This is a genomic window from Acinetobacter sp. WU_MDCI_Abxd143 (genome assembly GCF_025514195.1).
Taxonomy (GTDB): Bacteria; Pseudomonadota; Gammaproteobacteria; order Pseudomonadales; family Moraxellaceae; genus Acinetobacter; species Acinetobacter pittii_H.
The window spans coordinates 1-50600 of record NZ_JAHPTH010000015.1; the positions used below are offsets into that span (position 1 = coordinate 1).

Annotated in this window: 46 protein-coding genes and 1 pseudogene; 28 read left to right on the plus strand and 19 right to left on the minus strand. The window is 38.3% G+C overall.

What is annotated here, in order from left to right; genetic code table 11:
- Positions 1 to 294: 294 nt before the first annotated feature.
- Both KTI79_RS17315 and KTI79_RS17320 read right to left on the minus strand, forming a co-directional pair.
- Positions 295 to 852, minus strand: coding sequence for a peptidylprolyl isomerase (locus KTI79_RS17315; protein WP_199964143.1), 558 nt, complete (start codon positions 850 to 852; stop codon positions 295 to 297).
- Positions 853 to 1009: 157 nt separating this feature from the next.
- Positions 1010 to 2080: an alpha/beta hydrolase gene (locus KTI79_RS17320; protein WP_199964144.1), complete on the minus strand. Its 1071-nt coding sequence runs from the start codon at positions 2078 to 2080 to the stop codon at positions 1010 to 1012.
- Positions 2081 to 2291: 211 nt separating this feature from the next.
- Between KTI79_RS17320 and KTI79_RS17325 the strand changes: the two genes are divergently transcribed.
- On the plus strand, positions 2292 to 2636 hold the full coding sequence (locus KTI79_RS17325; protein WP_086375801.1) for a hypothetical protein: 345 nt from the start codon (positions 2292 to 2294) through the stop codon (positions 2634 to 2636).
- 165 nt (positions 2637 to 2801) lie between these two features.
- Here KTI79_RS17325 and KTI79_RS17330 read toward each other — a convergent pair whose 3' ends face one another.
- Positions 2802 to 3032, minus strand: coding sequence for a hypothetical protein (locus KTI79_RS17330; protein WP_000733015.1), 231 nt, complete (start codon positions 3030 to 3032; stop codon positions 2802 to 2804).
- A gap of 391 nt (positions 3033 to 3423) precedes the next feature.
- The gene (locus KTI79_RS17335; protein ID WP_086375802.1) at positions 3424 to 4290 is read right to left on the minus strand and encodes an MBL fold metallo-hydrolase; all 867 of its coding nucleotides are present in this window, start codon (positions 4288 to 4290) and stop codon (positions 3424 to 3426) included.
- A gap of 106 nt (positions 4291 to 4396) precedes the next feature.
- Here KTI79_RS17335 and KTI79_RS17340 point away from each other — a divergent pair, with 106 nt between their 5' ends.
- From KTI79_RS17340 to KTI79_RS17365, 6 genes and pseudogenes are all read left to right on the plus strand, one after another.
- Positions 4397 to 5290: a LysR family transcriptional regulator gene (locus tag KTI79_RS17340; protein WP_032038284.1), complete on the plus strand. Its 894-nt coding sequence runs from the start codon at positions 4397 to 4399 to the stop codon at positions 5288 to 5290.
- Positions 5291 to 5452: 162 nt separating this feature from the next.
- On the plus strand, positions 5453 to 6007 hold the full coding sequence (gene grpE / locus KTI79_RS17345; RefSeq protein WP_086375803.1) for a nucleotide exchange factor GrpE: 555 nt from the start codon (positions 5453 to 5455) through the stop codon (positions 6005 to 6007).
- Positions 6008 to 6125: 118 nt separating this feature from the next.
- Positions 6126 to 8066 (plus strand): molecular chaperone DnaK, encoded by a 1941-nt coding sequence (gene dnaK, locus KTI79_RS17350; RefSeq protein ID WP_002115449.1) that lies wholly within the window; start codon positions 6126 to 6128, stop codon positions 8064 to 8066.
- A 329-nt stretch (positions 8067 to 8395) separates the two neighbouring features.
- Positions 8396 to 9295 (plus strand): matrixin family metalloprotease, encoded by a 900-nt coding sequence (locus KTI79_RS17355; protein WP_143225002.1) that lies wholly within the window; start codon positions 8396 to 8398, stop codon positions 9293 to 9295.
- A gap of 105 nt (positions 9296 to 9400) precedes the next feature.
- Positions 9401 to 10410 (plus strand): annotated as a pseudogene (locus KTI79_RS17360) (M57 family metalloprotease).
- A gap of 101 nt (positions 10411 to 10511) precedes the next feature.
- Positions 10512 to 10886, plus strand: a complete 375-nt coding sequence (locus KTI79_RS17365; protein WP_014207668.1) for a hypothetical protein — start codon at positions 10512 to 10514, stop codon at positions 10884 to 10886.
- Positions 10887 to 10948: 62 nt separating this feature from the next.
- On the opposite strand, the gene KTI79_RS17370 is transcribed toward KTI79_RS17365, so the two are convergent.
- The 4 genes from KTI79_RS17370 to KTI79_RS17385 all read right to left on the minus strand — a co-directional run bounded on the left by KTI79_RS17370 (position 10949) and on the right by KTI79_RS17385 (position 15116).
- Complete coding sequence (locus tag KTI79_RS17370) at positions 10949 to 12241, minus strand: lytic murein transglycosylase (RefSeq protein WP_199964145.1); 1293 nt, start codon at positions 12239 to 12241, stop codon at positions 10949 to 10951.
- Positions 12242 to 12926: 685 nt separating this feature from the next.
- Positions 12927 to 14048: a 5-(carboxyamino)imidazole ribonucleotide synthase gene (locus KTI79_RS17375; protein WP_032038269.1), complete on the minus strand. Its 1122-nt coding sequence runs from the start codon at positions 14046 to 14048 to the stop codon at positions 12927 to 12929.
- Between the two features lie 9 nt (positions 14049 to 14057).
- The gene (purE, locus tag KTI79_RS17380; RefSeq protein WP_000994663.1) at positions 14058 to 14570 is read right to left on the minus strand and encodes a 5-(carboxyamino)imidazole ribonucleotide mutase; all 513 of its coding nucleotides are present in this window, start codon (positions 14568 to 14570) and stop codon (positions 14058 to 14060) included.
- A gap of 183 nt (positions 14571 to 14753) precedes the next feature.
- Positions 14754 to 15116 carry a DMT family protein gene (locus KTI79_RS17385; RefSeq protein WP_075384089.1) on the minus strand — a complete coding sequence of 121 codons (363 nt, stop codon included), beginning with the start codon at positions 15114 to 15116 and terminating at the stop codon, positions 14754 to 14756.
- 240 nt (positions 15117 to 15356) lie between these two features.
- Between KTI79_RS17385 and mpl the strand changes: the two genes are divergently transcribed.
- Positions 15357 to 16730: a UDP-N-acetylmuramate:L-alanyl-gamma-D-glutamyl-meso-diaminopimelate ligase gene (gene mpl / locus KTI79_RS17390; protein ID WP_086265138.1), complete on the plus strand. Its 1374-nt coding sequence runs from the start codon at positions 15357 to 15359 to the stop codon at positions 16728 to 16730.
- 68 nt (positions 16731 to 16798) lie between these two features.
- Here the strand turns inward: mpl and KTI79_RS17395 are convergent, their stop codons facing one another.
- Positions 16799 to 18049 carry a low temperature requirement protein A gene (locus tag KTI79_RS17395; protein ID WP_086375806.1) on the minus strand — a complete coding sequence of 417 codons (1251 nt, stop codon included), beginning with the start codon at positions 18047 to 18049 and terminating at the stop codon, positions 16799 to 16801.
- A gap of 135 nt (positions 18050 to 18184) precedes the next feature.
- Between KTI79_RS17395 and KTI79_RS17400 the strand changes: the two genes are divergently transcribed.
- The 8 genes from KTI79_RS17400 to KTI79_RS17435 all read left to right on the plus strand — a co-directional run bounded on the left by KTI79_RS17400 (position 18185) and on the right by KTI79_RS17435 (position 25686).
- Positions 18185 to 18781 (plus strand): phosphatase PAP2 family protein, encoded by a 597-nt coding sequence (locus KTI79_RS17400; protein WP_033851324.1) that lies wholly within the window; start codon positions 18185 to 18187, stop codon positions 18779 to 18781.
- Between the two features lie 317 nt (positions 18782 to 19098).
- On the plus strand, positions 19099 to 20055 hold the full coding sequence (locus KTI79_RS17405; RefSeq protein ID WP_000447698.1) for a TerC family protein: 957 nt from the start codon (positions 19099 to 19101) through the stop codon (positions 20053 to 20055).
- Between the two features lie 188 nt (positions 20056 to 20243).
- Positions 20244 to 20609, plus strand: coding sequence for a hypothetical protein (locus KTI79_RS17410; RefSeq protein ID WP_086375807.1), 366 nt, complete (start codon positions 20244 to 20246; stop codon positions 20607 to 20609).
- A gap of 21 nt (positions 20610 to 20630) precedes the next feature.
- Positions 20631 to 21791 carry a glutathionylspermidine synthase family protein gene (locus KTI79_RS17415; RefSeq protein WP_086375808.1) on the plus strand — a complete coding sequence of 387 codons (1161 nt, stop codon included), beginning with the start codon at positions 20631 to 20633 and terminating at the stop codon, positions 21789 to 21791.
- A 290-nt stretch (positions 21792 to 22081) separates the two neighbouring features.
- On the plus strand, positions 22082 to 23137 hold the full coding sequence (locus tag KTI79_RS17420) for an aromatic ring-hydroxylating oxygenase subunit alpha (protein ID WP_086375809.1): 1056 nt from the start codon (positions 22082 to 22084) through the stop codon (positions 23135 to 23137).
- Positions 23138 to 23193: 56 nt separating this feature from the next.
- A complete protein-coding gene (gene guaD, locus KTI79_RS17425) occupies positions 23194 to 24519 on the plus strand; it encodes a guanine deaminase (RefSeq protein WP_086375810.1) in 1326 nt (441 codons plus the stop codon).
- Between the two features lie 214 nt (positions 24520 to 24733).
- Positions 24734 to 25261 carry a hypoxanthine phosphoribosyltransferase gene (hpt, locus tag KTI79_RS17430; protein WP_004795560.1) on the plus strand — a complete coding sequence of 176 codons (528 nt, stop codon included), beginning with the start codon at positions 24734 to 24736 and terminating at the stop codon, positions 25259 to 25261.
- Positions 25262 to 25434: 173 nt separating this feature from the next.
- Positions 25435 to 25686, plus strand: coding sequence for a GlsB/YeaQ/YmgE family stress response membrane protein (locus tag KTI79_RS17435; protein ID WP_000269732.1), 252 nt, complete (start codon positions 25435 to 25437; stop codon positions 25684 to 25686).
- 53 nt (positions 25687 to 25739) lie between these two features.
- Here the strand turns inward: KTI79_RS17435 and KTI79_RS17440 are convergent, their stop codons facing one another.
- The gene (locus KTI79_RS17440) at positions 25740 to 26438 is read right to left on the minus strand and encodes a DsbC family protein (RefSeq protein ID WP_033851312.1); all 699 of its coding nucleotides are present in this window, start codon (positions 26436 to 26438) and stop codon (positions 25740 to 25742) included.
- A gap of 95 nt (positions 26439 to 26533) precedes the next feature.
- A complete protein-coding gene (gene dmeF / locus KTI79_RS17445) occupies positions 26534 to 27505 on the minus strand; it encodes a CDF family Co(II)/Ni(II) efflux transporter DmeF (protein ID WP_316249865.1) in 972 nt (323 codons plus the stop codon).
- A gap of 42 nt (positions 27506 to 27547) precedes the next feature.
- Between dmeF and KTI79_RS17450 the strand changes: the two genes are divergently transcribed.
- Positions 27548 to 27811: a metal/formaldehyde-sensitive transcriptional repressor gene (locus tag KTI79_RS17450; protein ID WP_002115414.1), complete on the plus strand. Its 264-nt coding sequence runs from the start codon at positions 27548 to 27550 to the stop codon at positions 27809 to 27811.
- Positions 27812 to 27859: 48 nt separating this feature from the next.
- Here KTI79_RS17450 and mnmE read toward each other — a convergent pair whose 3' ends face one another.
- The 5 genes from mnmE to rpmH all read right to left on the minus strand — a co-directional run bounded on the left by mnmE (position 27860) and on the right by rpmH (position 31959).
- Positions 27860 to 29215: a tRNA uridine-5-carboxymethylaminomethyl(34) synthesis GTPase MnmE gene (mnmE, locus tag KTI79_RS17455; RefSeq protein WP_086375811.1), complete on the minus strand. Its 1356-nt coding sequence runs from the start codon at positions 29213 to 29215 to the stop codon at positions 27860 to 27862.
- Positions 29216 to 29305: 90 nt separating this feature from the next.
- Positions 29306 to 31066, minus strand: coding sequence for a membrane protein insertase YidC (yidC, locus tag KTI79_RS17460; RefSeq protein ID WP_069036319.1), 1761 nt, complete (start codon positions 31064 to 31066; stop codon positions 29306 to 29308).
- Positions 31067 to 31071: 5 nt separating this feature from the next.
- Entirely contained in the window at positions 31072 to 31392 is a 321-nt protein-coding gene (gene yidD / locus KTI79_RS17465) for a membrane protein insertion efficiency factor YidD (protein WP_003656027.1), read from the minus strand.
- Positions 31393 to 31402: 10 nt separating this feature from the next.
- Positions 31403 to 31795: a ribonuclease P protein component gene (gene rnpA, locus KTI79_RS17470; protein WP_005063921.1), complete on the minus strand. Its 393-nt coding sequence runs from the start codon at positions 31793 to 31795 to the stop codon at positions 31403 to 31405.
- Between the two features lie 29 nt (positions 31796 to 31824).
- Positions 31825 to 31959, minus strand: a complete 135-nt coding sequence (gene rpmH / locus KTI79_RS17475; protein WP_000831329.1) for a 50S ribosomal protein L34 — start codon at positions 31957 to 31959, stop codon at positions 31825 to 31827.
- A 681-nt stretch (positions 31960 to 32640) separates the two neighbouring features.
- On the opposite strand from rpmH, the gene dnaA reads away from it, so the two are divergent.
- From dnaA to KTI79_RS17505, 6 genes are all read left to right on the plus strand, one after another.
- Complete coding sequence (gene dnaA, locus KTI79_RS17480; RefSeq protein ID WP_069122197.1) at positions 32641 to 34050, plus strand: chromosomal replication initiator protein DnaA; 1410 nt, start codon at positions 32641 to 32643, stop codon at positions 34048 to 34050.
- Between the two features lie 97 nt (positions 34051 to 34147).
- Complete coding sequence (gene dnaN / locus KTI79_RS17485) at positions 34148 to 35296, plus strand: DNA polymerase III subunit beta (RefSeq protein WP_069122199.1); 1149 nt, start codon at positions 34148 to 34150, stop codon at positions 35294 to 35296.
- Positions 35297 to 35310: 14 nt separating this feature from the next.
- Positions 35311 to 36393, plus strand: coding sequence for a DNA replication/repair protein RecF (gene recF, locus KTI79_RS17490; protein WP_086375812.1), 1083 nt, complete (start codon positions 35311 to 35313; stop codon positions 36391 to 36393).
- 52 nt (positions 36394 to 36445) lie between these two features.
- The gene (gene gyrB / locus KTI79_RS17495; protein ID WP_069036323.1) at positions 36446 to 38914 is read left to right on the plus strand and encodes a DNA topoisomerase (ATP-hydrolyzing) subunit B; all 2469 of its coding nucleotides are present in this window, start codon (positions 36446 to 36448) and stop codon (positions 38912 to 38914) included.
- A gap of 35 nt (positions 38915 to 38949) precedes the next feature.
- Positions 38950 to 39342: a cytochrome b562 gene (cybC, locus tag KTI79_RS17500; RefSeq protein ID WP_086375813.1), complete on the plus strand. Its 393-nt coding sequence runs from the start codon at positions 38950 to 38952 to the stop codon at positions 39340 to 39342.
- Between the two features lie 124 nt (positions 39343 to 39466).
- The gene (locus KTI79_RS17505) at positions 39467 to 40393 is read left to right on the plus strand and encodes a hypothetical protein (RefSeq protein ID WP_086375814.1); all 927 of its coding nucleotides are present in this window, start codon (positions 39467 to 39469) and stop codon (positions 40391 to 40393) included.
- Between the two features lie 50 nt (positions 40394 to 40443).
- Here KTI79_RS17505 and KTI79_RS17510 read toward each other — a convergent pair whose 3' ends face one another.
- The gene (locus KTI79_RS17510) at positions 40444 to 42372 is read right to left on the minus strand and encodes an ATP-binding cassette domain-containing protein (RefSeq protein ID WP_086375815.1); all 1929 of its coding nucleotides are present in this window, start codon (positions 42370 to 42372) and stop codon (positions 40444 to 40446) included.
- Between the two features lie 253 nt (positions 42373 to 42625).
- Here KTI79_RS17510 and KTI79_RS17515 point away from each other — a divergent pair, with 253 nt between their 5' ends.
- The 4 genes from KTI79_RS17515 to erpA all read left to right on the plus strand — a co-directional run bounded on the left by KTI79_RS17515 (position 42626) and on the right by erpA (position 46710).
- Complete coding sequence (locus KTI79_RS17515) at positions 42626 to 43630, plus strand: putative solute-binding protein (RefSeq protein ID WP_086375816.1); 1005 nt, start codon at positions 42626 to 42628, stop codon at positions 43628 to 43630.
- 255 nt (positions 43631 to 43885) lie between these two features.
- Positions 43886 to 44893: a putative solute-binding protein gene (locus tag KTI79_RS17520; RefSeq protein ID WP_002115480.1), complete on the plus strand. Its 1008-nt coding sequence runs from the start codon at positions 43886 to 43888 to the stop codon at positions 44891 to 44893.
- 352 nt (positions 44894 to 45245) lie between these two features.
- Positions 45246 to 46250, plus strand: a complete 1005-nt coding sequence (locus KTI79_RS17525) for a putative solute-binding protein (RefSeq protein WP_086375817.1) — start codon at positions 45246 to 45248, stop codon at positions 46248 to 46250.
- Between the two features lie 124 nt (positions 46251 to 46374).
- A complete protein-coding gene (gene erpA, locus KTI79_RS17530; protein WP_002115421.1) occupies positions 46375 to 46710 on the plus strand; it encodes an iron-sulfur cluster insertion protein ErpA in 336 nt (111 codons plus the stop codon).
- A gap of 60 nt (positions 46711 to 46770) precedes the next feature.
- Here the strand turns inward: erpA and KTI79_RS17535 are convergent, their stop codons facing one another.
- Both KTI79_RS17535 and KTI79_RS17540 read right to left on the minus strand, forming a co-directional pair.
- Positions 46771 to 47613: an alpha/beta fold hydrolase gene (locus tag KTI79_RS17535; protein ID WP_086375818.1), complete on the minus strand. Its 843-nt coding sequence runs from the start codon at positions 47611 to 47613 to the stop codon at positions 46771 to 46773.
- A gap of 127 nt (positions 47614 to 47740) precedes the next feature.
- The gene (locus KTI79_RS17540; protein WP_017386211.1) at positions 47741 to 48868 is read right to left on the minus strand and encodes an anhydro-N-acetylmuramic acid kinase; all 1128 of its coding nucleotides are present in this window, start codon (positions 48866 to 48868) and stop codon (positions 47741 to 47743) included.
- 61 nt (positions 48869 to 48929) lie between these two features.
- On the opposite strand from KTI79_RS17540, the gene tyrS reads away from it, so the two are divergent.
- Positions 48930 to 50162: a tyrosine--tRNA ligase gene (gene tyrS, locus KTI79_RS17545; RefSeq protein WP_017481201.1), complete on the plus strand. Its 1233-nt coding sequence runs from the start codon at positions 48930 to 48932 to the stop codon at positions 50160 to 50162.
- The last annotated feature ends 438 nt before the right edge of the window (positions 50163 to 50600 follow it).

A 50600-nucleotide genomic window follows, 5' to 3' on the forward strand; every position in this document is an offset into this window, starting at 1 on the left:
AATCAATCAATGAAAATTATTTCGATTAATCAATCAGTAAAAATCCACACAAGTTGTTCTTCAATTCTCTTAATGATTTTTCCGCTCTTCATCAGAGACAGAATTCAACGCAATACTAAGCTTTCATCTTAACCCTGTAAGCTAAGATATTCTCGTGTATCGCGTCGGGATGAGTGCATTATAGGGAAAAAAAACTGGTACGCAAGCACTTTTATAAATATGCACGCTTGACCGATTCTTTTTCAGCCAAAAAAAATCTCAAAAACAAACAAATATATGATTTATATAGTTAATTTATTTTTGAAAAGTTTTAAACTTTATATCTACTATCTTTATAGACTGTTTTGGTACGTTTTGATGCATGCCATAGTTAGATGTAGGGACCTGAACAATACGGTCAACCACATCCATTCCTTTAATTACTTTTCCAAAAACTGCGTAACCCGGATTACCAGCAGAACGATTTAAAAAATTATTATCTGCAACGTTAATGAAAAACTGACTAGTTGCTGAGTCAGGATTTGCAGTACGAGCCATCGCCAACGTTCCGCGTGTGTTAGCAATTCCATTCCCAGCTTCATTTTTGATAGGTGCTCGCGTAGTCTTTTCCTGCATATTTGCAGTAAGGCCACCACCCTGCACCATGAAGCCCGGAATTACACGGTGAAATATCGTATCTTTATAAAAGCCTGACTTTATATAGTCTTTAAAATTCTTCACACTCTTTGGTGCTTTATCATCATAAAGTTGTATTTCAATATTGCCTAAATTTGTTTGCATTTCAACTAAAGTGTCAGCCCATACTGAATGACTGCTCATACCCAAACAACATAACATTAATAATTTTTTCATATCTTCCTACAATAAAACGCAAAACTTAATGAAGAATAAATTTAATCATCTATATAAAAGAATTCTAGTGAGTATTTATTATCTTTTATTTAGCACTTTATATTTTAGATTTGACTATTAGTCCACGTTCCACGTGAAACATGGACTAGGCTTTTGTTTAACTATTTTTATCCCAGAACTTTCTGAAGTTCTTACTGATCTCGATAGTATATCTTTTTGCCTTTTTAGAAATAGGTGTCAAATTTATAAAACCATGGGTTTGGTCTGGATATTCTTCATAATGCATTTTGACGCCATTTTGTCTTAGCTTATAGCTATAAATTTTCGCTTCATCATGCAATACGTCATGACCAGCCGTAATCACGAAAGCTGGTGGGTTCTTTTTCAAATTACCATAGGTTGGAGAAATAATTGGATCGTCTAATTCTATATTATGCTGAGTTGCATAATATTGAGTGACATAATTAATATCATTATCTGTTAAAACCAATCCTTCGTTATAAGCATAGAAAGAAGGATGTCGACTTTTAAAATCTACTGTAGGATAAATAAGAAGTTGTGCTTGTGGAACATAAGGTTTGTTTACTGATCGTTGAGCGACAACCGTACTGATATTTCCGCCAGCACTATCTCCTGCTACAGCAATGCGATTTTTTAATATTTTTAGTTGTCTGCGATTTTGATATACCCAAGCTAAGGCATCTTCACATGATTGAATTAAATGTTGAGGTGAAACTTCAGGTGCAAGAGGATAATCAATACTGAGAACTTGTACTTTTGCATATTTTGCCAATATACGACAAACCTCATCATGAGTATCTAAACCACCCACAACAAACCCTCCCCCGTGATAGAAAACAATAAGAGGTAATTTTTTATTCGGTGACGGATGATAGTGTCTTGCGAAAACAGTTCCACTTTGGAGCGGTAAACGAATGTCTTCTACTGAATCAATTTCCGTTGATTTCTGGCGTATAGCCAGCATTTGTGTATCAAACTGCCGTCTAGACTCAATAGGATCTGGACCAATAAAACCAATACGTCCCTGTTTAATTTGTACGGCCATCATACATTTAGTAAATGAGTCGAGATCTGGGTATTGGTAGGTATATCCAAGGATTTTGGCAAGTGACTCTTGAGCTAATCGAGGTAACTTATCAAGAGCTCGAGCAGCAGGCCCCTGGCCCTTATCTAGCAATGTTTGAATTTTTTGATTAAATGCTGTCATGCCTATCTCCATGAATTCCTCTTATCCTTCATATTTTCTACAGAATTCTGTTGTTGTTTGACTATATTCGCATACAACTCATGTAATCAAGATACAAAGGTAAAAACCAAATTACGCTAATCTGATTTAAAGCAAATGTCATTAACAAATCTGTCGTTTTAAACAGGACTTTTTTGCCAATTATTGTTAACAGATAAAAAGAGGTACTACTATGTCAGCAAAACTAGTTGTTACTTTATTAGCAACCAGTCTTTTAACTGTAGGCTGTGTAGCTTATACAGATGATCCTTATTACCGCGGTGGTTACGGTTACCATGATGATGATGATCGCTATGACCGCAATGATGGACGTCGCTATAGTGATTGGGAACGAAAACGTTGGGAAGAGCGTAAAAGAATATACGAACAACAACGTAAGGATGCTCGCGAACATGACAAAAATCGTCGTGAATGGGAAAAAAGACGCCATCAGGAGGATAAAAAACGCCACGAGTGGGATAAGAAGCGAGTAGAGGATCGTGACCATAACCGTCGAGATTATCGTCATGATGATTAAATTTATGACTACATAAAAGCCCCAAAAGATAAGTCTTTCGGGGCTTTTTTGAGAAATCCACATTCTCTTGATTATAGAATAATGAGTAGCAGCTCATTTCATATATAAATTGGCATCTTAAATATATGCACTCTATAACCTTTTAACTGTTCTTATCGCTAAGAATTACTGAGCAGTTGCAGAACCTGAAACAGAACCAGAAGCACCAGCATCAACTTGACCTGGTTGAGCTTGACCAGAAACGCCAGCATCTACACCCACACCAGCTTGTACGCCAGATGGGCTAGCGCTAGTTTGAGCTGAACCTGATGCATTTAAACCAGCTTCAGATGCACAACCAACAGCTGTAAAAGCAACACCAGCAAGTACTACAGAGATAAGACCTAATTTTTTCATAATCACTTTCCTTTCATTACGACAAACATTTAAATGCAAAGTTCATCTTCGCGCTGCCTATAATTCACAATTTTTTTTTCTGGCGTGCGTATCATTGGTTGTCTTTTGTAGTAATAGAAGTACAAATTGTGCAATTTTTTATTAAAACCTCTTCCTTAGCCGCACCTCTACCTTTTATATAGAAGCTATAACTTAAGCTTTTGTTTAATTTTATCAATTTCTAATTTTTATCTTAGCCTTTTACTCTCGTTAAAAATTTTCTCTTTATAGAAACGCTATATAAGGTGCGTAGAATGTTACAGAGACTTTTTACTTGAAAATGTCTTATTTCATAAAAAAGCCGAGGATGAACCACGGCTTTTTTAAAAAATTGATGGCGTTTCGATTTAAATTACGGCCATTGCATCTCACCTTTTACAACTTTTGCGCCTAGCTCTAGGCTATCCACACTCTTTAATGTTGGATATTGTTTCTGCATGAGCTGACTTAGCTCACTCGCATTTTTACTTACTTTAACCGCTTTCTCATAGCTTTTGAGATAGTCGATAGAAAAGTTAACCGCATCTAAACCTTGTGGAGCTCCCTCAACCATATGAGCTGGAACAACCGTTTGAGGTTGGAGTGATTTAATACTTTCTAAAGCTTGAATCACTTCATTGCGATCTTTAACTTTTGGTGTATCTGCCATCCACAAATGAATACCTGAAGATACTGGGATACCGCCTACAATAGCTTTCGAAGAAGGAATCCATAAATAAGTAAGTTCTTTCTTACCTTTGATCTCGATCGACTCATTCTCTAGTTTTAAAGTTTTAGCAGTATAAGCTTGAGGCACAATAATTTGGCTAGGCGCATTTGCACCCATTTGTGGACCCCAATACTTTACTTTAAGCACTTGAGTATCTTGGATATGTTTAACAGTTTCCGGTGTAGCGATGATTTGTACATTTGGGAAGTATTGTTTAAATACATCTAAGCCAAAGTAATAGTCCGGATCGCCATAACTTACGAAAATTGTCTTTAGTGTTTTACCGCTATCAAGAATATCAGCAGCAATACGTAATGCCTCAGATTTTGAGAATTGTGCATTCACCAACAGAACGTCTTTATCACCTTCAATTAAAGTAGAAGTCACGCCAAAATGTTCGGGTTTAGCCAGAAAACTTTGGATTTTCAAATCTTGCGCAAAAGCTGAGGAAGCTACCGTTAAAGCAGTCGCAGTTGCTAGGACTGAAGCAGTTAATTTAAAAAATTTCATTATGTATCTCCAATTTCATGAGAAATACTTTAAATTGCAATTCTTGTGAGGTAAATGCACTAAATTAAGATAAACTGTTGCATAAATTGTAACAATGATAAAGCATATGGACACATTAAAAGCCATACAAGTCTTTGTTTCTATTGCTCAACATGGCAATTTAACCAAAGCTGCCGAACATCTAAATTATTCCCGTGCAATGGTTTCTCGCTATCTTGAGCACCTTGAGCACACCTTCTCAACTCGACTATTTCAAAGAAATACCCGAAAAATATCTCTCACTCCAGCAGGTGAAAAAGCCCTACTCTACTGTGAGAATATTTTACAACAACAGCAACTTTTACAAGAGTTAGCCGCACCAGAACAACATAACGGTACGATTCGCTTCACTTGTGGTTTATTTTTATTTCAATTAGGGGTTGGGGAATGTATCCGCCAATTTAAACAGCAACATCCACATATTCAATTTGATGTATATCTTACTGAAAACACAATGGACTTAATTGATGCTCAGGTCGATTTAGCCTTACGTATAACGCAAAAAGTTGCAGATGGGTTAATTGCACGACCTGTTTGTCAAATCGAGTCCGTTTTCTGCGCTCATCCTGATTATTTAAAGCAACACAGTCCCCTCTCCCATCCAAGGCAACTTATTCAACATGAATGTTTAGCTCACCATAGCCAACATCAATTTTGGACACTTTTTGATACTGAACAGCAACCTCAAAACTATCCTTTGAACGTCACCTTTAAAAGTAATGATGTAAATGCTGTTTATGACATGTGTTTACATGCTCAAGGTGTGGCAATGTTACCGACTTTATTAGTTAAAAAAGATTTAAAAGAAAAACGATTGGTTCCTTTATTTAAAAACTATTCGGCTCCTGAATTAAGTTTGTCGGTGGTATATGCTTCAAGACAACATTTACCCAAAATAACTCAGGAATTTATTGCTTTTATGATCGAAAATTTAGATTTTTACTTAAAACCGCAAAATTAAAAGTTTTAAATTGCCGTGTACGCTTGAATTTTTAGGCAATGCCCATACTTCATCCCTATTAATGAATTACAGCATATGCATGGCAGTTCAGGTTTTACCCAGTAAATGCTGATGCCAAAAGGACTGTACATGTTTAAAAACCCATTTAAACGGAGATCATCAATGGCTAATGAGCAAAATGAGCAAGCTCAAGACATTCAACACGAGCAAGCAGAGCAATCTAATGAGCAAACTCAGGCTGAAGGTGTAGAGCAAGCAAACGACGTTACCGTTGAATCTTTACAAGCGCAAATCACCAAATTAGAAGAAAGCCTAAAACTTGAAAAAGCACGTACTGCGAATGCAGTTTACGAAGCACAAAAAAGTGTAGAGCGTATTCAACGTGAGTCTGACAAGCATAAAGAGACTGTGCTTGAAAAATTTGCAAAAGAATTACTAGATTCTGTTGATAATTTAGAGCGTGCAATTCAAGCGGCTGGTGATGAAGAAACGCCAGTACTTGAAGGTATTAAACTGACCTTGAAGTCGCTGTTAACCACACTTGAAAAATTTGGTGTTGTAGTAGCTGATACAAAAAATGGCTTCAATGCAGATTTACATCAAGCTGTAGGTATTGACCCAAATGCTAAAGCGAATGAAATCGGTAGCGTTTTACAAAAGGGCTATACATTAAATGGTCGCTTATTGCGCCCTGCTATGGTTATGGTTGGTCAATAAATAATTTTTTGAGAGTTTTTAGATTTTTTTTCGCTAAAACGCTTGAAAAAAATAGATTCACTCTCATATCGGATAACAAGCAAAAACATTGCAAAAGAATTTTTGAGGAAAACGTCACATGGCAAAAATTATTGGTATTGACTTAGGTACTACCAACTCATGCGTTGCTGTACTTGAAGGCGATAAAGTAAAAGTAATCGAAAACGCTGAAGGCGCACGTACAACTCCATCGATCATTGCTTATAAAGATGGCGAGATCTTAGTAGGTCAAAGTGCTAAGCGTCAGGCAGTAACTAACCCGAAAAATACATTATTCGCTATCAAGCGTTTAATTGGTCGTCGTTATGAAGATCAAGCGGTACAAAAAGATATCGGTCTTGTACCTTATAAAATCATCAAAGCAGACAATGGCGATGCTTGGGTTGAAGTAAACGATAAAAAATTAGCGCCTCAACAGGTTTCTGCTGAAATCTTGAAAAAGATGAAGAAAACTGCAGAAGACTATTTAGGTGAAACAGTTACTGAAGCAGTTATTACTGTTCCTGCTTACTTTAACGATGCTCAACGTCAAGCAACTAAAGATGCGGGTAAAATCGCTGGGTTAGACGTTAAACGTATCATTAACGAACCAACTGCTGCTGCACTTGCGTTCGGTATGGACAAAAAAGAAGGCGACCGTAAAGTTGCAGTTTACGACTTAGGTGGTGGTACTTTTGACGTATCAATCATTGAAATCGCAGACCTTGATGGCGACCAACAAATCGAAGTGTTATCAACAAACGGTGATACTTTCCTTGGTGGTGAAGACTTTGATAACGCGTTAATTGAATTCTTGGTTGAAGAATTTAAGAAAGAACAAAGTGTGAACTTAAAAAATGATCCACTTGCGTTACAACGTTTGAAAGAAGCTGCTGAAAAAGCAAAAATCGAGCTTTCTTCATCAAATGCAACTGAAATCAACCTTCCATACATCACTGCTGATGCAACTGGTCCTAAACATTTAGTGATCAATGTAACACGTGCGAAACTTGAAGGTTTAGTTGCTGATTTAGTTGCTCGTACAATTGAGCCTTGTAAAATCGCACTTAAAGATGCTGGTCTTTCGACTTCTGACATCTCTGACGTGATTTTGGTTGGTGGTCAGTCTCGTATGCCACTTGTACAACAAAAAGTACAAGAATTCTTTGGTAAAGAGCCACGTAAAGACGTGAACCCTGACGAAGCAGTTGCAATCGGTGCTGCGATTCAAGGTGCGGTATTGTCTGGTGACAAAACTGACGTTCTTTTATTAGACGTAACGCCATTAACTTTAGGTATTGAAACAATGGGTGGTGTATTAACACCAATCATTGAGAAAAACACGACGATTCCTGCGAAGAAATCACAAGTGTTCTCTACTGCTGCTGACAACCAGCCTGCTGTAGACATTTCAGTTTACCAAGGTGAACGTAAGATGGCTCAACAAAACAAATTGTTGGGTAACTTCCAATTAGGCGATATTCCACCTGCTCCACGTGGTGTGCCACAAATTGAAGTATCTTTCGACATCAATGCTGATGGTATCTTGAAAGTATCTGCTAAAGATAAGAGCACTGGTAAAGAGCAATCGATCCAGATTAAAGCGAACTCAGGTTTGTCTGATGCTGAAATCGAAGCAATGATTAAAGATGCTGAAGCGAATGCTGAAGAAGATCGTAAGTTTGAAGAACTTGCAAAAGCTCGTAACGAAGCTGATGCATTAATTTCAAGCTCGAACAAAGCTGTTAAAGATCTTGGTGATAAAGTTACTGAAGATGAAAAAACAGCTGTAAGCACTGCTGTTTCTGAACTTGAAGCAGCAACAAAAGAAAATGATGTAGAAGATATCAAAGCAAAAACTGAAGCTTTACAAAACATCTTGATGCCTATCACTCAACGTGCTTATGAACAAGCTCAACAAGCTGGTGGTGCTGAAGGCTTTGATCCAAATGCATTCCAAGGTGGTGATGCGGGTCAACAAAAAGCAGATGATGGCGTTGTAGATGCTGAGTTCACTGAAGTTAAAGATGACAAAAAATAATTTGTTTCTTTAATAAAAAACCGCGCTTAGGCGCGGTTTTTTATTGGTTACAAAAATTAACAATAAGATTTTTAATGTTATTGTTGAAATATTTCTGTCAGAAAGATCAATGATAAAAACTAAATAGTTAATTTTAAATAATATTTTTTTGTTAAAATACCACTGTTATTTACTACATTAATTATTTGATTATTGCCAAGTCTGAGAACATCTTTTTTAATTTCTCGATCAATATCACAAACGCCACCCAATCTATTGAGATTTTTATCATTTTGACGAATTAAATTAAGTAGCTAACAATAAGATTTATTTGTATTTTTTATTTTGCCATGAAAAAATTTCTATGGTGGGGATTAAGCTTATGCATGGGCTTACAAACAACACTTTTTGCTCAAAGCAATCTGCCAATTCATTCATCTCATCAGCCTTTAAAATACCGAATTGCTTTTATTGATCCGCGGTTTCAACTTACTAAAGAACAACTAGTTGAGGTAAGTCGGCAAGCTGCTGAAATCTGGCAAAAAGAAACTGGAAAGACCTATTTTATTTATGATTCACAGGCTCAATTGTCAATTAACTTAATCTATGATGATCATCAAATATTTAAAGATGAACAACAAAACAATTTGGATGCACTTTTGCAAAAGCAGGAAGCATGGCGTATTAAAAATGAAGAAATTATTCTAAATAAACAAGAAGTTGCTCAACTATCAAGTGATTTAAACAAGAAAAAGGCCAGTCTAAAAGCGGAGTTTGAACAATATCAACAAGATGTAACGCGCTTTAATCAAGGAGAACATCATTACTCTAGTGCCAATAATTTAAAAGAATGGCAAAAACGACTAGAGCAAAAATCAGAAAATTTAGGCAATGAATCCAACAGTCTAAATTTTAAAATTCAAGCACTTAACTTAAAGATTAAAGAGCTAAATCGAGAGCAAAGTGATTTAAGTGCCTTAAAAACACAATTCAAGTTAGAGCAAAAAACTAGTATTCAACCCTTCCATAAAGGATTATTCAGTCAAAACCAAATCCAGATTTACGGCTATGCTTCTTTAAATGATTTACGCTTGACCCTTGCTCATGAACTTGGGCATGCTTTAGGTCTAAAACATACTACCAACCCAAAATCTTTAATGTATCCCTATTTAAAAGAGCAAGATATTCATAACTTTAAATTAACAGATTCAGATTTAGATTTATTAGGTTCAATTTATAGGTCCAATTAAGTAAAAATCATTAAAGTTAAATAATTAAAAAAACTAAATAAAACTAAATAAAACTAAATATATTAAATTTTTTCTAAAAAATAATTTGGCATTTGGTAAAAAATAATGAGACTAAAGTCTCATTTATTTATCCAAATCGTACGTTTTTTGATTGATTTTTCATTTTATATTCTTATAATACGTTTTTTTTAAAATCTCCCCCTTCGATTATGCGTTTAACATCTTTGTTATTAGGCGTAGCCTTCGCTTTTTCTAATTTTCAGGCTAATGCTAATCTTGCAACTCCAGCTCATACTCAAATCCAGCAAACAACAGGTCAACATTTGACTTATAAAATTGCTGATATTGATCCACGTTTTGGTTTAAGCCAAGACCAGGTGATTCAAATTAGTCAACAAGCTGCGGACATTTGGAAACAAGGCACTGGACATGATTATTTTACTTATGATCCAAATGCAAAGTTAGAAATTCGTTTAGTTTACGATAATAGCCAAAGCCGTTCTGAACAGCGTCAAAAAATCGCAGCTCAGTTCCAACAAGAACAGCAACGTGTAATTGATGAACAGCAACAAATTAAGCAATTGAAGCAAACTTTAAGTCAAACTCAGTCTAACCTTGAAAGTAAAAAGCAGATTTTGAACGAAAAATTGAAAAATTTTGACCAGCAAATGATGCAACTTAACCAAGGAAAATTAGCACCTGAATATAGTGCCAAATCTCTGGCTAAAACTCAAAAAGATTTGCAAAAACAAACTGTTGCTTTAAAGAAAGAAATTGCTGCATATAATCAGCAAGCTAAAGACTTAAATGTCAAAGTTACTCATTTTAATCAGATTAATAATGAGTTTAATAATTCATTGAACCAATTTAAGCAAAATGCTCAAGCGGATGTCTTTAAAAAAGGTATCTACAACGGCAAACAAATTGTGATTTATGAGTTTAAGTCTATTGATGATTTACGTTTAACGATTGCTCATGAGTTAGGACATGCACTTGGTTTAAAACATAGTGATCAACCAAATGCATTGATGTACTCAGTACGTAAAGATGGTGACAACAAAATCACTGGACTTACTGATGCTGACCGTGATCTATTAAGTGCTTTACCTCAATAATTAAGAGCTTGATATAAAATGATGTATCTATTTCTAGGTAGATACATCGAAATTGGTATCAAAGTCATGTTATTGTGGTCATAAGAGCTAACGAAAATAGAATGGAGATCAAGATGAGTTATTATCATATCCTGATTGAAGTAAATGATCATATCAGCACAATTGAACAGACTCGCGATATTGAACTGTTTGATATTATTGAAATTAAACCATACCTCCATTCTATTTTAATTCCCTTTTTCAATGAGCATGAAATCGAGCTTGAGGATGAAAATATCGAATATAAAGATATTCTCCATCTTGAAGTAAAACAGACTCTGTTACCGATTGAACATTTAATTGAAGAAGAGCAAAAGCAATTACCAAGTGATACTGATGTCACGATCACTGCGTATGAAATCTTTAATGATCGTGATTTAAGCCAAGATGTTACGTCAGTTATTTTTGATATTTTGGAAGCAGTTAAATTAGAGTAATCATGTTATATAAGCACCTATAAAAAAGGTCTGCATGAGCAGACCTTTTTATTATTTTCAGTTTATTGCATCATTTTCTGAGCTTGTTCTTGACGGAATGCACGTAAAATTTGTTGCCCTGCCCGTCCCGTTGGATTTAAACCTAAACGAGTTTGTTCTTGACGAATAGCTACACGGGTTTTATCTCCAATAAGGCCGTCAACTGCACCAATATCATAGCCACGATTAATCAAAAACTGTTGGATTTCACGACGTTCTGCACGTGAAGTTCCTGGATCATCAGTTGGCCAAGATGCAACAAATGGACCAGCACCTTTTATACGATCAGATAAATGTGCAATCGCAAGTCCATAGCTTTCCGCAGCGTTATAGCTGTAGATAGCATCAAAATTCTTAAATACTAAAAATACTGGACCATTTATACCTGCAGGTGCCATTAAACCCGCTGAAGTATTGCCAGATAAAGCTCCTTGAACAAGTGGAGAACCATCAATTCGGGTTACCCCTCGTGCACTCCAGCTACTTAAAGCTTTCTTTGAACGTCGCCCTTCTCCATCAATTGACATACCTTGGGGTACTTTAACTTCAAAACCCCACGGCATTCCTGTTTGCCAACCTGCTTTATTTAAGAAATTAGCCGTTGAAGCCAGCGCATCAGCTGTACTCGACACTAAATCTCGACGGCCATCGCCATCAAAATCAACAGCTAAACGTTCATAGGTAGATGGCATAAATTGGGTGTGTCCAAATGCCCCAGCCCATGAACCTTTCAATTGATTTTCGGTTAAATCACCACGTTGTAAAATACGCATAGTGGCAAAAAACTCAGTGCGGAAATAACTTTGTCGACGACCTTCACAACTTAAAGTCCCGAGTGCTTGTAATAAAGGATATTTTCCAGAAATATCACCAAAATTACTTTCAACACCCCACACCGCTACAATTGTTTCCGGCGGCACACCGTAGGTTTGAGAAGCACGGTTTAAAACATCTCGATGTTGCGCCAGTTTTTGTTTACCAAGCTCAACGCGCTCTTCATCAACTAGACCAGAAAGATAATCCCAAATTGGTGTCGAAAATTCTGGTTGATAGTTTAATTTATCAATAACTGAATAATCTGGGGTCAAGTTTTGGGTATAACGGTCATAAGTTGTACCCGATACTCCAGCAGCAATTGCTTGAGAACGTAAATTTGCCAAACAGCTTTGGAAATTATTATTAGGCGTATAATCTTCGCTCGTCACTACTGGAACGGTAGCACTGCTAGATATTGTAGAACCATTAATTACGAGCTCTGCTTGAGCCTGAGTCATCGCCAAAAATACAGAGCCAACAATACAAGAAAAACGTCGCATATTATCCTAGTTCGATTTTTAAATTTAAATTTGTAAGTACCATACCATTATGAGTCCAAAATTTCAGAGAGAAAACGTAAATTTGAATTCATAATCTCTACTTTAAATTCATTTCCCATGTTTTAAATTCAAATTTTCTACTTTATTTTTGAATTTAAAATTCTATAGATACAAATTATTATTTTTGAATTCAGAAACGATGCTTAAGTTTAAATTCAAAAGTACTTCTTTAAATTTAAACTGCAAACCCTTCTGTATTGTGGATAACTTTATCCACAATACAACCAAAACACCTCTACCCCTTAATTCTATTCTATATCGCTTTATTATTTATTACAGATTAGAGCCAATCATCACAGAAATCCGTATTTTTAAATTTAAAAATCAGTCAAAAATTTTAAATTCAAAACCCTATACCAATAGATCTCAATTTTTGAATTTAAAAAAGTACATCCAACCCCATCATTTAAATTTAAAAATACTTTTGTGGATAACTAATTTTAAATTCAAAAGCACCCAAAACAGTTATTTGTGGTTTTAAATTCAAATTACAGTAGCTTTTTTTAAATTCAAAAGTTCAAATTAGAGTTATCCACAACTCAAAATATGCATGTTCTATTATTTTTTAAATTTAAAAGATAAAAAAGCGATCCGAAGATCGCTTTTTAGAGTATTAAATATACTTTTAGAGGGTCATATCTGCTGTTAAAGCGAGTGGTTCTGGCAAAATTTCTGCCAATTGACGGCATAAATTCGTCAATTCATTACTATCCACAGGCATTAAAGTGATATGGCCTAATTTGCGGCCAGCACGTTCAGACTTGTTATAAAGATGTAGATGAGCACCATTTAAGGCAAGTACATCTTCAGTTTTAGGATGCTGACCGATGATATTGATCATGACCGTTGGACGAACAACGTCTGTTGAACCTAATGGAAGACCTGCAACAGCTCGAATATGGTTTTCAAACTGAGAACAAACCGCGCCTTCAATTGACCAGTGGCCTGAGTTATGCACACGCGGTGCCATCTCATTTGCACACAAACCTTGTTCTGTTACAAATAGCTCTAGAGTCAGCACACCAACATAGTTAAGGTGATTCAACAAACGAGTAATGTAGTCTTGAGCAACGGGTTGCAAAGCTTCACTATTCGGTGCAGGAACAATTGAATGCGATAAAATACCATTATGATGATGGTTTTCAGCCAGAGGCCAAGTTTTTACTTCACCATTTTGGCCACGCACCGCAATAATTGAAACTTCGCGAGAGAATTTAACAAAGCTTTCGGCAACTAGACTTTTTGCAGGACCAAGCTCAGCCCAAGCAGTATCAATCTGGTCTTCTGAACGAAGTACAAACTGGCCTTTGCCGTCATATCCACCAGTTGCAGTCTTAAGCACGATCGGTAAACCAAGCTCAGCCACAGCCTTTTTCAAGCTTTCTAAGCTATCTACAGCACGATACGGCGCAACAGGAATTGTCAGCTCATCAAACAATGCTTTTTCTGACAAACGATTTTGCGCAGTTGCTAAAGCAACACGGGGAGGGTGCAATGTTTTAGTTTGTGTCAAAACATCCACATCTTCAACTGGCGTATTTTCAAACTCAAGACTGAAAACATCAGCACTTTCAATAAATTGCTTTAAACCTTGCTCATCTTGACTAGAAAAAACTTGGCCTAAAACACCTGCTGGACAATCTGTATTTGCTTCAAAAAAAGTACATTGAATATTTAATGGTAAAGCTGCTTGCGCCATCATACGGCCCAATTGCCCACCACCAAAAATACCGATAGTTTTATCCATTTCAGCCTCTTACACCTGACCCGGAATATTGTTGCTTGCAACTTTATCAGTTTGCGCAGCACGGAAATCAGCAACATTTTTTGCGATTTCTGGACGAGTTAAACCTAAGATTTGTGCAGCCATAATCGCAGCATTGGTCGCACCAGCTGGACCAATCGCTAAAGTACCCACTGCGATACCTGCTGGCATTTGTACGATTGAAAGTAATGAATCTACACCATTTAAAATGGATGATTTAACTGGTACACCCAACACAGGTAAGTCAGTTTTTGCGGCACACATACCTGGTAAGTGCGCAGCACCACCAGCGCCTGCAATAATCACTTGAATACCGCGATCACGCGCAGTTTCTGCATATTCAAATAAACGGTCTGGAGTACGATGAGCAGATACCACTTCCGCTTCAAATGGGACACCAAGCTGTTTAAGCATATTGGCAGTATGTTCAAGCGTTGCCCAATCGGACTGGGAACCCATGATAATTCCGACTAAAGGTTGGGTATCTGTTGCGACCGCGTTCATTGGCATTTCCAAAGCGTAAAAATGGTAAAACTCGACTTGTACCAAGCCAAGCATGAGAGAAAAAGATGAGGCCAATATTATAGCTGTTTTTTCACTCACCCCAAAGCCCAAGTTTATGAGGAAAAAGCATGAATCCGATGGATTTAACAACGATCTATCTGAAAACAAGATTTTGATTAATTTTTACTGGCTTCTAAATACGAAATAAACACAACCAAATAGGCATAACATCGCCCATAAGTAATCGAGTTTAAAGGGTTGCTTAAACAAGAAAATCATAAATGGCACAAACACAACTAGCGTAACCACTTCCTGAGTGATCTTCATTTCACCGAGTAACCAGCCTTGTGCGCTTAGCATACGAGTGGCAGGGATCATAAAACTATATTCAAGTAAGGCAATAATCCACCCGAATAGAATTGCTTGCCAGAGTGGGGCATGGTGCAAAAACTTAAGATGCCCATACCATGCAAGTGTCATAAAGCAGTTAGAAATAATTAATAGCGTAAAAGCTAAAACCGTTGGGCTCAAAGGCACATCCTTCATCATCACGATGATTTAAGTATTTTAACGATACAAAATATTATAAAAGATAAAACTGTAATTCAGCTTAAATCCAAAAAATAAAGCTGTAGTTTTATCCGAGCCTCAAACACATAGAACAACAACGATTTTTGACTATCTTTTCGAGTTTAGCCTTGCTATCGTTGCTGGCAAATTTATCAATAATGCACACACAACAATTCATTTTAATGTTGTGTACAAAAGCAGTGGAGAAGGCGAGCAATGCATCTGCATATCTTGGGTATTTGTGGCACTTTTATGGGCTCTTTAGCACTTTTGGCTCGTGATTTAGGACATAAGGTAACCGGTTCCGATTTAAACGTTTACCCACCGATGTCTACCCAGTTAGAAAATGCAGGCATTACACTTATGCAAGGCTATGATCGTAGTCATTTACAGCCTCATCCGGACTTGGTTATTGTCGGCAATGCCATGAAACGTGGTATTGATGCTGTGGAATATATGCTGAACGAAGGCTTGCCATATATTTCTGGTCCACAGTTCCTTGCCGATCATGTTTTACAAGGTAAACATGTACTTGGTGTAGCAGGTACTCACGGAAAAACAACAACTACAACCATGTTGGCTTGGGTACTTGATCAGGCTGGTTTAAATCCGGGCTTTTTAATTGGTGGTGTTCCACTTGGTTTTAGTGAAAGTGCTCGTTTAGGCGGTGGAAAATACTTCTGCGTTGAAGCCGATGAATATGACTCTGCTTTTTTTGATAAGCGTTCTAAGTTTGTTCATTATCATCCAAAAACGGCGATTTTAAATAACCTTGAATTTGACCATGCCGATATTTTTGATGACCTAGCAGCGATTCAAAAACAGTTCCATCATCTTGTGCGTACCATTCCAAGTGAAGGCCGCATTATTGCGCCAATTACTGAAACTCATATTGATGAAGTGCTTGAAATGGGTTGCTGGACACCAGTCATTCGTACAAGTTTAGAAGTGAATGAAAAAGCAGCTTTATCTGCCGAACTCATTTCAATTGATGGCAGCCATTTTAAAGTACTCGAAAATGGCAATGTCGTTGGCGAAGTGAAGTGGAGCATGACTGGTCAACATAGCGTAGCGAATGCTTTGGCAACGATTGCAGCCGCTCAACATGTAGGTGTTACCCTTGAACAAGCTTGTGAAGCTTTGTCTAACTTTGGCGGTGTAAAACGTCGTATGGAGTTGTTAGGCACAGTCAATGGTATTGAAGTCTATGATGACTTCGCTCACCATCCAACAGCAATTGACACAACTTTAGATGGCGCACGCAAACGCTTAGGCGAACGCCGTTTATGGGCCATTATTGAACCACGTTCAAACACCATGCGTATGGGCAGTCATAAAGATGGCTTAGCACACTCAGCACGCTTAGCAGACGAAGTCATCTGGTATCAGCCAGAAGGCTTAGATTGGGATTTACAACCAGTGATTGAAGCTGCTTCTAACCATGCTCAAGTGAGCCGTTCACTTGATGAAATTATTGAGCGTATTGTCAATGAAGCAGGTGAGGGCGATGCCGTTGTGATTATGTCTAATGGTGGCTTTGGTGGCTTACATCAAAAATTAATGAGCGCATTAAAAGCAAAAGCTGCTTAACTTCCGCTTTAGATGATTCAATAAAAAATGGGTTTCAAATTGAAACCCATTTTTTATAACAGTGACTTTTAAACCTTTTCTGGCTCTATATTGGCCATAAATTTATTGGAAACCGTTAAACGTAAACTATAGACAATGCCCATCGCAAAAACGCTATATCCCACGTTATTACAAATAAACGGAATACATAAAATAATGAACGCTGTGATTGGATAAAACCATTTCGTGATTCCAGATAAACACTGAAACTCATAAAGTATCCAAATACAGGTGGTATAAAGCACTACACTCACCGCAACGACTATTCCCATGTATAAATCAGAAATATGTGCATGATGAGTTGTAACATCAACGGCAGCAGCAAGCGCAGCACCTACCGCAGCAATACTGACAAAAACAAAATAATGACCGTATCCCCAAACAAATGGGCGTACACCTTTTACATGATGGTGTTGCTCACTACGATCAAAATAAGCCCACCACATTGCGAACATCAACATCAATCCACCGACCATCAAGAAAATGGCAGGGATATTCATTGACTGAGCGGCTAAAGCATCACGTATGGCATTAAAACTACCGACAATCGACTCACCCAACACAATAATTGTGAGTAAGGCATAACGTTCTACAATATGATGAGGATGCCACGGCGTTGGATTATATTTTTCTGCATAAATAGGAATAAATAGCTCCATCACTGCTAAAAATAAAAATAGAGGAATAGAAAGTATGTGTGCAAAATTAGCAACTAACCAACCTACCTGAACCAAGACAATGCCTACAGCATAGCGGTAAGCTGTAATACGCCTTTCGGGGTCATGTTTTGCAGCTCGGAGCCACTGAGTTACTAAGGCCATTCGCATGATCACATAACCAATAATGATTACATCAAAATCCTGACTACGAAATACATCAGGGATACCCGCTGCCATCACCAATGAACCTACAATCTGTACAAAGGTAAGGCATCGATACAATGCATCATCGTTATCGTAAGCCGAGGCAAACCATGAAAAATTCATCCATGCCCACCACAGCGCAAAAAATACCATCAGGTAGCTTGGTAGCGCATGCCAGAGGTGATTTTCAATAATTGCATGATGTAACTGCTGACCTGCTGTTGCAATCGCGACCACAAAAATCAAATCGAACAATAATTCGAGGGGAGTTGCTGCTCTATGCGGCTGTTTTGGATCTCTTGGAGATAAAGGCCTCAAACTTAATTTTTTCTGTTTTTCTTGAGTAGTCATAAAATAACGTTCTCGAATAAAGTGCCAACACGTTAACACTTTAATATTAACGGCCAGAACACGCATTAAAAATTATCTAGACCTGCTGTTTAATCTTTACTCACAAACGAGCTATATTTCATTTTTGTGACAATTCTTTATCAAGACCTTAAGCTTAATTCTTTATCATAGCTCACGTTTTTGTTCGTGTTTGGAATATGAATGTCTTTAGAAACACTCAACCTTAGCTTATTCCATGTGATTAATGGAGCTCAGGATGCGAGTCAATTTATCATTCGTCTTGCTATCTTTTTCGCTAATGATCTCCTCTATATTCTTTTATTCATCCTTACATTTTTATGGTTTTATGGCGATCAAGATTTAAAAAATAGGGTTATTAAATCTGTCTTTTTAACCTGTGTTTCGCTTTTAGTCGGTTATGTTATTTCTCTGTTTTACCATCACTCCAGACCGTTTGTAATGGGTGTGGGTACTACGTTTATTGAACATGCACCAACGGCATCTTTTCCAAGTAATCACATGCTGATTTTCAGCACTATTGCTCTGTCTTATTTGTTTGCTCAGCGCAAAATGATTGGAATTATTCTGCTATTTTTGTCATTTGTAGTGGCGTGGTCACGTATTTATTTAGGTGTGCATTTCCCTTTAGACATGTTAGGGGCTTTTATTGTCGCACTACTGGTCAATACAGCGGGTTATTACTTCTGGAATACTTACGGTACAGCTTTGACCGCATTCTGTATTCACCTTTACCAAATTATATGCAAACCACTTTTAGATCGCGGTTTGATTAAATAATCCATAGATCTTTTTGCATTAGAACTACGACATTAAGTTCAGTTGCGTAATACAAAAAAATCTGCCATTCTATGTGTACTTGGATATGTTTTATCCAAAACAGAATTTAGTTTGACAAGGGGAGTAGCCTCCTCCAAACATAACAGCAATGTTATGTGTCAGATATCGTCAATACGCTTTTATTAAAAAGTCGGTATCTGAGCATCGTGAAATTCATGATGTAGGCAAGACCTTGATCATGTTGAAACAGATGTTTAATTCATCTGGCAACTGGTCGAGGTTTTTTTATGCCCAATTGCCGGATGTATGGAGGATTTATGGAAACAATCGGCAATTTATGGCTGTATGTAGCATTCTTTGGCATAGTCATTGTCATGCTCCTGATTGACTTTTTAGGCTTTAAGCAAAAGCAAGGTCAGGATGTCTCAATTAAGCAAGCTGCTTACTGGAGTGTGGCGTGGGTAAGCGTCGCAGCCTTATTTGGTGGTGGTTTATGGCTTTACCTACAACAAACGGTTGGGGTGACCTTAGCAAACCAAAAAACCATGGAATACTTTGCAGGTTACTTACTCGAAAAGTCCCTCGCAATTGACAACGTTTTCGTTTGGTTAATGATTTTCGCAGCGTTTGCTATTCCAGCTGCACTACAACGTAAAATTTTGCTCTACGGCGTATTAGGCGCAATCGTACTGCGTACCCTCTTTATTTTTATTGGTGCATGGTTCGTTCAAGAGTTTTCTTGGGTACTTTATATCTTCGGTGCGTTCTTGGTATATACAGGCTTTAAGTTCTTAAAAGGCCAAGAAGAAGAAACCAATATTGAAGATATCAAACTCTTAAAATGGTTACGTAACCATATGCGTATTACACCACAGCTTGAAGGTGACAAATTCTTTGTACGTCAAAATGGTTTATTGTGGGCAACGCCGTTATTTCTAGTTTTGATTTTGGTTGAAGCTTCAGACGTGATTTTCGCAGTAGATTCTATTCCTGCTATTTTCGCGGTAACTAGCGATCCGTTTATTGTTTTAACGGCGAACTTAATGGCAATTTTAGGTTTACGCGCAATGTTCTTTTTACTTGCTGGCGCTGCAACTAAATTGCATTACCTGCCATACGGCTTAGGCATCATCTTATTGTTCATTGGTGCAAAAATGTTGTTGCTTGATGTATTCCACATGCCAATCTGGATCTCGTTAAGCTTTATCGTAATAGTGTTAGCAATCACTGCTTACCTTTCTTTACGACACAACAAAAAGCAATTGCAGTCTTAATTCATCACAACAAGGCATCTACACGTGAGATGCCTTGTTATCTAAATTTTCAAAATAGACTGTACTTTAAAAAAACAGATTAATATCATATGCCAACTTAAAATTTATCTTTCCTAATCAGAAACATAATAGATAACAGCTATTCGGTATTTTATGCCGAACATACTTATTAAAATGTGTGGAGTCTCATGCGTTCTAAAAAAATTAATCTTGTCGTGGTCCCTCTATTACTCACGGCATGTAGCCATAATGATGGTCCTTTAGTACAAGACGTATATAACAACCAATATGACTGTGCTCGCGACTGGAATAATGAAACATGTAAACAAGAAAATAGCTCCAGTGGACATGGTTCTAGCTATATTGGTAGTCGCTATTTAGGTCCTGCGTATTATCGAAATAATCGGGAAGTTTCTTACCACGGCAATACCTTACATCCTTACAGCAATTTGAGTGTAGGCCGACCAGTTATTTCAAGCACAGCGAAAAGCGCGTCTTCTTCATCCCCAATTCGTGGTGGTTTTGGCCGTAGCGGTTTTTCTTTCGGCGGCTAAGTCTTTAGGCATTCACTTAATATGAAAAGAAAAATATTTACTCCACGACCAGACTGGCAAGTGGAGCATCAAAATATTGGTTTTGATTATTTTAATTTACCTTCTCTTGATGGCTCAATTTACTGGTCTGAAGGAGTTGCTTATGAGTTTACCCTTAAACAGATTGAACAACTGGAAGATGCGGCAAATGAACTGCATCAGATGTGTTTATCGGTAGTAGGAGACCTCATTCAACGGGGCGACTATCCTGCTTATTTTCAAATTCCAGAAACAGCTATAAACCATATTGAACATTCATGGAAACAAAATGCCCCCATGCTGTATGGCCGCTTTGATTTCGCTTACGATGGGCGAAATATCAAAATGCTGGAATATAATGCCGACACGCCGACTGGCTTACTCGAAGCCTCTGTCGCGCAGTGGCTGTGGATAGAACAAGTCTCAGGCATTGCGAACCGAGACCAGTTCAATAGCATTCATGAAGATCTGATAAAACGCTGGAAGACAATTTTACCGCGTGGTAGCCATGTGCATTTTGCTGCTTGTCAGGAAGCGGGAAGGGAAGACTGGGGCAATCTAGAGTATTTGATGGATACTGCTTATCAAGCTCATCTACAAGTTTCCGAGCTTTCTATGGAAAACATAGGCTGGAACGGTCAAAATTTTGTTGATCTGCATAATCAGCCCATTCAAAACATATTTAAGCTCTACCCATGGGAATGGATCTGGGAAGAAGCCTTTTCTCAATATATCCATCCACAAACACAGTGGATTGAACCTTGTTGGAAAATGTTACTTTCAAATAAAGCGATTCTGGTTGAGCTTTGGAAGCGTTATCCAAACCATCCATTATTGGTCGAAACCCATACCTATGACCTGCAGCAAGCTTTGTCTGGCAAATGGGTGAAAAAGCCGATTTTGGCAAGGGAAGGGGCCAATATCCGAGTTTTACAAGACGGCCATGACCAAGGCGCGGCTTCTGGTAGCTTTTATTTTGATGACTATGACAAATACGGTTATGTCGTACAGAAATGGGTAGATACCCCATTATTTTCAGGACAACTGCCTACACTCGGTTTATGGATGGTTGGACATCAATGTGCAGGCATGTCTATTCGTGAAGATTGCTATGACATTATTGGTAATGATGCTCACTTTGCAGCACATTATTTTGTTGAGTAATAAAGGCCTAGTAATTTTAAAAAAAGCACTTTTAAAGTGCTTTTTTATTGTGCCTTCGACGCAGTCCATCAGTGCATTGTAAGTGCATTGCGAATAATGAACTTTAGTTTTAAAAGTTAAATTAGAACAAAAATTCAAAAATATAATGACTTAATCTTATGTAATTTAATACTTTTATTCTTATTTCTTTAATAAAAAACAATATTGGCAAGCTCTTTGCATCACCTAAAAAGAAAAAAGCCTAGATTTTAAGGGCTCGCGAGAGCCCTGATTTTTTTAAGAGTGATGCCATGAATGCGATTCCAACTTTAACGCCCCTTGCCATGCCGTGTAACAGCAGTTTTGATGCAAAAGATTGGGAAATTTTATCGAACCATTGGTATCCCGTCGCACGTACTCAAGATGTCTCTACTGCACCTCAACGAGTCACGCTACTAGACGTCAATATGGCGTTATATAAAACAGAAAGTGGAGAAATTCATCTGGTTCGAGACATCTGTCCACATCGTGGGGTGCCTTTAACCAAAGGTTGGGTAGATGGTGAGGAGATTGTGTGTCCTTATCATGGTTTACGCTATAACAGCGAAGGGAAATGTACCCAAATACCAGCTCAGCCCGAACTAACTAAAATTTCTGATCGTTTTTCTCTGACCAAATTTCCAGTTGTACAAAGATACGGCCTCATTTGGACCAGTATTCATGGTCGTGATATTGCTAAAGCCAATATTCCTGTATTAGATACTTGGGATGATACAGAGCATCAAGCGATTTTACCGCCTTTTGTGGATATTGGTGGTTCTAGTGGTCGTCAGCTTGAAGGGTTTATTGATGTCGCTCATTTTGCATGGGTGCATCACAACGCCTTTGCGAATCGTGATAACCCTGTCGTCCCTAAATATCACACTGAACGTACCGACTATGGTTTAAAAACGGTCTATATCAGCAATGTCAGTAATTATCCGCATGAACTAAAACATCTCGAGCCAGAAGGCTTTTTGTGGAAACGTACCTTTGATGTCTATCCACCTTTTTCAGCCGTACTCACGGTCAATTTTCCAGAAGGTGGGGTCTTAAAAATTTTGAATGCCTGTTGTCCTATCTCAAGTAATAAAACCCGTTTATTTGTTCCACTCACCCGTAACTTTGACCAAACAGGTGATTTAGAAAAGGTATATGCATTTAATGCCCAAATTTTTGCCGAAGACCAAGATATGGTCGAATCACAAAAGCCAGAAGAACTGCCGCTTGATTTAATGATGGAAGCACATTTTGAAGCAGACCGTTCATCAACGACTTATCGAAGGATTTTGGCTGAATGGGGACTAAGTAAACGTTATACCGTTTAAATCTTGGCTAACTGGGGTACAATCAATCGAAAAAAGTGAAAATATATAGGCTTTCCATGTCATTGATCGCAAATACCACCGTTGTGCGTGGTCGTTTTTTAGATATTCAACAAACTGTCTCTGAGCCAACTGATATTCCAAATCAAGTGCGTTACTTGGAAGATGGTGTATTGATTAGTGAACATGGAAAGATCAAATGGTTTGGTGCATGGGCAGATGCAGAGCAGCATCTTCCTGCTGGAGTTGAGGTTCAACATTACCCAGAACAATTGATTGTACCTGGCTTTATTGATACCCATATCCACTTTCCACAAACCGAAATGGTGGGAGCTTACGGCGAACAACTTTTAAGCTGGCTTAATACTTATACTTTCCCAACCGAAATCCAATTTCAAGACAAAGCGTATGCAAATGAAATTGCCCAGTTCTTTGTTCAAGAGCTACTGAAACATGGTACAACCACAGCACTGGTTTTCTGTACAGTTCACCCCGAGTCTGTTGATGCCTTATTTGAAGCCGCAGAACACGTTCAGATGCGTTTAATTGCTGGTAAGGTACTCATGGACCGCCATGCGCCTGAAGCGCTTTGTGATACGCCAGAAACGGCTTACAGCGACACCAAAGCACTGATTGAGAAATGGCATGGTAAAGGCCGTGCTCTGTATGCAATTACACCACGTTTTGCACCAACGTCTACACCTGAACAGTTAGAAAGAGCAGGGCAGTTAAAACAAGAATTTCCGGATGTGTATGTCCATACGCATTTAAGTGAAAACAAAGATGAAATCTCTTGGGTGAAATCTTTATTTCCTGAACAAGCAGGCTATTTAGATGTTTATCAACATTATGGCCTGACTGGTAAACGTTCTGTATTTGCGCATTGTGTTCACTTAGAGGATCAAGAATGGCAATGTATGCATGATACGCAATCGGCTATCGCATTTTGTCCAACGTCAAACTTGTTCTTAGGCAGTGGTTTATTTCCATTGAAAAAAACATGGGAAAAACAAGTGAAAGTAGGTTTAGGCACAGATATCGGTGCTGGTACATCATTTAGTTTGCTGCAAACTGTTAACGAGGCTTATAAGGTTCAGCAATTACAAGGCGATAAACTTTCAGCTTATGAAGCGCTCTATCATGCAACTTTAGGTGGAGCAAAAGCACTTGATTTGCAAGATCAGTTAGGTAACTTCAATGTCGGTAAAGAAGCAGACTTTGTAGTACTAAATCTTAAGCCAACAGCATTACAGGAACTTCGCCAGACTAAATCTAAATCTGTTGAAGATTCACTGTTTGCATTATTCACTTTAGGTGATGACCGTAATATTGAGGCGACTTATATTTATGGAAACCGTGCTTATCAAAAAGAAACTGTCCAATAAAAACCGAGCCGTTAAGTTTTTGTTATTATTTGGAATATGTACTCTTGCATTAAAGCATGATCGACATAATCCGCAAAATGATAAAATTTCACCGCCATCAAAGGGTGCATGAAACGTCATTTTGCTTTAAAATTTTACCATTAACTCAGATTTTCGAGGTGTTGCAGGTCAACACCTTTTTTATTTTTTCTTTTATATCTTGTAGGAATCTGCCATGACTGTTGCAATGAGCATCATGATTTCAACCGAAGAAATTCAAGCAAAAGTCAAAGAGCTCGGCGAGCAAATTAACGCTCACTATGCAAATAGTGATAAAGAATTGGTCCTGATCGGACTACTTCGTGGTTCTGTTATTTTCATGGCAGACTTGTGCCGTACAATTACCAAACCGCATGAACTCGACTTCATGACAGTGTCTAGTTACGGCGGCGGTACGACTTCAAGTCGAGATGTTAAAATCTTGAAAGATCTTGATGGTGAAATTCGCGGTAAAGATGTATTGGTTGTTGAAGATATTATCGACTCAGGTAATACCTTAAGCAAAGTGATGGAAATGTTGCAAACTCGCGAGCCAAATTCGATTCAATTGTGCACATTAGTGAGTAAACCATCACGCCGTGAAATTGATCTAGAAGTGAAATTTTTAGGTTTTGAAGTTGAAGACAAGTTTATTGTAGGTTACGGTTTAGACTATGACCAGAAATATCGCCATTTACCGTTTATTGGTGAAATTGGTTTATAAATTTCAGAGAAATAGCACCGTAAGGTGCTATTTTTTTTATATAAAACTTTAGATTTGAACAAAAAGGACACAAAAAGTCGCAATCTGCTACAGACAAAATAGACAGCTCTACCGCACGATAGAATATGAAGCAAAATCATTAACTTCATCAAAAAAACAACTGGAGAACAAATATGTGGTCACTTATTGTCGCTATTGTAGTTGGTTTCTTTGCTGGCTTAATCGCTCGTGCTTTGCATCCTGGGGATGATAAAGCAGGTTTCATCGTAACAACCTTGATTGGTATTGCAGGTTCACTTTTAGCCACTTATGGTGGTCGCTTACTTGGACTTTACGGCGAAAACTCAGCTGCTGGCTTTATCGCATCCGTGATTGGTGCAGTCATTATTCTTTTTATCTACAACTTGATTGCACGAAAAAGCTAAACTTTAATTCATTTATAAAAAAAGCACCTTATGGTGCTTTTTTTAAATTTATTTTAAAGACCTAACTCTTTCCATACGGCCTGAATTTCTTCAGCAGATCGTGCACCCACCAGTTTAAAGCCATTTGCAAAAATCAGGGTAGGAGTCCCATTAAAGCCTAGTTTTTTTCCTAGTTCCAAATTACGGTCAATGGGGTTTGGACAGTTCGTAACCGTTGGTTTAACGCCTTGCTGAATCAGTTTTTTCCATGAGTAAGATTGATTTGGTGCACACCAAACTTGTCTAGAAACAACAATAGACTGTGGTTTTAAAGGATAGATGAACGTGTAAATAGTCACGTCTTTAAGCTTGTCGAGTTCAGGTTCAAGCTGCTTACAATAAGGACAATTTGGATCAGAAAAAACTGCTAAAACATGCTGGCCATTACCTTTGACTGTTTTAATTGCATCTTTTAAAGGCAGCTGTTTCCAATCAATTGAGTTCTGTCCTAAAACTAGATCTTTGGTTAAGTTTTTCTGGTCTCTTAACCGAATCATAGAACCCACAAACATATGTTGCCCATCTTCACCAACATAAATGATTTGTTGATCGAGATTAGCACTATATAGTCCAGGCATTTCGGTTTTCTGGATATTGCTGATTTTCAAATTAGGATATTGTTTTTTAATATTTTCCCGAACAGTATCCACATTGGCAAAACTTACACTTGCAGTTAAGCTAAATAATGCCAATATTCCTAATTTTTTAAGCATAAAACCGACTCATAGGTAGGAGAGGAGATCATTTTAATCAGTTCAGCTTTTGAAAACAGAACTGATTACCGAGTTATAACCAAACTCACACTCAGTTATGCCAATGTTTCACGTGGAACATAAATAGGTTTTAGAGTATTAATTTCTACCGATATATGCACAATTTCATCATGAATTGATAAAGCCTGACGAATCTGGTCTGCGGTTAAAGAAATATCATCAGTTTCGAGCGCCAAAATACAAGAAAACTTACCTTTCGCGACTTTCCAAACATGAATATCTGTAATTTCAATATGTTTAGGAAACTCAGCAATGACTTCACGGATCTCTTCAACTACCGGATGATCCATCTCTGCGTCTAAAAGGGTTTTTCCTGTCTCTTTCATTAATCCCAAAGACCATTTTGCAACCAAAATAGCACCTAAAATTCCTAAAAGTGCATCTAAAAAATCCCATCCGAAATATTTACCTGCGAAAAGCGCAATAATTGCAAAAACAGAAGTTACTGCATCTGCAACCACATGTAAAAATGCAGCTTTTTGGTTTAAATCATGATGATGATGCCCATGATCATGCTCGTGATGGTGATGGTGATGGTGGCCATCATCATGAAGTAACCATGCGCAAATCAAGTTAATGACCAAACCTAAAATTGCAATCGGAATAGCTTCATTATAAAAAATTTCAACTGGATTAAATAAACGTTGTATCGACTGAAACGCCATAAAAATGGCGACAACCATCAACAAAATTGCACTGCTATAACCCGCTAAAATCTCGATTTTCCAAGTTCCGAAACTAAACCGACGATCTTTGGAATAATGACGAGCTGCACGATAAGCGAAGTAGGCTAAACCGAGAGCCAACATATGAGAACTCATATGCCAACCATCAGCCAGAAGCGCCATTGAATTAAAAAACCATCCACCGAATATTTCTAACACCATCATTGATGCTGTTAAAATCGCTGCAATCAAAATACGTTTTTGTGCAAGTGGATTTCCTTCATCAAACTGATGTTGATGATGACGTGATACACTATGATCCTGCATAATATTTAAACCCAACATACTCCCTACCAGTATATTGAATTATACAAGAGAACACAGATGAGCCACATTGGTCAGGATAAAAAAATACTTAATCGTGTAAAACGACTAAAAGGACAAATCAACAGCATTGAGCATGCTGTTGAACAGCCAGATATTTCATGCATAGAAATACTACAACAAGTTGCTGCAATTAAAGGGGCAATAAACGGTTTGATGAGTGAATTAATGGAACAGCATTTACATCACCACGTGCTCAAAGACGCACAAGTTGATCAAAATGAGCTAGATGAGTTTTTAAAGGTTCTAAAAAGATACGGTTAACGAGGTAACTGAATGACACAGCCATGTGCATCATTCAGAATTTTTTAATTATTTTCCGATACAGAATGAACCAAAAATCTTGCCTAATAGGTCATCGGCACTAAAGTCACCTGTAATTTCACCTAAAGCATTTTGGGCAAGGCGTAGTGACTCAGCAACCAGTTCACCTGCGTTAAACACAACAAGTTGCTCGCGTGCTTCTGAAAGATAGAGCTGTGTGCGCTTCATTGCGTCTAAATGACGTGTTCTTGCAATAAAGGTGTCTTCCTCAGGGTGAAAGCCTGCATGCGCTGTAATCGCATCTACGAGGCCTTGTACGCCCATCTCTTGTTTTGCAGAAACGGTTATATGACGAAACCCTTGAAAATCGCTTATTTCAGCTAATTGACCAGTTAAATCGCATTTATTACCAATTAAGATTAAACGACGCGGTTCAATATGTTCCGCAAAATACTCTTGAGCGAGTTTTAATGGGTCATCGCCTTGATTTAAATCATAAACCAGCAATAACAAATCAGCTTGTTCAATTTCTTTGATTGCTCTACGAATCCCTTCTTTTTCAACAATGTCACCTGTTTCACGAAGACCTGCGGTATCCGTTAGAGTGATTGGTAAACCATTTAAGCTAATTTTTTCATGTAGAACATCACGAGTTGTACCAGCAATATCAGTCACAATTGCACGCTCAACACCAGCAAGCGCATTCAACAAGCTCGACTTACCCGCATTTGGTTTACCAGCAATAACGACTTGTAGACCTTCACGTAATAATTGACCTTGTCGTGCAGAGGTTTGAACAGCATGTACCGACTGCTGAACATCTTCAAGTAAAGCTAAAATTTTGCCATCTGCCAAGAAATCGATTTCCTCTTCAGGAAAATCAATTGCGGCTTCAACATGCAGGCGTAAATGAATCAGTTTTTCTAAAACTGTATTAATTTTTGTTGAAAAAGCGCCTTGTAAAGAACGGACGGCAGAGCGTGCTGCAGCTTGTGAAGTCGCATCAATCAAATCGGCAATCGCTTCTGCTTGTACCAAGTCCATCTTGCCATTTTCAAAAGCTCGCATGGAAAATTCACCAGCTTTTGCAGCGATTGCGCCAAGCTCAAATAGACGCCCAAGCAAGGCATTTTGGATGACTGGACCGCCGTGACCTTGTAGCTCTACAACATCTTCACCTGTAAAAGAGTGTGGATTGGGAAAGCATAGAACAATCCCTTCATCCATAATGCTGCCATCAACATCATAAAACTTACGGAATCCCGCCATACGTGCTTCAGGCAAGTTTTGTTGTGTCAGGTTTTGAGCAATTTCATAAGCTTTAGGTCCCGATAGACGAATCACGCCCACACCACCACGCCCTGGTGGCGTTGCAATTGCGGCAATCGTGGTTTGACTTTGCATATTATTCACCTAAAAACCTAAAATCCAGCCAAAGAAAAATCCGCCTAAGATTACCATCTTAAGCGGATTTATTCAGCAAAAGTTCAATGATTAAGAAGCTGATTCAGTCTTATTGATACGACTTTTCTCAACGCTCTTATTAATAAACGACTGCTGTAAAATAGTAATACTGTTGTTCACAATCCAGTACAGTACGAGACCTGCTGGGAAGAACAACATAAATACCGTGAACATAATCGGCATAATGCGGAACACTTTCGCCTGCATTGGATCAGCTGGTTGCGGGTTCAGCATTTGCTGCGCAAACATGGTAGCACCCATGATTAACGGCAAGATGAACCAAGGATCCATTGCTGACAAGTCTTGAATCCAACCTAACCATGGTGCATGACGTAATTCCACACTTTCCATAAGTACCCAGTACAAGGCAAGGAAAATTGGCATTTGTAGCAACAACGGTAAACAACCTGAAAGTGGATTTACTTGTTCACGTTTGTATAAAGCCATCATTTCTTGCGAGAAGCGCATACGGTCTTCACCGAACTCTTCTTTCATGCGTTGCATTTCAGGTGCAATCACGCGCATTTTCGCCATAGAACGATAACTTTTTGAAGATAAAGGCCACAAAATCAATTTTACTAAAATAGTAAGTAAGATAATTGACCAACCCCAGTTACCCACAATGCTATGGAAGAATTGAAGACCTAAGAACAAGAGCTTAGCAATTGGCCATAACCAACCATAATCAACAGTTTGATTTAAACCAACAGCTAAATCTTTTAATTCAGATTGTACTTTCGGACCTGAATAAAGTTTTGCATCAACTTCCATTGAAGTGCCAGCAGGAACATTAATCACTGGTGAGGTAAAACCAATGATATTCATTTGATCCGCAGACTGACGAGATTCAAGTTTAGCTACATAAGGCTGACCGTTAGCTTGAGTCAGTTTAAGATTCCCAGGAATCCAAGCACTTACAAAATAATGCTGAACAATCGCAACCCATCCACCTTTCGCTTCAGTATTTACTTTTTCTTCTGAGAAATTAGCAAATTTAAGCTTGTTGTAATGTGCATCAGGCGTTCCCCAGGCTCCACCTAAGAAAGTTCCTAGAGTGAAAATACCTTGAGAAGATTTACCTGGATCTTCAGAATTATCGCGCTTTAATTGTCCAAACATCTGACCTTGCCAGCTTTGTTGGCTACGGTTAATCACTTGATGTTTTACAACAATTGGATATTGACCTTGGGTAAAGGTAAAAGTTTTAATGATTTCAACGCCTTCAGGTGTTTTAAATACCATTGGAACGTTTAAAACTTTTTCAGATTGACCCTTTTGGTCCTGTACACCTTTAGCATCAGCCAAAGTATATGATGTCTTTTCAACAGCATATAATGGACGACCACCACGACTACTATCTGGTCCATTCAAACCAATTAAGCCAGATTGAGCAACATATGTACGCTTGGCATCATTTTCAAGCATAACAAAAGGTTGATCGCTGTCTTTGCTTTTGTCGTGTGAGAGTAATTCAATACGAACAATATCACCACCTTTTGGATTGATCCAAAGATGATAAAGGTCAGTTTGTACTGAAATAAGCTGTTGATTCACAGGTGCAGTTGCATCTGTGGTTTGTGACTGCGCAATATTTGCTTGTGGCACATCGGAAGCCACTGTTGCATTTTTAGCATTTGGCAAATCAGCAGATACTTCATGCGAACTTACAGCTGCCGCTTGTTGTTGCGGTGCAGTTGCAGCATTTCCATAATCTTTTTGCCAAGCCAAAATGAGCAAATATGCGGTGACAAACATGGCCCCGAGAATTGCAAACCTGGCCCATTGTTGCATATCTATTACCCCAAATGGTTAGAGAGATTTTGCTTCAGTAAACGATCACGAAAGGGTACAGCAACATGATGCGTTTGAGAATCTATTTGATGAAACGAAATAAAACGAATTGCTTTTGGCGGTACCGGATCATATCCAGATCCTCCCCACGGATGACAACGACAAATCCGTTTAGAAGATAACCAAACGCCTTTTATCGCACCATGAGTTTGCAATGCTTCTATCGCATATTGGGAACAAGTCGGGATATAACGACAACGGGGTCCAAGAAGCGGACTAATCGCAATTTGATACAGTCGAATCAACCAACGTAGAAAACGGACCATTGGCTATCTCTTAATTCTGCGAGGTTGTGCCAACTTTAGAATGTTTTTTTGCTAAGCGCTGTAATTTTTGCCAAGCAAAGTCTAATTGTTGATATAGCTCAGCATTCGTAATCGTTTCTATACCAACTTTCGGCATCACCACAACATCTATGTCTGATCCAAAATTCGGCTGATGTAGACGAAAGCTCTCACGAGCAAGACGTTTTATTCGATTTCTTTCATGCGCTCGGCGCACTTTTTTCTTAGCAACAACAATACCCAAACGGCTTTTAGGCTGTTCGGTTAATTTTGCAAGAAATAAAAAATGGGGTTGATGCACTTTAAAAAGCGCACCATCAAATACACTTTTATAATCTGCAGCACAGCGTATTCGCACGTCTGTGCTAAAACTGTAAAGTGTCATCACACCCAAGTCTGGTCAGCGTAACAGTATTAAACAGTTAAGCTATGACGACCTTTTGCACGACGACGAGCTAATACTTGACGACCAGCTTTAGTTGCCATACGAGCACGGAAACCATGAACGCGTTTACGCTTTAATTCAGATGGTTGGAAAGTACGTTTCATATTGAAACTCCCAAAAATGATCTTTCTATAAAGGTCCGCGATTTTATTGTGCAATGTTTACGCTGTCAATGAAAAACCAAGAAAGTTTTGTATTTAACCCAAATTTTTAATCTCTTTAGTTCTTTTTATCTTTGCCATAATTCAGTGCAAAATATAGTTTTAAAAGTTATACACAAACTAATTGTCTATTTTTATTATAACTTTTAACATATACATACCTTATATACATATTTATCAACAAAAGAAGATATCCTTTTGCTTTCGATTTGCTATATTTGAATTTAAATTCATATTTTGTAGTTATCCACAAAAGATCGTCACCCTATTAAATAAATTCAAATTTAGAAATTTAAATTTATTCTTATTAGGGAGCATTTTTTCTGTGGATTTCACACTTTTAAATTTAAAAAACATGTATTTGAATTGTTGATAACTCTGTTTTTATTATATTTATGGATTGTGGATAAGTTTATGTGCTAATTTATCCACAAGTTGTGCAAAAAGTTATGCACAAGCCCTTTTGAATTTAAATTTATTCACAAGAGATTTCTTTTTAGACAAAATCAAACGAAATCGTCATGACAGATGTGGATAACTTGGTTAGAATGGCGACCCCTTCTTATCAGGAAGGGTTAATCTTTAGATTATTTGAATTTAAAAACGCAGAAATAGGGGATACACATGCTTTGGACAGACTGCTTAACTCGCTTGCGACAAGAGCTCTCTGATAACGTCTTTGCGATGTGGATTCGCCCATTAGTTGCTGAAGAAGTAGAAGGAATACTGCGTCTTTATGCACCTAACCCTTATTGGACGCGTTACATTCAAGAGAACCATTTAGAATTAATTTCTATATTGGCCGAACAGTTATCAGAAGGCCGTGTACGTCAGGTTGAGATTTTGGTTGATTCTCGTCCTGGTAGTATTTTGTCATCAGGTGAGCAGCCGGCAACTACAACTGCTGCTTTGCAAACTGCGCCCCAACAAAGCATTAAAGTAAAAAAAGAATCGGATTCTGTTCCCAGTTCACCTACTACTAATAGTGTAGTGAACCCCAAAACACCGAAAAAGAAACTATTAAATCCCCAATTTACTTTTTCTTTATTTGTTGAAGGCCGTTCGAACCAGATGGCTGCTGAAACATGTAGAAAGGTATTAACACAATTAGGTGCTTCACAGCATAACCCTTTATTCTTATATGGTCCGACAGGATTGGGTAAGACTCACTTGATGCAGGCAGTTGGTAATGCTTTATTGCAAGCCAAGCCTAATGCACGGGTGATGTATATGACCTCTGAGAGCTTCGTTCAGGATTTTGTAAGTTCTTTGCAAAAAGGCAAAGTTGAAGAGTTTAAGAAAAATTGCCGTTCTTTAGATTTACTGTTGGTCGATGATATTCATCTTTTGGCAGGTAAAGAAGCAAGCTTGGTTGAATTCTTCTATACATTCAATGCTTTACTTGATGAATCTAAACAGATTATTTTAACTTCAGATCGTTATCCAAAAGAATTGACTGAGTTAGATCCGCGTTTGGTTTCTCGCTTTTCTTGGGGACTTTCTGTAGGCGTTGAACCGCCAGATATTGAAACTCGTATCGAAATTTTATTGAAGAAAGCCGAAAATAGCGGTGTTGATTTACCTCGAAACTGTGCTTTATTTATTGCTCAGCAAGTGGTTGCTAACGTACGTGAACTTGAAGGTGCACTTAATAAAGTTGTAGCAATTTCTCGATTTAAAGGTGCGCCAATCGATCTTGATGTTGTCCGTGAGTCTTTAAAAGATGTGTTGGCAATCCGTGCACGTACGATTAGTGTAGAAAATATCCAACGTGTGGTGAGTGAATATTTCCGTATTCCTTTAAAAGAATTGGTAGGACCAAAGCGGACTCGAATCTATGCGCGACCACGTCAGTTAGCAATGGGACTTGCTCGTGAGTTAACTGGTGATAGCTTTCCCGAGATTGGAATGGCTTTTGGTGGGCGTGACCATAGTACCGTAATGCATGCCTGTGAAAAAGTTGTGAGTCTACGAGAAGAAGATCCGATTTTTGACGAAGATTATAAAAATCTACTGCGTTTACTTCAGAGTTAATGAAATAATAAGACGTTGTTGCAAAGTCTACGTAAGTGCAGCATAGTACACAGCTAAAAAATGAAATATTTGCTCCAAGTTGCTAGAGGAATGAATCGTGCGTTTGAAAATCGCTAAAGAAAGCTTACTCAATGTTTTATCGCATGTTGTCGGTGCGGTAGAACGTCGTCATACATTGAATATTCTTTCAAACGTCAAAATTCAGGCTAATGCTCAGGCACTCACCATTACTGGTTCTGATTTAGAAGTCGAGCTGGTTGCCAGTACTGTTTTAACAGAAGGGGCATGCATTGAAGCAGGTGAAACAACTGTTCCTGCTCGTAAGTTGATGGAAATTTGTAAATCATTGCCAACAGCTGCATTGATCGACTTACAAATTACTGAAGATCAAAGATGTATTTTAAAATCTGGTAATAGTCGTTTTGTTTTAGGTACTTTACCAGCAGAAGATTATCCATTATTGACCACTGAAAATAGTCAGGGTACACAAGTACAGGTCACTCAACGTGAGTTAAAGCGTTTATTTGAAAAAACTGCTTTTGCGATGGCTGTACAAGATGTACGTTTCTATTTAACTGGTACTTTATTAGAAATTGATGAAAATCAATTGCGTGCGGTAACAACAGATGGTCACCGTTTAGCACTTTGTGAAATTACAGCTTCTTCTACCTCATCTCAATTGGTTCAAGCAATTGTGCCTCGCAAAGCTGTGGGGGAATTACAGCGTTTACTTAGCATTGAAGATGAACAATTAACGTTGCTTATTGGCCGTGAATTACTAAATGTAACGATCAATACGCCAAGTCGTGATAAAGAGCAGGGTGATATCACTGTTCGCTTTACTACTAAATTGATTGATGGAAAATTCCCTGATTATCGTCGTGTGATTCCACGTGGTGGCGATAAACATGTGTTAATTAGTCATGATGTGTTTAAACAATCATTACAACGTGTCGCGATTTTGAGTAATGAAAAATTACGTGGTGTTTTCTTAAATTTTAACCAAGATTCATTACAGCTGCGTGCAAATAACCCTGAACAAGACGAAGCGATTGAAGATTTAGCGATTCAGTATCAAAACATACCACTTGAAATGTCATTTAATGCACAATATTTGCTGGATGTTTTAGGTGTGCTTGATGGTGATGATGTAAATATGAGCATGACTGAGGCAAATCAATCTGTATTGGTTCAAGATCCAGCACATCCTGATCAAACGTATGTCGTTATGCCGATGCGTGTATAATCTGGCTATCTAATATGCATCTTACGCGTTTAAATATTGAACGTGTGCGTAATTTAAAAACGGTTGCACTCCAAGGGTTGCAACCGTTTAATGTATTTTATGGCGCTAACGGTTCAGGAAAAACTTCAATACTGGAAGCAATCCATTTGCTTGCAACAGGGCGGTCGTTCCGTACCCATATACCTAAAAATTATATTCAATACTCTGCTGAAGATGCGATTGTCTTCGCACAATCTGCAACTGAAAAAATTGGCATGCAAAAGTTAGCCTCTGGTGAGCAGTTGATGAAGGTTAATGGCGACACAGTGGCTACACAAGGACAACTCGCTAAACTGCTTCCTTTGCAGCATATTGATCCACAAAGTACAGATATTATTGATTATGGGGCGAAACCTCGGCGCCAGCTTTTAGATTGGCTGATGTTCCACGTGGAACCAGAGTTTTATTTTGCTTGGCAATATTATTCTCGTGCATTAAAACAGCGTAATACTTTACTTAAAACCAGACGGAATATTTCTCTAGAGGATTTAGAGCCGTGGAATAAAATGTTGAGTGATTATGGTGAAATTTTACACTCTCAGCGATTAAGTATTGTGGAACAATGGAATGTCTTTTTTCAAAATGATTTAAGTCAATTGTTACCTGATTTAGAGATTGAGCTGGAATATAGTCCCGGTTTTCATACAGAGCAGGGACTCATGCAAGACTTGCTCGATCAACATCAAAAAGACATCGAACGACGCTATACCGAATATGGTCCACATCGTGCAGATTTGCGCTTAAAAACCCCGTTTGGACATGCTGACGTTGTTTTATCAAGAGGTCAGAAAAAACTCTTGATTATTGCCTTAAAACTGTCACAAATTGCAATGTTGCATGCGAGTAATAAGGAAACTGTGGTATTATTAGATGATCTGACAGCAGAATTAGACTTAACCGCACAACAACGTTTAATTGAACGATTAAGCCAACTTGGTAGCCAGGTTTTTATGACAACTTTAGATCATGCATCGGTAAAAAAACACTTACATGATCTGTCTATTTCATATCAATTATTCAATGTTGAATCCGGTCAAGTTAGTCTTGCTTCACCATAATTTTTTGATGTTACCCATCTTTGAATAAACCTATATTTGCTAGGGAGAAACCATGAGTTCAGAGTCTCAATCAGCCTCTCAAACAGAACAAACCAATGAAAAGGCTTATGATTCCTCTAGTATTAAAGTATTACGTGGATTAGATGCAGTTCGTAAACGTCCGGGGATGTATATTGGGGATACAGACGACGGTACCGGTTTACACCATATGGTATTCGAGGTTGTCGATAACGCAATCGATGAAGCTTTAGCTGGGCATTGTGACGAAATTATTGTCACGATTCACGAAGATGAATCGGTAAGTGTTTCCGATAATGGCCGTGGTATTCCAACCGATATCCACCCTGAAGAAGGGGTGTCTGCAGCGGAAGTAATTCTTACTATCTTGCACGCAGGCGGTAAGTTTGATGACAATAGCTATAAAGTTTCAGGTGGTTTGCACGGCGTAGGTGTTTCGGTTGTAAATGCGCTTTCAAGTAAATTGCATTTAATTATTAATCGTGCTGGCCAAGTGCACGAACAAGAATATCACCACGGTGATCCGCAATATCCATTACGTGTGATTGGTGAAACGGATAGTAGTGGTACAACTGTACGTTTTTGGCCAAGTGAACTAACTTTTAGTCAAACCATTTTTAACGTTGAAATTCTAGCGCGTCGTTTACGAGAGCTTTCATTTTTAAACGCGGGCGTGCGCATTGTTTTACGTGATGAACGTATTAACCTTGAGCATGTATATGACTACGAAGGTGGTTTATCTGAGTTTGTAAAATACATTAACGAAGGTAAAACTCATCTAAACGAGATTTTCCATTTCACCGCAGATACAGAAAACGGTATTGGTGTAGAAGTTGCATTGCAGTGGAATGAAAGTTATCAAGAAAACGTACGTTGTTTTACCAACAATATTCCTCAAAAGGATGGTGGTACTCATTTAGCAGGTTTCCGTGCGGCTTTAACGCGTGGTCTTAACCAATATCTTGAAAATGAAAATATTCTCAAGAAAGAAAAAGTCAATGTGACAGGTGATGATGCCCGTGAAGGTTTAACCGCGATTATTTCGGTAAAAGTACCTGATCCTAAGTTCTCATCTCAAACTAAAGAAAAACTGGTATCGAGTGAAGTAAAACCAGCGGTTGAGCAAGCAATGAATAAAGAGTTCTCTGCTTACTTACTTGAAAATCCGCAAGCTGCAAAATCGATTGCCGGTAAAATTATTGATGCTGCGCGTGCACGTGATGCTGCACGTAAGGCACGTGAAATGACACGTCGTAAGAGTGCACTTGATATTGCTGGTTTACCGGGTAAATTGGCAGATTGTCAGGAAAAAGACCCAGCACTTTCTGAATTATATCTAGTCGAGGGTGACTCTGCTGGTGGTAGTGCTAAGCAAGGCCGTAATCGTAAAATGCAGGCTATTTTACCGTTGAAAGGTAAAATTCTGAACGTTGAACGTGCACGTTTTGATAAAATGATTTCTAGTCAGGAAGTGGGTACTTTAATCACTGCACTTGGCTGTGGTATTGGGCGTGAAGAATATAATCCTGATAAGCTTCGCTATCATAAAATCATTATTATGACCGATGCCGACGTAGATGGTTCGCACATCCGCACCTTATTGTTAACATTCTTCTTCCGTCAAATGCCGGAATTGGTTGAGCGTGGGCATATTTATATTGCTCAGCCACCATTGTATAAGTTGAAGAAAGGTAAGCAAGAACAATACATCAAAGATAATGATGCATTAGAAACTTATCTCATCTCAAATGCGATTGATGAGCTATCTTTGCATACCAATGCTGAAGCACCTGCAATTACTGGTGAAGCACTTGCGAAGGTGATTCAAGACTATCAAGTTTCACAAAAGAGCTTACAGCGCTTAACTTTACGTTATCCAGCTAGCTTATTGGATGCTTTACTTGAAGTAGAAGCATTCAAGAGTGATCAAAATCATGATGAAGCTTATGTACAACAATGGGCTGATCAGGTGCGCGATATCATTACCAGATTACAGCCAAGTTTACGTCCAGAAATCTCACTAGAGGCCTTTGAACGTGAAAATGCTCAAGGTGAAAAATCTGCGCATTATTGGCCACGTATTACGGTGTATGTACATAACTTGCCGCATGCGTATTTGCTTGATGCAGCTTTATTGAATTCGGCTGAATATGCACGTTTACTGAAAAACTCGAAGAGTTGGTTCACTTTACTTGAAGAAGGTGCTTATTTACAAAAAGGTGACCGCCGTATTCAAGTAGCTAACTTCCATCAAGTTTGGCAACATATCTTGCAAGATTCTCGTCGCGGTATGATGATTCAACGCTATAAAGGTCTTGGCGAGATGAATGCTGAGCAGCTTTGGGAAACAACAATGGATCCTGAAAACCGTAATATGTTGCAGGTGACAATTGATGATGCGATTGAAGCAGATCGTATGTTCTCTTGCTTGATGGGTGATGATGTTGAACCACGTCGTGCATTCATCGAAGAGAATGCTTTAAATGCGGATATTGATGCTTAATTCATAACATGATTCTAAATCAGTCTAGGGAGAGAATGATGAGTCAGAAATTATTAGCTAGCCTATTAATTTCATGTGCGTTTTTAGGAAGTTCTGCTGTTTCGGCGGCAGACCTAGAAGCGAATATGAAAACTTTAGCTAAGAGTACTAAAGCATTTGCTGAAACGATGGATGTTGATAAAGCGAAACAACAGCTTGTTGTAATGCGTGAAGCAGCCGTTTCTTCTAAGCAGTATTTACCGCATAGGCTCGAAGGATTATCATCAGAAAATGTAAAGGTAAAAGAGTATCAAGCTGGTTTAGATCAGCTTGTTGCTGAAATTGATAAAGTAACTGTTTTAGTTGAGCAAGGACAATTAGATCAAGCCAAAGCTGAAGCAATCAATTTAGTCAAAATACGAAATGAAAATCATAAAAAATTTAGATAATTTTTTATGATGATTAAAGAAAAGGCTTTGTTTAATTTAAGACAAAGCCTTTTCTTTTATAAGAACTGAACTTTTAAACTATCATTTAGATGGTAGTTTCCATTTATATCAAGAGAATATAATTTTGAAAAAAACACAAAAACTCTTATGCATTGGAATCATATTTTTTAATTGCTTATTTCAACTGCATGCTGCGATAGCCCCCGCCTTTTATGGAAAATTAGTATTTCATCGTTACAGTGATTATGACGCATGGGACAGTAAGCTTTATCTTTATAACTTCACAACACAGCAGACCACATTACTCGGTGCAAATTGGAAAATTGATCATATGATGAATGGCCATTTTTCTCCAGATGGAAAATGGTTAACTTTCATGGGAGTGAACTCTGGGCAGCATTATGGTGATGCATGGGATGTATATGTTTGGAAAGTCGGAAGTGGTGAGTTACCTATTAACTTAACTCAGGGGAATAATAAGCGTGATGAAGATCCTAAATTCATAGATAACCAGCGTATTATTTTTAAACAAAATGGCGATTTAAAAATCGTTAAAATGACGGATCGGACGATGACTTCTGTTACTCAAAATGGTTGGGATATAGAAGAATCGATGCCTTATCCGATGGTGAATACCACCCAAATTTTATATGCGAAAGGTGCTGGAAATAATTCTAGAATTTTCAGTATTGATCAATTGGGTGCTTATGATACACAGCTGACCAATATCGCTTCATATTATCCAGTATGGTGGCAAGGAAGTCGGTTCTTATATGTGCGCTGGTATAGCCCAACAAATCCTCATGACCAGATCTATATTTATGATATGGCCAATAAACAAACTACACGTTTGCCATTTAACAATATTAATTATGATACTTCCGATCCAGCTCCTTTAGATCAGCGTTACATGGTGGTGTCTCTTGCAGGACAAACAGGGAGTCGAGGCGGATATGATTTATATATTGCAGACAGCTTATCAAGCAGTGTTTGGCCTTTACCGATAAATACCAATTTAAATGAATTAGGGGCTTTTTATACGCCTTATTAACGAATAAAAAAGCCGATTAAGAAATCGGCTTTTTTATTTTAGAAAATGGATTAATCAAAAGAAGCTTCCATTTCTTCTAATTCCATCATGAGTTCCAAAAGCTGCTCTTCGTGTTGCTCAAGTTTAGCTTTCAGCTCTGTCTGCTCATTCATAAGTTTGAGTAGATCATCCTTACGTGCAGCCTCATATAAAGATGTGTCTGCTAAGGATTCTTCAATTTTGGCGAGCTGCGGTTGTAGCTTTTCAATTTGTGATTCAACCTTTTCAATATTTTTACGAATAGGTCGAGTCTGTTCACGACGGCGAGCTGCTTCTTTACGCTGTGCTTCTTTATCAACTTTAGCCGGCGCTGGAGCGGCAGAGGATGAGTCATTCTGTGCTACAGCAGTCTGAGCATTGATTTGTTGCTGACGTGCTTCACGTAGCCATTTAGCATAGTCCTGTAAATCACCCTCGAACTCAGTACATTTACCTCCGTGTACCAAAAGAAGCTCATCACATACACTCGCAATAAGTTGGCGTTCATGGGAAACCAGAACAACGGCACCTTCAAAATCTTGTAATGCCATGCTCAATGCATGACGCATATCAAGATCTAAATGGTTCGTCGGTTCATCGAGAATTAAAACATTTGGACGCTGCCATACAATCAGTGCTAGAGCTAAACGAGCACGTTCTCCACCAGAAAAGCTTTCACATGGTGTATCCATGCGTTCACCGCTAAAGCCAAAACTACCTAAGAATGAACGTAGAGTGGCTTCACTAATTTGTTTATCTGCTATACGGGCAAGCTGTAGCATTGGACTAGCATTGCCATCTAAAGCATCCATCTGGTGCTGTGCAAAATAACCAATGTTAAGCAGTTCGGAAGCTTTACGTTCACCTGCTAAGAGTGGTAAATCACCAACCAAGCTTTTAATCAGTGTTGACTTACCTGCGCCGTTCATACCCAGTAAACCAATACGTGAGTTTGGTGTAATTTGTAATCTGATTTTTTCGGCTATTTGTTTATCGCCATAACCAATGCTGGCATTGTCTAAAGTCAGCAATGGTGAACTCATTTTAGTCGGTTCACGGAAACTAAAAGTAAATGGCGTATCAACATGAGCTGGTGCAAGTTGCTGCATGCGCTCAAGTTGTTTAATACGACTTTGTGCCTGACGAGCTTTAGTCGCTTTTGCCTTAAAACGGTCAATAAACTTTTGTAGATGAGCACGTGTTTCTTGCTGCTTCTCAAAAGCTTGTTGTTGCTGGGCAAGACGTTCACTACGCGTGGTTTCAAATGTAGAGTAGTTCCCGGTGTAAAGCGTGAGTTCCTGATTTTCAATGTGAAGAATATGATCTGTAATCGCATCTAAAAAGTCGCGGTCATGCGAAATTAGAATGAGTGTACCTTCATAGGCTTTAAGCCAATCTTCTAACCACAGAATTGCATCCAAATCTAAGTGGTTTGTTGGCTCATCCAGTAAGAGTAGATCAGAACGACTCATGAGGGTACGCGCTAAATTTAAACGCATACGCCATCCACCTGAGAAGCTCTCAACATTCAAACGTAATTGATTTTCTAGAAAGCCCAGACCTGCCATGAGCTGCGCAGCTTTAGAGGGTGCTGAATAACCATGAATTTCATCAAAGCGGCCATGCAATTTAGCCAATTCAAAATCACTCAGTTGATCTGGTTGAGCAAGCTTATTTTGAATATCCCAAAACTCTTCATCACCTGAAAGAACAAAATCAATTGCAGGCATATCTAGGGCTTTTACTTCTTGCGCCATATGCGCCACGGTCCAGCCTGAAGGACGGGTGAGTGAACCTTCATCAGCACCTAAACTTCCAAGTAATGCAGCAAATAAGGTTGATTTACCTGCACCATTCACCCCAGTTAGACCAATCTTCCAACCTGGGTGTAATTGCATAGACGCTTTTTGAAATAGAACACGTCCACCGCGGCGTAAAGAAACTTGGTCAAATTGAATCATCTTATTTTATCGAGGTGAGTTAGGGATGCTGTATTTTAAAGAGAACTGTCGATGAAAACAAAACTTTCCGGATTTTAGTGAGCAGTCGTTAATAATTGCATATATCAAGACATTCTAAATCTTGCTATTCATCCGAAATTTTCTAAATATTGAACGAGATAGAATACTTTTAAAAAAATATGGCTAAAATAAAAACAGTTTGAAATTTGGTTGATTAATGAGCTGCTAATAAAACTAGACTAAGGAAAGTCAAATGAAAAAAAGATTGGGGATGATTGGCGCAGCATTTTGCTGTGCTGTGGGGACAGTGCATGCAGGGCAAAATGTCTGTGTGTTTGATTTATTGGGCAAGTCAGGTGAATCCTATAAGATGATGGAAGAGTGGGCGCTTGCAGCGAAAGAATGGCAAGCAGATATCACTTTAATTCCATTTCAAGATGAAGGCTTAGTTGACCGTAAACTGCGTGAAGGTAAGTGCGATGCCGCTTATATGACTTCCATGCGGGCGCGAAACTACAATAAATTTGCAGGTTCGATTGATGCTATTGGGGGAGTAACCAGTAATGCAATTGCCCAAAAAGCCATCAGTTACGTTTTAGATAAGCGTAATAAACATCGTATGGTTACTGCACAAAATGGAACCAATTACGAGGTCGTTGGTATTGTTCAGATTGGATTGGCTTATTTATTTGTGAGAGATAAAAACCTCAACTCAATTGAAAAAGTACGTGGGGCTAAATTTGCTATTTTGCAATATGACGCAGCACAAAAAATTATGGTGGAAAGCGTTGGTGCTAAGCCTATTCCTTCAGAAATTACCGATTTTGTGAAAAAGTTTAATAGTGGCCAAGTTGATGCGATTGCTGCACCCGCTTATGCTTATAAACCTTTAGAGATTGGCAAAGGGGTTGGAACGAAAGGAGCAATGTTTACTTTTCCCGTGGTTAATGTTACGGGTGATTTAATTGCCCGAAGTGATAAGTTTCCCACAGATTTCGGTATAAAGTCTCGTGCTTGGTTTACACAACAATTACCCCAGAACTTTGCCATGGTAAAACGGCTAGAAATGGGCGTACCCTCAAAAATTAAAATGAACTTTTCTGTAGAAGACAAAACTAAATATCAAAAAATTTTACGTGAAGGCCGTCTCAATTTAACAAAACAAGGCGTATACGATGCAACAATGATGAGTGTACTGAAACGTGCCCGCTGTACAGTTGAACGGACAAATTTTGAATGTACTCTTAGTGGTGAGTAGTTTATTTTTTAAACACAAAAACGCTACATATATTTCAAAGCTGAATATGGGTATGAAAATTGTGAATATAAAAAGTAACTTACGGAAACTTAGTGATTTTTACTGCTAATAAATAAATTAAATCGAACAAACAATGGTTCAATGAGATAAAAATATTTGAGTAAAAGCTCTATTTTTTTCTAAAAAACATGATTAATATCTGTGTTTGAAAGGAAACTTCAAACAAAAAATCTGTTCCGTGGAAGGATGAAGAAAATGAAAAAAATCGTACTTGCTATGGCTGCCGCTTCTGTTGTTGGTTTTTCTGCTTCAGCGCAAGCAGCGAGTACCGTATGTGTATTCGACCTCTTAGGAAAAGCAGGCGACTCATATAAAATGATGGAAGAATGGGCTCTTGCTGCAAAAGGCTGGGGTACTGAAATTAACTTAGTTCCTCGTCAGGACGAGGCAGTTGCTGATAATGATTTTAAAGCGGGTAAGTGTGATGCTGTGGCAATGACAGCAATGCGTGCACGCCAATATAATAAATTCGCAGGATCTATCGACTCACTCGGTGGTGTTCCAAACAATCAAATCGCTCAACGTGCAATTACCTATGTATTAGATGCGCGTAATGCAGCAAAAATGACCACAAATATGGGTGGTAAAAAATACGAAGTTGCTGGTATTTCTCCACTAGGTTCAGCATTCATTTTCGTACGTGACAAAAACATCAACTCTGTTGAAAAAGCTGCGGGTAAAAAATTCGCTGTACTTGGTTATGACGATGCACAAAAAATTATGGTGCAACGTGTAGGAGCTCAAGCAGTTCTTTCTGATATTTCAAACTTTGCTGCTAAATTCAACAATGGTCAGGTAGATATGGTAGGTGCGCCTGCTTATGCTTACAAACCATTAGAGTTAAATAAAGGTTTAGGCGCAAACGGTGTAATGTGGAACTTCCCTGTATTACACGTTACAGCAGATCTAGTATTACGTTCTGATAAATTCCCAGCTGGTTTTGGTCAAAAATCTCGTGACTGGTTTGTTAAACAGTTACCGAAGAGCTTTGCAATGATCAACCGTTTAGAAGCGCAAATTCCTGGCAAATACAAAATGAACTTAAGTGCAGAAGATAAACTTAAGTATCAAAAAATGTTGCGTGATGGCCGTATGGATTTAACTAAACGTGGTGTTTACGATGCAGGAATGATGTCTGTACTTAAAAAAGCACGTTGTTCTGTAGACAAGGCTAACTTTGAATGTTCAATGCCTGGTGAATAATCCTAATTTCTTTCAGAAAGCCTAGACTGAGTTCTAGGCTTTTTGTTTTCTATGTCCTGTCAGTTCTGCCATTGTGGTTAGTTAGAAAGACGTTAAGCTAAATTTAGATAAAAACTTCATAAGGAAACATGAAGGTATAAAAATGGATCAAGGACTTAAGTGATTAAAATAATTGCTAATAGGTAGGTAAATCGCTATCTATTTTCCATGGAAATAAAATCATAAAAGCAAATACGGTCTATAAAAATATTCCAACATGATTTTTATATGAAGCCTATCCGATTCATACCTAATCGGTGTGAAATTTCTTGGTATCGAAAAACAAAAACTCCACAAGGAAAGGAAAAAGAATATGCAATTTTCCAAAACGCTATTACTTGCGATGGGACTTACCACAGTTTCTTTTGCAGCCGAGGCTAAACAAACAGTATGTGTTTTTGACTTCGTTGGTAAAAATGGCGATGTCTATGCGCTGATGAAGGATTATCAGCTTGCCGCTAAAAACTGGGGAGCTGATATCGAGCTTAAAGTAAACCAGAATGAAGCCGTGATTGCTGAAGATTTTAAAGCGGGTAAATGTGATGGTATTAGCGTGTCAGGAATGCGCGGGCGTCAATTCAACTCATTTACTGGTTCATTAGATGCAATTGGTGCGATTCCAGATCTCAAACTTGCTGTTAAAGTCATGCAAGGCTTAGCGAGCCAAACCTTTAGTAAATACATGGTTAATGGACGCTATGAGGTCGTCGGTATTATTCCAGTTGGTGATGCTTACCTTTTAGTAAATGACCGTAGCATCAATACAGTAGCGAAAGCCGCCGGTAAAAAAATCGCTGTGCTTGACTATGATGAAGCACAAAAAATTATGGTTCAGCAGGTCGGGGCACAGGCTGTTAGTGCTGACGTAACAAATTTTGGTGCGAAATTTAATAATCATCAAGTTGATATTATTGGTGCGCCAGCAGCAGCATTTAAGCCTTTAGAACTACAAAAAGGTTTAGGAACAAAAGGTGCGATCGTGAATTATCCGATCTTACAGGTCACAGGAAATATTATTATCCGTCCTGATAAGTTCCCAGCTGGTTTTGGCCAGAAATCTAGGGAATGGGTTTCGGGTCAGCTGCCACGTGCTTTTACTATCTTGGGTAAAATGAAAGCTGATATTCCACAAAAATACTGGATGGATGTCCCAGCAGCCGATAAACCAGGCTACCAAAAGCTTATGCGGGAGTCTCGAATTAACCTTACACAACGTGGTGTATACGATAAACGTATGATGAAACTCCTTTGGCAATTCCGTTGTAAGCAAGATGCTAAAAACTTCGAATGTGGCTTACAGGATGAGAATTACAAATAATCTTGATAAAAATACTCAAGATTCGCTTTAAACTTCGAAGACAGACCCTATATTGATTATGCTATACTCAATATAGGGTCTTTTTTATTTTGAAAGGCACAGCAAAATCCGAGGAACAATCATCATGAATGCCCAAGCTCTAGTTTTGACAGATAATGCTGCCAATAAGGTACGCCAACTCCGTGATAGTGAAGGGAATGACGATCTCATGTTACGTGTATATGTAACAGGAGGCGGGTGTTCAGGGTTTTCGTATGGCTTCAATTTTGCTGAAAGCGTAAATGAAGATGATGCAGAATTCGTAAATGGCGATGTAAAAATGCTGGTTGACTCACTTAGCTATCAATATTTAATTGGCTCAGTAGTTGACTATGTAGAAGGTCTTGAAGGTTCGCGTTTTATCGTACAAAACCCGAATGCAACAACAACATGTGGTTGTGGTTCTTCATTCTCGATTTAAAAGAATTTTAAAATTTAAAAAACCTCTCTATTTTGAGAGGTTTTTTTATTGATCAGATCATTATCTTTTACAGACAGATTCTAAAAAATATTGCACAAGTTCAGGTGCATTCTGATATGGAATCCAATGCGACGCATCCATAAAAACTGCTTCATAACTATTTTTAAAATAATGTGAGTTTAGCTCCGCACTTTTTTCTGTAACGGCAATATCATGTTTACCCCAAATAAAAAGGGTGGGGACATCTATGGCTTTAAACGGATTTTGAGGTTTGTCCCAAAAAAAGCCACGATACCAATTCAACGCCGTAGTTAATCTATTTTCTTTTATAAACTCAGTCTCAAATATCGTAATTTGCTGTTCAGTCATGCCTGATGACTTTAGAAACTTACGACCCAATTTAGGTATCTTTTTAAATAAAAGTTCTGGCAGAATGGGTAGCTGAAAAATTGCAAAATAATAAGATTTAAAAAGTTGTCTGCTGCTTAAACAAGCTTTTAAAAAAGCAGCTTGATGGGGCACAGAAACTAAAGTGAGATGCTGAATATATTGTGGATACTTCATCGCAATGCCCGAAGCGATTGCCGAGCCCCAGTCATGCCCAATTAAATAAACTGGCTGGCCAAGCTGCTCAATGAAACTTGCCACATCTTCTACAAGTTCACTCAATGAATATTGAAATCGGCTTTGAGGCCTAGCATTTAAACTATAACCACGTTGATGAATTGCAAGTGTTCTAAATTGATGCTGATGCAATAATTCAGAGGTTTGCTCCCAACTATGAGCAGTTTCTGGAAAACCATGCAATAAAACAACGAGTGGACCATCTATAGGGCCTGAATCAATTACATCGAATGTCCAAACCCCACGTGTGTATTGATGAATACGTTTGGTCAGATCCATGAAAACATGCCTTAAATCATTTTTGTTGGCATTTATCATGAGTTCTTATGCTCATTTACATAACAGCATTTCGGGTCAGTAAATGTGCTATGAGGTCGAATCTGACCAATCAAATCGATAAATAGCTTTATACCGCCGTGATCGTACCTAGAATTCTGAAATCCGAAGCACCTGTTACTGCTGGCAAATTACCACTTAAACCATCTACAAAGCGCATTGCTAACCATGCAAATGCTGTAGCCTCGACCCAAGTAGGGGAAAGTCCTAACACATCGGTAGGTTGAACAGACCAATTATGTTTACGTAAACGCCAACGTAATTGCTCTAGTAAATAAGAGTTATAAGCACCACCACCACAAACATACACTTCGCCTGTTTCCATCTCAGAGCGATAAATTGCTTTTTGAATTGCACGCACAGTGAGTTTTAATAGGGTTGCTTGGATGTTTTCAGGTGTATCTTCTAACTCATCATAAGTTAAATCATTTCGCCAATCGATTAACTGATCATCCAACCAGTCAATATTAAAGTCTTCACGTCCTGTGCTCTTAGGCGGTTCTTTAGAAAAATATTCATGTGCATGGAGACGGTCGAGTAAAGAGCGAATAGGGTGACCATAAGCAGCCCAATCACCATTTTCATCATATGGATGACCTGTATGGCGATGGCACCACGCATCCATCAAAATATTTGCAGGACCTGTATCAAAACCAAATACACCGTCACTGTTATTGGCAGGCAGCATACTCACATTAGCAATACCACCCAAATTCAAAATTACACGATGAATACTTGGATGTTGAAATAATGCTTGATGGAAAGCCGGAACCAATGGCGCGCCCTGACCGCCTGCTGCCATATCTCTACGACGGAAATCTGAAACAACCGGAATTTGAGTAATTTCAGTAATGATGTTGGGATCGCCAATTTGTAACGTAAATCCATGTTCTGGACGATGACGAATGGTTTGCCCATGCGACCCAATTGCTTTAATTTGGCTACGGTCTAATTGGTGCTTTTCAATGAGAGTATTAATCCCGTGGCCGATCATTTGGGCCAGAGCAACATCAGCTTTACCCATACGGTCAATTTCATTGTCATCAGGTAAAGTCAATGCCATAAGCTCATCACGTAACTCGGGTTCGAATGGAACCGTAAGAGTGGCATGAAGCTGTAGTGGCTCAAATGAAGCCGCTACAATATCCACACCATCCATACTAGTGCCAGTCATTACGCCGATATAGATTGCGCTCATATGCAACTTCCCCTGCAAGACGCTGAAAAAATGTTAGTATATCGCACAAATTGAATAACTGATGTGTTTAGGTTTTGTGATGTCAAATTTCTTGCCCGCCGAAGAACAGCTTGCCCTCATCCAACGAGGCACGCACGAAATTATTTCAGAAGAAGATTTACTGAAAAAGCTTAAAGAGAATCGTCCTCTTAAAATTAAAGCTGGTTTTGACCCTACAGCACCAGATTTACATTTAGGACATACGGTTCTTATTAATAAACTAAAAACTTTCCAAGACTTGGGCCATGAAGTTACCTTCTTAATTGGTGACTATACAGCCATGATTGGTGACCCAACTGGTAAAAGCGCAACTCGTCCGCCGTTGTCACGTGAACAAGTAGAAGCCAACGCTAAAACTTATCAAGAACAAGTATTCAAGATATTAGACCCGAATAAAACAAAAGTACGTTTTAACTCAGAATGGTTTAATCAAAAGTCTGCTGCTGACCTTATTCAATTAGCAAGCCAGCAAACTGTATCTCGCATGTTAGAGCGTGATGACTTTACAAAGCGTTATAGCAACCATCAGCCGATTGCAATTCATGAGTTTTTATATCCTTTAGTTCAAGGTTATGACTCAATTGCGCTTGAAGCTGACGTTGAGTTAGGCGGTACAGACCAAACCTTTAACTTACTTATGGGTCGTACTTTACAAAGCCGTTATGGCCAAGAATCTCAAGTGTGTATCACTGTGCCGATTCTAGAAGGTCTAGATGGTGTAAATAAAATGTCTAAATCTTTAGGTAACTATATCGGTGTATTTGATACACCAGGGGCAATGTACCAAAAAGTTTTATCAATGCCAGACTCTTTAATTGAACGCTATTTCGATTTATTAAGCTTCAAATCTCTTGATGAGATCAAAGCTCTATTAGATGAAATTGCTGCTGGTCGTAATCCGCAAGAAGTAAAACGTATCCTTGCGCTTGAGTTAGTTGAACGCTTCCATGATGCAGAAGCTGCTGCTAATGCCCACAAGAGTGCTGGTAACCGTATTACAGAAGGAGAAGTACCTGAAGACACACCAGAAGTGACTATTTCACTTGGTGAGTTTGGAGGAGAAATCTTTATTGCTACGATTTTACGCGTAGCAGGCCTAAACCCAAATGCAGCTGCGGCAAAAGATGCGGTAGCTCGTGGTGCGGTAAAAGTTGACTGGAATGCCGTTGATGCAAGCTTCTCTGTAAAAGAAAAAGGAAGCTTTATTATTCAATCAGGTAAAAAAGCAATTGCACGTGTAATTTTCACTGACTAAGAATGTTATATAGTTAAAAAAGCAGGAGTAATCCTGCTTTTTTTGTTTTTGGATCATAAAATCAATTAAGCGTTCCACGTGGAACCATCTAAACATAATTAATAATAAATGAAGTAAGTTAAAAAATAAGAAGAAATATAGCTTGGAATAGAGTATTTGCTCTATAGTTTCTAAGGAATCAAGGGACTATATATGTCTATAAGCTGTATTGAAGACATAGAAAATGTAAGATAGGCCAAGTTCTTTAATATAAAAATTAATAAAAAGTATTGGAAATGCCTAAAAAAAAGCCATACATATCACTTTTTTTGCAAAATAGTAGAAAAAAGCGGCACTCGAGTGGAAAAGGCTCAAATACCCCTTGCAAAGGGAATGTAATGGTCTATAATGCACATCCATCGGCGGTGATGCGAATAGAAACTTGTTGAAAAACAGTTA

What these genes read in the sequence shown, in the direction of transcription:
- rnpA (WP_005063921.1), bottom strand. Translation starts at nt 31,795, where the DNA reads ATGACACTTTACAGTTTTAGCACAGACGTGCGAATACGCTGTGCTGCA.
- KTI79_RS17510 (WP_086375815.1), bottom strand. Translation starts at nt 42,372, where the DNA reads ATGATTCAATTTGACCAAGTTTCTTTACGCCGCGGTGGACGTGTTCTA.
- KTI79_RS17515 (WP_086375816.1), top strand. Translation starts at nt 42,626, where the DNA reads ATGAAAAAAAGATTGGGGATGATTGGCGCAGCATTTTGCTGTGCTGTG.
- dnaK (WP_002115449.1), top strand. Translation starts at nt 6,126, where the DNA reads ATGGCAAAAATTATTGGTATTGACTTAGGTACTACCAACTCATGCGTT.
- KTI79_RS17540 (WP_017386211.1), bottom strand. Translation starts at nt 48,868, where the DNA reads ATGAGCGCAATCTATATCGGCGTAATGACTGGCACTAGTATGGATGGT.
- KTI79_RS17395 (WP_086375806.1), bottom strand. Translation starts at nt 18,049, where the DNA reads ATGCGTGTTCTGGCCGTTAATATTAAAGTGTTAACGTGTTGGCACTTT.
- KTI79_RS17405 (WP_000447698.1), top strand. Translation starts at nt 19,099, where the DNA reads ATGGAAACAATCGGCAATTTATGGCTGTATGTAGCATTCTTTGGCATA.
- mpl (WP_086265138.1), top strand. Translation starts at nt 15,357, where the DNA reads ATGCATCTGCATATCTTGGGTATTTGTGGCACTTTTATGGGCTCTTTA.
- KTI79_RS17365 (WP_014207668.1), top strand. Translation starts at nt 10,512, where the DNA reads ATGGAGATCAAGATGAGTTATTATCATATCCTGATTGAAGTAAATGAT.
- KTI79_RS17535 (WP_086375818.1), bottom strand. Translation starts at nt 47,613, where the DNA reads ATGGATCTGACCAAACGTATTCATCAATACACACGTGGGGTTTGGACA.
- KTI79_RS17315 (WP_199964143.1), bottom strand. Translation starts at nt 852, where the DNA reads ATGAAAAAATTATTAATGTTATGTTGTTTGGGTATGAGCAGTCATTCA.
- gyrB (WP_069036323.1), top strand. Translation starts at nt 36,446, where the DNA reads ATGAGTTCAGAGTCTCAATCAGCCTCTCAAACAGAACAAACCAATGAA.
- KTI79_RS17400 (WP_033851324.1), top strand. Translation starts at nt 18,185, where the DNA reads ATGTCTTTAGAAACACTCAACCTTAGCTTATTCCATGTGATTAATGGA.
- KTI79_RS17320 (WP_199964144.1), bottom strand. Translation starts at nt 2,080, where the DNA reads ATGACAGCATTTAATCAAAAAATTCAAACATTGCTAGATAAGGGCCAG.
- KTI79_RS17450 (WP_002115414.1), top strand. Translation starts at nt 27,548, where the DNA reads ATGAGCCACATTGGTCAGGATAAAAAAATACTTAATCGTGTAAAACGA.
- KTI79_RS17340 (WP_032038284.1), top strand. Translation starts at nt 4,397, where the DNA reads ATGGACACATTAAAAGCCATACAAGTCTTTGTTTCTATTGCTCAACAT.
- grpE (WP_086375803.1), top strand. Translation starts at nt 5,453, where the DNA reads ATGGCTAATGAGCAAAATGAGCAAGCTCAAGACATTCAACACGAGCAA.
- KTI79_RS17520 (WP_002115480.1), top strand. Translation starts at nt 43,886, where the DNA reads ATGAAAAAAATCGTACTTGCTATGGCTGCCGCTTCTGTTGTTGGTTTT.
- KTI79_RS17440 (WP_033851312.1), bottom strand. Translation starts at nt 26,438, where the DNA reads ATGCTTAAAAAATTAGGAATATTGGCATTATTTAGCTTAACTGCAAGT.
- yidC (WP_069036319.1), bottom strand. Translation starts at nt 31,066, where the DNA reads ATGCAACAATGGGCCAGGTTTGCAATTCTCGGGGCCATGTTTGTCACC.
- hpt (WP_004795560.1), top strand. Translation starts at nt 24,734, where the DNA reads ATGACTGTTGCAATGAGCATCATGATTTCAACCGAAGAAATTCAAGCA.
- erpA (WP_002115421.1), top strand. Translation starts at nt 46,375, where the DNA reads ATGAATGCCCAAGCTCTAGTTTTGACAGATAATGCTGCCAATAAGGTA.
- purE (WP_000994663.1), bottom strand. Translation starts at nt 14,570, where the DNA reads ATGAACGCGGTCGCAACAGATACCCAACCTTTAGTCGGAATTATCATG.
- cybC (WP_086375813.1), top strand. Translation starts at nt 38,950, where the DNA reads ATGATGAGTCAGAAATTATTAGCTAGCCTATTAATTTCATGTGCGTTT.
- mnmE (WP_086375811.1), bottom strand. Translation starts at nt 29,215, where the DNA reads ATGCAAAGTCAAACCACGATTGCCGCAATTGCAACGCCACCAGGGCGT.
- KTI79_RS17355 (WP_143225002.1), top strand. Translation starts at nt 8,396, where the DNA reads ATGAAAAAATTTCTATGGTGGGGATTAAGCTTATGCATGGGCTTACAA.
- KTI79_RS17420 (WP_086375809.1), top strand. Translation starts at nt 22,082, where the DNA reads ATGAATGCGATTCCAACTTTAACGCCCCTTGCCATGCCGTGTAACAGC.
- KTI79_RS17325 (WP_086375801.1), top strand. Translation starts at nt 2,292, where the DNA reads ATGTCAGCAAAACTAGTTGTTACTTTATTAGCAACCAGTCTTTTAACT.
- recF (WP_086375812.1), top strand. Translation starts at nt 35,311, where the DNA reads ATGCATCTTACGCGTTTAAATATTGAACGTGTGCGTAATTTAAAAACG.
- KTI79_RS17415 (WP_086375808.1), top strand. Translation starts at nt 20,631, where the DNA reads ATGAAAAGAAAAATATTTACTCCACGACCAGACTGGCAAGTGGAGCAT.
- KTI79_RS17335 (WP_086375802.1), bottom strand. Translation starts at nt 4,290, where the DNA reads ATGAAATTTTTTAAATTAACTGCTTCAGTCCTAGCAACTGCGACTGCT.
- tyrS (WP_017481201.1), top strand. Translation starts at nt 48,930, where the DNA reads ATGTGTTTAGGTTTTGTGATGTCAAATTTCTTGCCCGCCGAAGAACAG.
- KTI79_RS17370 (WP_199964145.1), bottom strand. Translation starts at nt 12,241, where the DNA reads ATGCGACGTTTTTCTTGTATTGTTGGCTCTGTATTTTTGGCGATGACT.
- dnaA (WP_069122197.1), top strand. Translation starts at nt 32,641, where the DNA reads ATGCTTTGGACAGACTGCTTAACTCGCTTGCGACAAGAGCTCTCTGAT.
- KTI79_RS17410 (WP_086375807.1), top strand. Translation starts at nt 20,244, where the DNA reads ATGCGTTCTAAAAAAATTAATCTTGTCGTGGTCCCTCTATTACTCACG.
- yidD (WP_003656027.1), bottom strand. Translation starts at nt 31,392, where the DNA reads ATGGTCCGTTTTCTACGTTGGTTGATTCGACTGTATCAAATTGCGATT.
- KTI79_RS17330 (WP_000733015.1), bottom strand. Translation starts at nt 3,032, where the DNA reads ATGAAAAAATTAGGTCTTATCTCTGTAGTACTTGCTGGTGTTGCTTTT.
- KTI79_RS17435 (WP_000269732.1), top strand. Translation starts at nt 25,435, where the DNA reads ATGTGGTCACTTATTGTCGCTATTGTAGTTGGTTTCTTTGCTGGCTTA.
- rpmH (WP_000831329.1), bottom strand. Translation starts at nt 31,959, where the DNA reads ATGAAACGTACTTTCCAACCATCTGAATTAAAGCGTAAACGCGTTCAT.
- guaD (WP_086375810.1), top strand. Translation starts at nt 23,194, where the DNA reads ATGTCATTGATCGCAAATACCACCGTTGTGCGTGGTCGTTTTTTAGAT.
- KTI79_RS17385 (WP_075384089.1), bottom strand. Translation starts at nt 15,116, where the DNA reads ATGAAGGATGTGCCTTTGAGCCCAACGGTTTTAGCTTTTACGCTATTA.
- KTI79_RS17525 (WP_086375817.1), top strand. Translation starts at nt 45,246, where the DNA reads ATGCAATTTTCCAAAACGCTATTACTTGCGATGGGACTTACCACAGTT.
- KTI79_RS17375 (WP_032038269.1), bottom strand. Translation starts at nt 14,048, where the DNA reads ATGGATAAAACTATCGGTATTTTTGGTGGTGGGCAATTGGGCCGTATG.